The sequence below is a fragment of the Mucilaginibacter sp. FW306-07-L genome (assembly GCF_058782065.1).
The window spans coordinates 57,672-115,342 of sequence record NZ_JBYSXI010000003.1 but is presented as its reverse complement, the minus strand read 5'-3'; the positions used below and the strand labels follow the sequence as shown (position 1 = coordinate 115,342).

The following is a 57,671-nucleotide window of genomic DNA, read 5'->3' as shown; positions in this document are numbered from 1 at the left end:
GCTTTATAAAACTGAAAGGTACGCCTAAAACACCGGCATCCGCCATTACTGTTGCCTGGAGCCCTAAAAAGAAAAAGGTGATGATTGATATGGTGGGCGCTAAGTTACCGGCTAATGATACAAAACACCAGTACCAGCTTTGGGCTATTGTTGCAGGAAAACCGGTAGACTTGGGTGTGTTTGATGCCAAGGCCAAAAGCGATACATCAAGCATGAAGGAAATGAAACCGGTTGAAGCACCTCAGGCCTTCGCCGTAACGCTTGAGCCCGTAGGCGGCAGCGTTAACCCTACCATGGATGCCATGATGGTTATGAGCGCCATTTAAATTTCCGGTATAATTATTCCTTCCTTTTTATACCATTCGGCAAGTTTGCTGATGTTTTTGTGGGCGATATACAAGGGCACCATACAAATTATCCCGAAAGAGCAATCAATAAACTGCCAAAATAAAGGAATGCCCCTAATACCCCCTGCAATAAAAGCCAGCGGAAATATGGCCACACTGGCTACCATACCAAACTGAATAATCCATACATTTTTTACCGGATGCCTGTACGGACCGATAAACAGCACCGCCAGCACCAGGTGCGCGAAAGCCAACCAATCGGTACCATACGCCAGATAAGGATATTGCTGATTAGTATCGCGCAGCGCGCCATATATTTTGCTCAGCCAGTTTTGCACAGATACAGGTAAAGCCTGCATGTTAGAAGTCAGCCAGCCAATTTCTGTTTCCAGAGGGAATGCAGTAGCGCCGCTGATAAAAAGGCCTGCGATAATGATGGCTATACAGATGCGTATGCGTCTTTTTAATTGTTGTTGTGTTTTCATGATGCTATGTAATAAGGTTTAGCGGCTCTCCGCCCTTTGTTTAATTACCTGCAGGATGTTATTCTGTATGTCCTTCATTATCCAATCCGCCCATAGGCCTGCATAAAAATTAAAGGTGGTGGTCAGCTTAAAATGGCTGTATAAATGCAAGCGATAGGTTTTGTTATTCAGCTTTTCCAGCTCGTACGTTCCGTCTATCACATCAAAATAATTACCGCCTATCACCACATGCTCATCCATCGTGGTTGAGGGTATCTCGTGTGGGTTGGCTTTAATGGTAAAGCGCATAACCTTCTGATCAGTATACTTGGTTACCTGCTCGTGAAAAATCAGCCCCTTATCAAATATGGCTTTGCGGTAGCCGCCAACACCGTTATAATTTAGCTCCGCACGTATGGGGCGCGGAAAGCCCAGGGTTTCGGTAAGCCAACCTTTATCTTCGGTTGAGGATATGCCTCTTACACGGGTTACGTTGTTCCATATCTTCGCTTTGCCTGCATCTATATCGATATAAGTATACGCCTTATAAATAGATGGATGATCGCCGATGTAACGCTCAACGGGGGAGATCAGAAAGGGCAGTAAAACGAGTAATGATATTTGCAGGCGTTCGTTCCTGTGCTTACGAAGTCGTGCCCTGCCGGCCAGCCATCCGCCTAAACTTGCTGCTCCAAAAAATACCGGCATAATCATCAGCCAGCATGCCCAGCCTTCAAAGCCGAAAAAGAATGTTATAAAAAAGAAAGCTATAATTACCACCCAAGGCATCATCAACCGGTACGAAAGACTTTTTATGCGCTCAATATCGGATAGATAGATAGTGAGCACCCCTATACCAAATGGCACCAGTAAAATAAAACTGATGGACATGATGGTAAACAAACCGTTCAGGCTATCGGTTCTAAACACCGCGTAGGACAGTAACGCAAATATTACGGGTATGCCAATAATCAGTAATAAGCGTTTAAGTGTTTTAGAGAGTATCATAATATGTGATGAGATTTAGGTGTTAAATACTTTGTTCAATAGCGGTTTTAATATCCGGTACTTTAAAAGTGTAGCCCGCTTCTGTAAGCCGGGCAGGCAGTACCCAGCGGCTTTTTAATATCAGCTCTGTTTCGCTGCGGAGAAAAAAGGTGCCGATCTCCAGCATCCATTTTGTGGCCGGTAAACCGAAAGGTGCACCAACAACCTTACGTATGGTAGCCATCAGTTCCCGGTTTTGGATAGGTTTAGGGGACGCGACATTGAATACCCCCTGTAATCTTGGGTTATCCAGCAAAAAATCAATGCTGCCGGTAACGTCATCCTCATGCACCCAGCTAAAATACTGTTTGCCGTTGCCTTGTATGCCGCCCAGGCCAAACCGGGCCAGGTTTAAATAGTAACCGGCTACACCGCCATGTTTACCCAGCACAATGCTGATGCGCAGTACTATCTGGCGTATGCCAGGTATACGCTGTTCGTCGAAGGCTTGTTCCCATTGTTGGCAAACCTCTACTGAAAAGCCGGTGCCTTTTTCGCCGGTATATTCATCCTGCGGCCTGTCCTCAGCGTGGCGGTATATGGTGGCTGATGCCGCGTTGATCCATACTTTAGGCGGATTATTGGTTTCTCTTAACGCTTCGCCCAAAATACGGGTCGCGTCAAGGCGTGAGGCAAATATCTCTGCCTTGTTTTTTTCGTTGTAGCGGCAATTAACGCTTTTGCCGGTCAGGTTTATCAGCACATCACTGTTCTCTAAATGCATGGCCCAGTCGCCAATTGTGCGGCCATCCCAATAAATGTGTTGAATGTTTCCATCAGCGGGTTTAGGGTTACGGGTGAATATGATCACTTCTCTGGCCAGTTTGCTAAAATGCCGGGCCAATAGCATCCCTATATAGCCGCTGCCGCCTGCAAGTATCACCTTATTATATTTCATGATGATGGTTTAATTAATGATGATCAATAATACAGCTAGCCGGTATAGTACCCATGTAGCGGTAAGCAGCCAACCCAGCTTTAATAATTTGGTACGGCGAATATGCTCCAAAAACATCAGCCCCGCTATCAGCATAAAATAAAGCGTGCTTACTAAGGGTGATATAACAACAAACCGTGCCGCTATAAGCATGGGTAGTAAAAGCAACGACCCCGCGAAGGAGATGGTCATCATGTTACCGAGATAATCCCATCTTTTGTTGGCTGCATACACGCTTACAATCAATCCCTGGAATACAATCTGTCCGCCGCAGATCAGGTATTCGCGGTAAGCGTTACCCGCGGTTATCAGGGGTGTTAACAAACCGGCATATTGGGTAAGTATCGCACCCACTATCAGCCAGGTAAACACCAGGTAAACCAGCCTTAGTTTTAGGTTAAAGGTAGGCTGTAAGGCATAATCATGATTATTGGCCAGAACGATTACCCTACGATTATAAGATATAAAGGCGTAACATTTGGCGGCTATCCACACAAAGGGTTTAAAGCCGAACAGTCCTTTTAACAGCGGGAAAGAATTGCCGATCACCTTGAACAAACTCTGTATGCCGTATTCAACTTCGCCGGTTTGGGTGTTTACCAGCGCTATTTCGTTCACGGCACGTTGCCGGTCAATCAGCGGACAAAGCATTTCGGGGGTTTCCTGGTATGCTGTTCTGCCGGTACCATCAAGCATGCCGGCTTTTACAAATGCTTTGGTGTACAGGTTGCACATGGGGCACTCGGCATCGTAAAGTATAATATGATTTTGCAGCGTTTTCATGATGCGGATGTTTTAATGATTATGTAATTATTCGCCGAATGGTTTGTAGCGCTCCATCATTACCTTGGCACGGTGCGCCTTATTACGAAGCCTGAAAAATATACCCAGATTAATAAAGTGCATGCCGCCCAGTATGAGTATAATGCGCCCGACCTTATAACTCAACACCTCTATCACCACCTGTGTGCTCGCGATGTTGCCCGTTTCCTTTAAGGCCAATACCATGTAGCCAATGTTTACGAGGTAAAACCCGACTACCAGTAGTTTATTTACAGAATCGGCCAGTTCGGTATTGCCGTGAAAAATATCAACCAAAAATATGCGGCCGTTATTAAATAATACCCTTGCTACCCAAATGGTAACAGCAATGCTAACAGCCAGGTAACATGCGTAGGTTAAAATAAAATAGTTCATGATGTTTGAGTATTTAAGTAAATGATAAATTTTGAATTTTCAGTAAATAATGAAATATATAGTTAAATTTTTTTATTTGAATATTTTAAGGATAGAGCCCCAAAACCAGTTCTCTTCCGCCTTGATCATTTTTTCGAGCATTTTATTCACGTTGCCCGATAGTTTTGTAATACCCTTAACCGATGCAGCAAAAGTTTTGTAGTTAGGGTCTTTATCATTACCCTTAACTTCTGATAGTTCGTTCAATACCTTCAGTAATGGATCGAGCTCACGTTTTTTACGCTCCTGTGCTACCAGGCGGGCAATGGTCCAGGCATCCTTTTCGGCAAAAAAGTACTCTTTGCGTTCGCCGGGTTTGTGCTGTTTTTCAACCAGGCCCCAGTTAATCAGGTCGCGCAGGGTCATGTTGGCATTACCGCGTGAGATACTCAGTGCTTCCATGATCTCCTCGGTAGTTAACGCCTCCGGCGATATCAGCAGCAAGGCCTGTACCTGAGCCATGGTGCGGTTTATACCCCACTCAGATCCCAGCTTACCCCAGGTTTCAATAAATTTTTGCCTTGCTTCTACCAATTCCATATACAAATATAAGCATATTTTTAAACTTTCAAAAATTATTGAAAATTAATTTAGTTTATTTTTTATAAAATAGTTGCACCACTACTGTAACGTATTCAAAGTCTACACGTCTTATAGATAATTACAGTGAGTATTAAGTTCTTTATAAGGTCAGTTAATAGTTAAAAGAAAAATGCGGTTGCTGATACTCACAACCGCTTTTTTTATGCCATCAATTTTGCCATGGTTACTGGCAGTTGTTGTGCCAGTTTGCCGGGTAACACCACATTCATGCGGTTAGGCAGTGCCAGTTCATCACCGGCTTTACCATGCAGGTATATGCCGGCAAGGCAAGCCTCTTGTGGCGTATAGCCCTGCGCCAATAGGGAAGCCAGTATGCCGGTAAGTACATCGCCCATGCCGCCGGTAGCCATTGCCGCGTTACTAGTCGAATTAAAATACAACTTCCCTTCAGGCGTTGCTGTTATGGTATAATCATTTTTTAGTACGATATAGATATTACGCTCGGCAGCCTGTTGCCTGGCGGTTTGCAGGCGTGCCCACCAGTTGGTATGTTCGCCAAACAGGCGGTCAAACTCCTTCATGTGCGGTGTAAGCAAGCTGCCCGGCGGTATAGCCTGCCACAGCGTGCTGTTTTTAGCTAACAGGTTAAGTCCGTCGGCATCTATCACCAATGGCTTTTTATAATTGGTGAGCACGTAGGCAAATAGCTCCAGCGCGCTATCATCGGTACCCAGGCCGGGGCCAAAAGCTATCGAATTAAATTTATCCCAGCTAATATCAGGCAGCGTATCGCCATCCCTGATGATAGCCATCAACTCAGGCAGGTAGCTGTTAAGTGCCGTTAGGCCACTTCCCGGTATACAGGCGGTAGTTAGCCCGGCACCGGCATAAGCCACCGCCGACGAGCATAACAATGCCGCGCCCATAGTACGTGACTCGCCTGCAATAACCAGGGCATGCCCGTAGATTCCCTTATTGCTGAAAGGTTTGCGGTGCTTTAATATTTTACGGATATCCTTTTCCTCCACATATTGATAGGCGGAGTTAAGCGTACGGGTAAATTCCTCACTGATGCCGATGTTCACCGCTTCCCAGCAATTGATATAATGCTTTGACTCCGGCAGTAAAAAATTGATCTTGGCTTGTTGAAAGGTGATCACCAGGTCGGCACGTAAAACGGTGGCATACTGGGGTACCTCGCCATCGGCAAAAAAACCGGTAGGTACATCAACAGCCACTACTGTTTTTTGCAGGCTGTTTAAATAATTAACCAGTAATTTATAATCGCCTTCCAGCGGTTTGTTCAATCCGCTGCCTAAAAGCGCGTCAATAATAATGCTGGCATCCTCATCTGGCTGAGTATCGCCCTTATTAATTATAACAGGCGTTATTGCACAATCCTGCAAGCGTTGCAAGTTAGTTTCAAAGTCAGCGGTTGATCTATCACTGTACCGTGCCACCTTAACACCGACGTATTGGTAGTTATGCTGATACAGCATTCGGGCAATGGCCAGCCCATCGCCGCCGTTATTGCCGGTACCACAGTAAACGCTTATGCGTTCGTTCCGTTCAGGAAAATGGTTGATGAACCATCCCACAAAAGCCCTGGAGGCACGCTCCATCAAATCCACAGAGGATATGGGTTCATTGTTTATCGTCCAGGCATCAGCCTCGCGTATTTGGGATGAAATAAGTAAAGGCAGCATATTATACTAATTTATAACATGCTGCCTTTGTTTTTCAGGTATACTGAAAAAATATCATTTAATTTTTGATGCTCATCTCTTTTGCCTGCATCATTTTACGCAGGTTGTTAAGGGCGTAGCGCATACGGCCAAGCGCGGTATTAATGCTTACATCGGTAATATCGGCTATCTCTTTAAAACTCATATCACCAAAATGACGCATAATCAACACCTCTTTTTGCTCTGATGGCAACAGTTGTATCAATATTTTTAAGTCCTTATGTGTTTGCTCACGCACCATGCGGTCCTCAGTGCTTTCATCATAATTACCTAATACTTCAAAAATATCAAAGTCATCGCCATTGCTAACCATCGGTGCGCGTTTTTCGCGGCGGAAATGGTCAATCACCAAATTGTGCGCAATACGGGTTACCCATGGTAAAAACTTGCCTTCCTCGTTATATTTCCCGGCTTTCAGGGTATTAATTACTTTTATAAAAGTATCCTGAAATATATCTTCGGCGAGGTATTCGTCTTTAACAAGTAAATAAATAGAAGTATATATTTTGGTTTGATAACGGCGGATAAGCTCGACAAGCCCCCCTTCGTCGCCCGAAATATATAGATGGATTAGATCCTGATCACTTTGCAATTTTAAATCCATAGAAAACCTTACTACTTAATTAAGTTTATCTTAAATGTTGTTGAGTAAAGTTTAATCTATAAATTCTTTTTTAGGGGTTATACAAAACGTTAAGTCAAATAAAACAAATTAAACAATAAAATGCAAATTTATTTGTTTGACCATATAGACTAACTTACGTTTAATACCACATGTAAGTTTTTTTTCCGGAATAATAATTCAGGAGCTTCGTCTCAGGCTGTTAGTAAATATACTCTTTTGTATTGAACCTACCCCTTAATTAAACAAAATAAATCCCGCAAAAGTAAATTCATTTACCGTGTTTGTACTTACATGCCTGTAATTGCACAGCTTTATTATATTTGCTTTCAGCGCTTAACCGCGCTTAACATTTATATATAATGGCAAAAAAGAAACCGGAAACAACACATACCCCGATAGTGACACCACAGTCGCTCGAGTTTTTTGAAAGATACATCAACAACCCATCGCCAACCGGCTTTGAGTGGAAAGGCCAGGAGCTTTGGCTTGACTATTTAAAACCTTACATTGATGACTATTATGTTGATAACTACGGCACGGCGGTAGGCATCATCAATAAGGATGCGGAATACAAAGTAGTGATAGAGGCCCATGCTGATGAAATTTCATGGTTTGTAAATTACATTACCAATGATGGTTTGATCTACGTGATCCGCAACGGTGGGTCTGATCATCAGATCGCCCCATCAAAACGTGTAAATATTCATACCGATAAGGGTATTGTAAAAGCGGTTTTTGGCTGGCCGGCTATTCACACCCGCCAGGGCGGCGAAAAAGAGGAAGCGCCGACATTAAAAAACATTTCTATTGATTGCGGCTGTACCTCAAAAGAAGAGGTAGAGAACCTGGGCATCCATGTAGGTTGTGTAATTACTTATGAAGATGAGTTTATGGTGCTTAACAACCGCTATTACGTTGGCCGCGCGCTGGATAACCGGGCAGGCGGCTTTATGATAGCCGAGGTTGCCCGCCTGTTGAAAGAGAACAATGTAAAACTGCCTTTCGGATTATACATTGTTAACGCCGTACAGGAGGAGATAGGCCTCCGCGGTGCCGAAATGATAGCGCATCACCTGAAACCTAATGTGGCCATTGTTACCGATGTTACGCATGATACCACGACACCGATGATCAACAAAGCCGTTCAGGGTGACCTGGCCTGCGGCCGTGGCCCGGTAGTTTCATACGCTCCGGCGGTACAAACCAACCTGAACAAGCTGCTGGTTGAAACCGCGCAGAAAAATAATATTCCTTTTCAGCGCCAGGCATCATCACGCTCAACAGGTACTGATACTGATGCCTTCGCCTACTCAAACGGCGGAGTGCCATCAGCCTTGATATCATTGCCGCTGCGTTATATGCACACTACGGTTGAAATGATCCATAAAAAGGATGTGGACAATGTGATCCGCCTAATCTACGAATGCCTGTTAAACATTGAGGCCGGGCAGGATTTCCGTTACATTAAAAACAGGTAAGTAAACGTTAATGGCCCAGTACGTAATCCCGCTCAAATACCGCAAAATGGAGAATTTCCATATTGTGTTTTGGTTATTGAAGGATATTGGCTGGTGCCTGATATGGAAGCCGTTGGGAATAGTAATGATATTCCCAACGCTTATTATTGCCATTGTTATAGCCTGGCGCACCAAAAGCCTCATGTCTGAACTGTGCCACAACCTGGCCATCACCTTCTGGATCACGGCCAATTCCTACTGGATGATCAGCGAGTTTTTGCATATTGATGCCCGCATAGTATACGGTTGGATAACGTACAAACACCTGGCGCTGATCCCTTTTCTTTTAGGGGTTATGTGCCTGGCTTATTACTATGCCATCTGGCGGCCTAAAAATCCAGACTCGCTCGAAACGCTTTAACGTTCTATCGCTCACCGTTCCACTCGGCATAAAACTGGTCAAGGTATTGCGCCATAAAATCATGCCGCTGCTGCGCTATCTGCTTGCCGGTAGGGGTATTCATCTTATCTTTCAGCAGCAAAAGCTTTTCGTAAAAATGATTGATGGTAGGCGCGGTTGTAGCCTTGTATTCCTCTTTGGTGATAGTAAGGTTGGGCGGTATGTTAGGGTTGTAAAGTGCCCTGCCCTTAAAGCCGCCATAATTAAAAGCGCGGGCGATACCTATAGCGCCAATAGCATCCAGGCGATCGGCATCCTGTACTATCTCCATCTCCTTTGAGGTAAACTCCACCTGCCCGAAGCTGGCTTTGAATGACATGTGGCGGATGATCTGCTGTACATGCATAATGGTTTCTGCATCAACATCGAGGCTTTGCAGCCATTTACCCGCAGTAGCCGGGCCTATCTCCTCATCGCCGTTATGGAATTTGGCATCGGCAATATCATGTAACAGGGCAGCCAACTCAACTATAAAGTAGTTAGCCTGTTCGGTTCGCGCTATTAGTTTAGCGTTTGCCCAAACACGGTAAATATGCCACCAGTCATGCCCGCCTTCGGCATGTTCAAGGGTTTGCTGTACGTAAGTTTTGGTTTGATTTATAATTTCCGTTTGTTGTGGTGATAACATCCGGCAAATATAAAAAATCAGAAACTGCTATGCAGCTTCTGATTTTGCAGCCTCAATAAGGCTGGCAATACTTGTTTCTAAAATATCTGCTATCTGAAAAAGACGCTCAAGGGTTATTTTGGTATAACCCAGCTCAATTTTACTGTAAGCATTCTGCGATATTTTAAGTTTGGCGGCAAGGTACTCCTGTGTGTAGTTCCTGGCTTCGCGTTGCTTGCGTATGTTAGAAGCAACTAACTTAACTTTTGAGCTTAAACTCTCTGTCATACTAATCATTTGTATCTGATAAATGACCATATTAACGAGAATTTTTTAAGCCTGGATTTTTATATATTCACTTTTATTACAAATATTTTCTCAGGAAAAAAATACCTACTTATAGGTAGGGTTTAGTTACCCTTTGGTTGTTGTTTTAAGCTATAGTTTATGGTAACTGTTGGCAGCAAAGTAGCCATATCTAACGGAACCTGGTCAAACGACATGATGGGCTTACGGTTAGTATAGTAATCATAAAACTCCTTCTGAATTTTATCAGGCGCGGTAGCCGGGGCCAGGAAGCTGATGGAAAAAGGCAAAATAAAATCGTGCATTTTTTCTCCGTCAGGAATGATCCATTTTTTGTTCGACTTGCGTAAAGCAGCAATTATCGGCTGGGCCAATGATGCATCATCAGCATAGTAAACAATAATTTTTTTGATATTGCCCTCGCCATCGGCCGTAAATTTAAACACCGCGGTACCTGATACTTTCTTTTTTACCAGATCGGGGGTTACTTCAAGGCTATCTTTAAAAAACTTGGTCATAACGGCTTTGCCACCCTGAAAGGGGAAAGCCAGGTGCTGCTGCGCCATTACGCTTAGGGTAAACAGCGCGGCACATAGGGTAAACAATATTTTTTTCATGCTTTTACTTATTCTTCCGGTTGTCGCCTGGTACCTTCATATAATTCATACTCAAGCAGGCGGCAATCCAGTTTTCCATTATAAAATTCAATTCTACGGCTGGCTTTTAAACCGATCTTCTTTGCCAGGTCAGGGTTGCCGGTAAAAATGTAGCCCCTGTAGCCGCGGCATTGCTGTTTCATGTAATCGCCAATGCGTTTGTACGTGGCTTCCAGTTTAGTGTGAACACCCAAACGCTCGCCATACTCCGGGTTAAACATTACTACGCCCGGCTGCTCCGGTACTTCCGTATCTGCAAAGTCACAAACGTTAAACTCTATCAAATGTTCTACGCCAGCAGTGTTGGCGTTGCGGCGGGCAATGTCAACCGCGTCTGCCGATAGGTCGGTAGCTATAATTTTAAAATCGATATTCTTGGTAGCTATATCTTTTAGTTTGCGGCGCTCGGTAAAAAATACCGCTTCATCATAACCCATAATGTGCATAAAGGCATAGTTCATCCTGAAAAAGCCGGGGCTTTTATTGGTAGCCAGTAAGGCTGCCTCAATAGCCAGCGTGCCCGAACCGCACATGGGGTTTATAAAAGTGCTCTTGCCATCCCAGCCTGTAGCCATAATGGTTGACGCGGCCAGCGCCTCCAGCATAGGTGCCTTGCCCGGTATTTTACGGTAACTGTGTTTGGCCAATGTTTCGCCCGAGGTATCTATAAATATCTCGGCGCGGTCGTCCTGCCAGTAAAGGTGAATCACGGTTTTGTTATTATCAGCACCGGAGTTTGGCCTGATGCCTTTTTCCTGCTTTATACGGTCAACAATGGCATCCTTCACCTTTACGTTGGCAAACAGCGGCGTACGTATATGCTCATTATTTACGTTGGAGGTAACAGAAAAGTAGCCCGAAAAATCGATAAGCTTCTCCCATTCTATCTTAACCAGCTCGTTATACAGTTCATCCGGGTTGGCGGCTGTAAACTCTTTGAGCGAATATAAAACCTGGCTGGCGCAGCGCAGGTTAAGGTTGAGGGGTATACAATCATTCACAGTGCCTTTAAGCTCGATGCCGGTTTGAAATACGCGTACAGGTGTAAAGCCTAACGCCTCAACTTCACGCTGTAAATAAGGCGAAAGCCTTTTATTGCAGGTGATAACTATTTTACTTTCGGTGTGGAAAACTTCCATATATTTTGCGAAAATAAACAATTAAATACACCTCTATTTTAATTTGTTAGCATTAACTTTACATTTTTAATTTTGAAGCATGGATATCAAAGGCAAAGTACATGAGGTGTCGCCAACCCAACAGGTGACAGAATCACTTAAAAAGCGCGAACTTATTGTTGAATATATAGAGAACCCGCAATACCCTGAATACCTTAAATTTGAAGCTATACAGGACCGTTGCAACCTGCTTGACACTGTTAAGGTTGGTGACGATGTTGAGGTTTTCTTTAACCTGCGCGGTCGCCCATGGACTGATAAAAGCGGCAAAAAAAGCTATTTTAACTCCCTGCAATTGTGGAGAATTAACGTACTAAGTGGTGCAGGTAACAGCGCTACCCCTGAGTATGCGCCACCGGTTGATCTGAGCTCAACGCCTGATGAGGACGATCTGCCGTTTTAATGGCTGATAACAAATGATATTTGAAAAGGAGCGCTTCGGTGCTCTTTTTTTTGTGCCAACCTAATCATAGGGAGACACCCCTCCTAAATCCTCCCCGAGGGGAGGACTTTTAAAATATTTTACAAAATTGTCATTTCGACGAAGGAGAAATTTGTCGCTTGGTAATGAACGCGGATAGATTTCTCGCTACCGCTCGAAATGACAATAAAATATTAAGCCTGCTGACTGGAAAAATAGAGGATGATCAGCGTGATAATAGCCAAAATCATCAGCACAAACAGCGTGATCTTGACAGCGCTTCGGTGCTCTTTTTTTGTGCCGATACATCACCTGAATGATGAAAAATTTATTGTCATTTCAAACGAGGTACGAGGAGAAATCTGTCGCTTTGTTATAAACGCGGGCAGATTTCTCCTTCGTTGAAATAACATGAAAATTTTAAGCCTGCTGGTTAGAAAAATAGAGGATTATCAGCGTGATAATAGCCAGGATCATCAGCACAAACAGCGTGATTTTGATGGCGCTGTACGGGCGTTTGCCTATTACTTCGCCGGTGCGGGCATTTACCGTGAACTGGTAAATTTTGTTGTTATAGTTATAAGCGCTTACCCAAACCGGCAGCATAATGTATTTTATACCGATGTTGTAATATTGGGTGTTATGGCTATCAATGCGTTGTTCATCACCTCCGATATCGTTGCGGATATCACTCAGAATTTCAGGTTCAATAAGTCGTTTGGCGGTGTCAAGCCCAACTTCCGGGGTGGTTTGATAGTTCTCGGATCGGAAGCCGCTCAAATAACGTTCGTCAAAATTTGTAAGTAATTGCAGATCCCAGGGCGCGAGTTCAATCAGAGTATCCTGCGGTAATGATTTACTGGAAGGCACCAATACATTATTATACTTGCCGTTCACGGTACCCGATGCATAACTCCAGCGGGTTTTACGCACCTGGCGGGTTTGGGTTTGTTGTTGCCCGTTTACCGTAGTTGTGTAGGTTTCAGTAACATAGTAATGATCGCCGCGTTCGCCTTCATAGCGCGTTACGGTATCGGCATCATAAGTCCAATAAGGCATGTAAACACCTTTAAGTGCCGATACATCAGCATTTACTTTCTTGGCCAGATCTGACGGGGCGAACCACAGGGCTTTAAGCCATTTATTGAAAAAACCGACCGCTGTTTTGGTATCAATTTTAAACGGCAGGATATAATGCGGCTTCACCATTGCCTGATTGGCGGTTGATACCACCAGCGGCGATGCGCAAAACGGACATTTATCCGCGGTTATACTTTTTTCGAGTATGGTTTCGGAGCCGCAGCCGCTGCATTTAACGGCATACAAAACAGCCGTTTGGTAAAGCGCCTTGTTCTCGGCAATATACTGCTCATAATCAAGCGATATTATGGGTGCTTCAGCCGTGTTGATCTCCTCTTCCGAGCCGCAATGGTCACAGTGTAATTTATTGCTGCCGGGCAAAAACCGGGCTGATGCACCGCAGTTTTTGCATTTAAGCAAACCATTTACTTCAGTTAATTGTGGCGACTCGGTAGGCATGGGTATTTGCTTATGGGATAATTTATCAAATTATACAATCGGCGGCGGGGTGTTGCCAAACAGGTCTGATAATTCATTAACCGATTCGGCCGGTGCCCAGTCGGCCATGCCTTTTTTCCAAACCCTGGTATCGCCACTTAATTGCTTTTGGCTGATGATGGTTTTTAACTGCTCCAGCGTAGCCGGCCCTTCAGATTCTCCGTCGATAGCGATATAATATTGTATTTCAGCCTTAATTGGCGGCGGCTCGTCATTTACCGGCGGTGCGGCATCTACATGGTTATCTTTAAATATATTGCCTACCTGCCCCATCATAGCGGCACCTACACCCAGCCCCATGCCGGCAGCACCCAGGTTGCCGCCGATGCTGTTCTCGGCTGATTTTTCAATAGCGTTAGCTGCCTGAAATTGCGCATAAGCGCCCAGGTTGCCCACAATGCCCATCTGTGTCCGCTTATCGAGCACGCTTTCCACCTCAGGCGGCAGCGAAATATTCTCCACCAATAACGAGGTCAGGATCAGTCCCATTTCTGTCAGGTCGGGCGCGATGTTATTTTTGATGATCACGCCAACCTCGTCATAATTGGCGGCAAGGTCAAGCACCGGTATTTTAGAAGCGGCTACGGTATCCATACCTCTCGATACGATAATGTTGCGCAGTTGCTCGTTTATATTCTCTACATTAAAATCAGCCCCGGTACCGGCAATCTGCCTGAAAAAGGTAGCGGCATCAGCTACCCTGAAAGCATACGAGCCAAAAGCACGCAGCCTTACCGGGCCAAACTCCGCGTCGCGCAGCATAACCGGGTTTTTGGTGCCCCATTTCTGGTTGGTGAACATGCGGGTGCTCACAAAATAAACATCAACCTTAAACGGACTTTGAAAACCATACTTCCAACCCTCAAGGGTGGTAAGTATCGGCATATTCTGCGTAGTAAGCTCGTACATGCCGGGTTGAAAAACATCGGCTATTTTACCCTGATTAACAAATATGGCCACCTGCGATTCGCGCACGGTAAGTTTGGCGCCCATTTTAATGGCGTTATCATTGCGCGGATATTTCCATATCAGGGTATCATGGGTGTTGTCAACCCATTCAATAACGTCTATAAGTTCACTTAACAATCTGCTAAAAAGTCCCATAGGTGGTTTTTTATTTTAAATGTAGTGATAAGATTTAAAAACGCGCTATTTGTTACAACTTAGGGCTGTTGTGCTTTTAATTGCTGTATGGCACGGTTGGCATTTTCCTGAGCCTTACTTATTTTATAGTCCAGCCATTTATCCTTAAATATCCGGCGCATGGTATTATCAAACCGGCGTACTAAAAATATATTGTTAAAGCCGCGCAGGCGCTCAAAAGGGCGCTCGTTAAGCATACGCAGGCTTACTGAATAACCCTCGGTAACGTACTTAATGTAATGCCAGTAGCCCGATGGCATGTACAAAGTTTCGCCGGGCTGCAACTCACACTCCCAGCCTTGCAGGTATTGCAGCGCCGGGTATTTGTTTAGATCAGGCTCGTTCAAATTAGCAATCCCATGAAAGTTAAACGGTAGTTTGTATAAAAGCGGCGATTGGTCTAACGAAAAAAGCAACACCTTTTTCACGCCCTTAAACTGCGTTAAAAATATGTGCGACATATCAATATCATAGTGGTAACGTACACTCGAACCCTCACCCCCAAAAAACATATAAGGCAGCCACGATACTATTTTACCGCCTGTCGGGTCGTTATACACCAGGTCCTTTTTCAGTTCAGGATTATGTTGCAACAGGTTGAACAGAAACAGGCGCAACTCGGCCGGGCCCGAAGCGATCATATCCAGATACGCTCCAAAAGTAGATTTCATTACCGGCGCGCTGGTGGCACGGTCATTAAACTCATCTTCGCGGCCGTATAGATTTACTCTATAATCTCCGGCTATTGCCTTAAAGTAATCATAGTCCCACTTTTGTAATGCCGGGCTGCCTTTAACAAAGCTTTTCAGGATAACCGGCGTTTTTGCCTGTAAATATAATTTTTCAAAATCGGCCCTTTCAATATCATCCACACGGGCAATTGGTTTTAGCAACATAAGTTCAAATTTACCAATTCGGGCTAATTAGCCAAGCGCATTCATAGCAAATTGATTGTACAGTAACAAAACTACCGGGTATTAAACTTTTTTTACCTGTAGCTGTATTTTATGCACCCGGAGATAAAATACATGGCCAAAAGTTATAAATCAATATACAGCGCGCTTGCCGCCAACCTGCTGATAGCGGTTACCAAATTTATTGCGGGCGGCTTTAGCGGCAGCCCTTCCATGATATCCGAAGGGGTGCACTCGCTGGTTGATACCATAAACCAGGTGCTCATTTTATACGGCATCAGGCAAAGCCATAAACCTGCTGATGCTTTTCATCCTTTCGGGTACGGTAAGGAGATCTACTTCTGGTCGTTCATTGTATCGATACTCATATTCAGCCTGGGTGGCGGTATTTCTGTTTACCAAGGCATTACGCACATTATACATGCCGGGCCACCCGGCGATCCGAAGTGGAACTATGTAGTGCTGGTTCTGTCGATGATATTTGAGGGGAGTTCGCTGTGGATAGCCATTAAGGAATTTAATAAGGTACGGGGTAACGATACCTGGTGGAATGCCATTATTAAAAGTAAAGACCCATCGAGCTTTTTGGTGCTGTTTGAGGATAGCGCGGCAGTGATCGGCCTGGCCATCGTATTGATTTTTATGGTGATAGGCCACGTTACCGGGTTGGAATATATGGATGGTGTGGCATCGGTATTGGTTGGCTTGCTTCTGATCGGTGTATCGGCCATACTGGCCCGTGAAAGCCGTAGCTTGCTGATGGGTGAGGGCATAGCTCCCGAAACTAAGGACAAGTTAAAGCGGTTTGTAGAGGCTGACCCGGCAGTGGCCAAAGTGGTCAACATCCTGTCAACCTATCAATCGCCGGAAGAAGTGGTGCTGATGCTGATGGTTGCCTTTGAGCCCGGTTTGGATACAGAAGATATTACCGATGCCATTGTGAGGTTACGCAATCGCATCAAAGAAAAATATAAACTGGTGCGCTTTGTAATAATACAGCCCAATACGATTGATTAATTATCCGTTTTGTTGGCCAGCCTGATCCATACATAAACCGGTATGCCCGCAGCCATAAACAGGAAGCCATAAAACACGGTTAATTCACCCGCGCCAATGATGCCCCACAGGCAATAAGCGAATGCGAAAACGGCGAGCAATACCGCGCCCGCCCATCCGGTTTTTATATTTTGCTTTGCCCGCATGATGATGTAGGATGCCATAGTTAGCAGATAAGGCACAAACACGGTGAATATGGATAGCAGCATTAAAAACCGGAACTGATCTACCAGCCCCTTGGTATAATTCATCGCCATAAATACCGATACCATGATGCTGTTGATCACCATGCCGACATAGGGAACATCGCGTTTATTCTCCCGGGCGAATATGGCCGGGAATAATTTATCCTTAGCGATAGATCTGGGGATCTGCCCTTGTATCAGGATCCAGCCGTTGAGCGCGCCAAAGGCGGCGATGGCTATACCCGCACTCACCCAATACCTTGCCGCTTTACCAAACATGATCTCCGCTGCATCGGCATACGGCGTGGCTGAATTAGCCAGTTTTTGAATAGGGATTATTCCCATGATACTAACGCTACCTAATAAATATATCAACGTTGCGATGCCTAAGCCTATAACGGTAGCTTTCGACACGGTTTTATCCGCATCCTCTATATCTGCCGCCGGAATGGCCGCGCTCTCGATACCCACAAAGGCGAACATGGCTAAAGTAACCGTAGCGTTTATAGCCGCGGGTATGGATGTACCGCTGTTGTTGAAGGGCAAAAAGTTATCAAACCGGATAAAAAACAAGCCGCCAATAGCGATAACCAAGAGCGGCAGTATTTTAAGCACGGTAGTAGCTAACTGTAATTTGCCCGATACCACAATGCCGCGGGTGTTGATCCACGTAAGCAGCCAGATAGCCGCCAGCCCTGTAAATATGGATGCCGTGGCGCTGCTGCCCAATGCCGGCACAAAGGCGGTTAACGCGCTAACCAGCGATATGGTGATGGCCGCATTGGCGCACGATACGGCTATCCAATAGCACCAAGCCACCAGGAAACCGGCAAAATCGCCAAAGCCGCTGCGGGTATAAGCATACGGCCCGCCCGATACCCGCGGCAGCAACTTGCTGAGGTTGCTGAACACCATTGCCAAAAAATAAGCGCCAATGGCCGCGAATACCCAACCCAGCAAGCTAATACTGCCAAATGATGCCATTGCCGACGGCATCAGGAAAACCCCCGCGCCTATCATGTTGCCGATGACCAGCGAGGTGCTCGTCCATAAACCTAATTTTTTTTTACCGGATGGGGATGAGGGCATAAAATGGTGGTGAAATTTTAAAGCAAAGTAAGGATTTTTTAACTCACCCCAACCCCCCTCGTAGGGGATACCCCTCCTAAATCCTCCCCGAGGGGATGACTTTTAAAAATTAAAATTATTTGTCATCTCGAACGATAGAGAGAGAGATCTGTCCGCGTTTATTAGTTCATTTACAGATTCCTCCTCGTACCTCGTTCGGAATGACAAAAAAATAAATAAAGCACAAACCGCAAATAACCAATCCTACCGGCATCAGGAATGCCCGGAGTAGTACAAGCTTTGCCAAAGCATAACCTTTCACCGGGCAGGACGCGGCCGGCAGGTTATTCGCTGTTGTTTGGTTTTTTATTGGTGCTCATGAGATCGCTAACGCTAAGTTTTCTTGGTTACTTTCTTTTGTCTGCACAAAAGAAAGTAACAATTACTGACGCTTCAATAAAGTACATCCCGATGCTCATGAGCACTGTCAGTAATCATAAAGCGCTTCTCTTTTATTAATCATTGAAATCAATACCTTTACCTCACTATGATCATCGTTATACAGTGCCGCGACCGGGTAGGGTTGGTGGCTTCTATATCGGCTTTAATGGCCAGGCATCAATACAATATCATATCATTAGGCGAGCATGTTGATGTTGCCGAAAACCTGTTTTTCATGCGTCTTGAGGTTGACGGTAACACTGCCGATAACACCGTGCTTGAGCAGAAACTTTACGAAATTTTACCAGCGGAGGCCATAGTGAAAATTAACCCCCGGCCTGATAAAAAAATAGTAGTGCTGGTTACCAAGGAATACCATTGCCTGGCAGATATTTTAGTGCGAAATTATTTTGGTACACTTGGGGCTACCGTTCAATGCGTTATCGGTAATCATACTGTTTTGGCCGATGTTTGCCGCAGGTTTGATATCCCTTTTCACCATGTAAGCTATGAAGGGCAAACTAAGCAACAAGCTGAGGAGCAGATCACCGCGCTGGTTCAGCAAAGCAACCCGGATTATGTGGTGCTGGCTAAATTCATGCGTATTCTGTCGCCCGCGTTTAATAGCCTGTTCCCCATGCGGATCATCAATATACACCACTCCTTTTTACCTGCCTTTGTAGGTGCCAGCCCGTACAAGCAAGCGTTTGAGCGGGGGGTAAAATTAATAGGGGCGACGGCACATTTTGTATCCAATGAGCTGGATGAGGGGCCAATCATCGCGCAGCAGATCATCCCGGTTAACCACGGCTACACAGCAACTGATATGGTAACCGCCGGCAAGGAAGTTGAAACATCGGTGTTAGCCAAAGCGTTGAAGCTGGTGTTTGACGACAGGGTATTTGTGTATAATAATAAAACGGTGGTGATAGAGTGATGCCTCGCCACGGGGGGAGGGGTTTGAATCTAACCTAACTTGTCATTTCGACGAAGGAGAAATCTGCACGCGTTGATAGCAAAGCGACAGATTTCTCCTTCGTCGAAATGACAAAAAGTATAAGCAACCTACAACCCTTTTACAAACTCCCTTATCGCTGCGCCGGGGTCTTGTTCTTTCATAAAGTTTTCGCCTATTAAAAAGCCGCTGAAACCGGCCTGCTTTAAATCCTTGATTACCGCAGTATTGCTGATGGCACTTTCAGATACTTTTAGAAATTCATCGGGTATGTGTTTCGCTAACCGGAACGAAGTTTCAACGGATACGGTAAAGTCGGTCAGGTTGCGGTTGTTTACGCCGATGGCATCCAGTTTGGGATGGATGCTGCGTTCCAGTTCTTCCAGGTTATGCACCTCAAGCAGTACGTTTAGGCCGATGCTTTTGGCCAGGGTAGCAAAGGTGTCAATTTCGGCAGGGGTAAGTATGGCGGCAATAAGCAGTATTACATCAGCACCCATGGCCTTGGCTTCTATCACCTGATACTCGTCAATCATAAAATCCTTACGCAGGATGGGGATGTTGTTAAGCATACGTGCCCGCTTTACATCCACCTTTTGCCCCATAAAAAACTGACTGTCGGTTAGCACGGATAAGGCCGATGCCCCGGCAGCCGCATAGGCGGTAGTAACCTGCTTAACGGTAACCTTATCGTTTATAATGCCCTTTGATGGCGAGCGTCGTTTAAACTCAGCGATAATGCCGGTACGGTCCGGTGCTAACAAAAACTCCCGGAACGAATAGGTTTCACGGTTAAAGTACTCAGCTTCTTCCAGCTTGGTGTAGGACACACGGCTTTTGGCGCGCGCCACTTCTTTACGCTTGTTCGCTACAATTTTATCAAGTATGGTCATGTAATCTTGTTATTGAATTAAATGTCTGCTACCGCAACTGCTTCTGCCACTAATCAGGCTCCCAACCAGTTCTTCAGCATTTCTTTACCGTATTCCGTCAGTATGGATTCCGGGTGAAATTGTACCCCGCGCACATTGTATTGTTTGTGGCGCAAGGCCATAACCGAGTTATCCTTGTCGTCAACAGCCGTAACGGTAAGGGTATCGGGTAGGTCATCGTTATTAACCACCCATGAGTGATAGCGGCCCACGTTAAAGCTTTGCGGCAAGCCGATAAATAAAGGCTCCTGCGCATCAGTAACCGTTATAGGCGTAGCAATGCCGTGCATAGGCTGTTTCAGGTTTGAGAGCGAGCCGCCAAATACTTCCGCAATGGCCTGCTGACCAAGGCATACGCCAAAGATACTTTTGGTAGGCGCGTAACGCTCAATCACCTGCAACAGCAAACCCGCCTCGGAGGGTATGCCCGGCCCCGGCGAAAGGATAATATGATCGAACGCATCAACATCCTCCAGCTTAAACTGGTCGTTACGCCATACCTCGCACTGCAAACCTATCTCGTTCACCAAATGCACCAGGTTATAGGTAAACGAATCATAGTTATCTATTATCAGGATGCCCCCCGGCCCCCTAAAGGGGGAGGTATTTGCGGCGTTATTATTTGTTGTACTCATGTGTCTTTAAATTTTACTCCCCCTTTAGGGGGCCGGGGGGCTTCTATAGCTCTTCCGCCAGTTCAATCGCCTTGCGTAAGGCGGCAATTTTGTTATTCACCTCATTTAGTTCACTCTCCGGTACCGAGCCGGCTACAATGCCTGCGCCCGCCTGGTAGTGCAAGGTGTTATTTTTGCTCAGGAAAGAACGGATCATGATGGCATGATTAAAATCGCCGTTAAAGCCTAAGTAACCTATTGCGCCGCTGTAAAAGCTGCGTTTTATATTTTCGTTTTCATCAATAATTTCCATCGCGCGGTATTTCGGCGCGCCGCTCAAAGTACCTGCCGGGAAGGTATCGGCCACAATTTTAAATGCGGATACACCCTCATGCAGCTTGCCGCTCACGTGCGATACCAGGTGGATCAGGTGCGAATAGTATTGCACCTCTTTAAAGGCTTTTACCTCCACCTCACCGCAATGGCGGCTCAGGTCGTTACGGGCCAAGTCAACCAGCATTACGTGCTCGGCTGATTCCTTAGGGTCGTTTTTCAGGCTTAATGCCAGTTCTGCATCCTTAATATCATCGCCGCTACGTTTAAAGGTGCCCGCTATGGGGTAGATGCTGGCCACACGGTTTTTAATGGTGATCTGTGCCTCCGGCGATGAGCCGAAAATGCGGAAGTCCCCAAAATCAAAATAAAACAGGTAAGGCGATGGGTTGATGGAACGCAACGCACGGTAAACGTTAAATTCATCACCTGTAAACTCCTTAGAGAACGCTCTCGACGGAACGATCTGAAAAACATCACCACGGTAAATATGCTGCTTCATCTTCTCCACAATGGCGATGAATTGCTCGTTGGTCAGGTTTGATTGCTCGTCGGCCTTGCTTTGAAAATTATATTCCGGGAAGTTCTTGTTCTTGATCAGGTATTCTACCTTTTCAATACCGCCGTTGGTAGCGCCGCCCTCCACCTGGTTATGGAAAATGTATAGCTCATTCTTAAAATGATCTATTGCGATAATGTAGCGGTAAACATTGTACTGCATCTCCGGTATCTGGCGAATATCATTCTCAACCTGTTTTAGCTTAATGGTTTCAAAATGCTCAACCGCCTCATGCGTAAAATAGCCGAACAAACCGTTCGAGATGATCTTACCTAAATTCCCTTCCGTTTCAAAAACCGATAAAAAATTGTTGATCTGCTCAATCAGTTCAAATTGGCCCGGCTCAAAAACCTGCTTAGTATCATCGGGGTACCTTAGTTTAAGCTCACCTTTATTAAGCACCAGCCCGGCAATAGGCTCGCAGCACACATAGCTCATGCTGTTTTCGCGGCTATGGTAGTCGGAGCTTTCAAGCAGTAGCGCGTTGGGGTAAACATCGCGCAGGCGCAGGTAAATGCTCACCGGTGTGGTGGTATCGGCAAGTAGTTTTTTATGCTTAGTTACAATTTTAAAATTCTTCATGCGTTAAATCCATAATAAACAAAAAGCCCGCCGAATGAGTGAATTCGCCGGGCCTTATTTAGGTTTACAATTGGTTAGTAGTTGATCAATACACTATCCGGCTGCCAAAATTAAATGGTGCCACCAGTTGTTTAAAAGTGTGATTTTGATCATAATGTGAGGCAAATTTAGAAAGAAATTTGATTTGACCAACTTTTTGTAAAATTTTTAAGACGTCATACCAAATAATCCGCGTTTGCTTTGAATTATTGCTACTACGATAATCAAAATCGCCAATCCAAAAAATATCGCTATGGTTCTGTGTTTGCCTTGCGGCAGGGTGATCTTTTTTGCTTTGCTGTTACCAATGGTGATCAATACTATGGCGAAAAGCATCATTACCACGTGTTCCATTGTCCAGTAGCGGGTTTCAGCGTTCTTCATGGTCTGGCTGGTAAACTGCACAAACGGACTCAGAAAGTATAATATCAACCCGATTAAGAATTGTATGTGTGCCGATATCAGCGCGAATACGTTAAGCTTGCGGCTGCCTTCGGTATAGGCTTTATTGCCAAACCAACCTAAAAAAGCGTTAATAACCGCTGCCACTACCAGTAGTAACACAATATACCTGAAGCCCGAGTGAAGATGTTTAATGATGCTGTAAAGTTCCATAAGGGAATAATATTTTTTGTACGAAGATAAGCAACATTAAAAGAAAAGCGGGATTGAGAATTACATATAAGAAGAACTATAAATATTTATCAAAATGGTTGTATAATCGATTTGAATTTTGTAGATATTTATATTATTTAAAATATAAATATGAGTATTCCATTTAAGTCACCCGCTTTTAAAGATGATGCTTTCAATTGTCCTATGTGTAGCGCTTATGCAGCACAGCAATGGTATATGGCTTATTACGTAGAAGAAGGTCATGGATATGTAGATGTTAATAATACGTTTTTTTGCTATTGTGTTCATTGCAATAATTTTTCTCTTTGGCATAATGAAAAATTAATAATTCCTCAACATGGTAATATACCACCTGCATCATTAGACATGCCAGACGATGTTTCGACTCTATATAATGAAGCTAAGTCAATAGTTAATCAATCACCAAGAGCGGCAGCGGCATTATTAAGACTAGCCATTGAGAAATTGTTTACTTATATAAGTAAAGAAAAGGGATATAGCATTAATAGCGATATAGCCAAGATGGTGAAAGAGGGTCTACCTGTAAAAATTCAAAAAGCTTTAGACATTTTAAGGGTTGTAGGAAATCACGCTATTCACGCAGGGCAAATAGATTTTAATGATGATAGTGGTATTGCTACTCAATTATTTGCGATATTAAATTTTATTACAGAATCTATGATTACACAGCCTAAGGAAATCGATATATTGTATAATAGACTTCCTCAGAAAGACATAGAAACCATCGAGAAGCGAGATTTACCTAAACCATAATTTCGAACTTTAATTTAGTAAACTAATTTGCGCCGTGCGGGTTATAATAGCCTATGGCCAAGCCGTTACTTGAATTTACCGACCGTGGCATTTATTGCGAACAGGGGCGATTTTACATTGACCCCTGGAAGCCCGTGGACGACGCGGTAATAACCCATGCCCATGCCGACCATGCCTACATAGGGCATAAGCGCTACCTGGCGCATCACCTGTCAAAGGAAGTGTTGTATTACCGCCTGGGCGAGATCAGCCTGCAAACGGTGGAGTACGGCGAAACAGTAATGAAAAATGGTGTAGAGATCTGCCTTTTCCCGGCAGGGCACGTTATTGGCTCGGCACAGATCAGGCTGAGCTATAAGGGTGAAGTTTGGGTGGTATCCGGCGATTATAAAACACAGGATGACGGTATATCTACGCCGTTTGAGCCGGTGGCCTGCCAGCACTTTATATCTGAATGTACCTTTGGTATGCCTGTTTACCAGTGGAAGGAGCAGGCACAAATATTCAGCGAAATAAATAACTGGTGGTATAATAACCAGCAGCAGGGATTGCTAACCGTGATCTCCGGCTATTCGCTGGGTAAAGCGCAGCGCATACTGCAAAACCTTGATCTGAACATTGGTCCGGTTTTTACCCATGGTGTTATCGAAAATACTAACGAGGCCCTTCGCCGTAACGGTGTGGTGCTTAACCCCACTACCCGTATCACTGCCGATACACCTAAGGATGAGATCAGGAAAGGCATTATTTTAGCGCCGCCATCGGCCATAGGTACGCCGTGGATCCGCAAGTTCGCGCCGTTTAGCTTTGGGTATTGCTCGGGCTGGATGGCTTTGCGCGGGGCCAAGCGCCGCCGCGCGGCCGACAGGGGTTTTATCCTTTCCGACCATGCCGACTGGGATGGACTGGTAAGCGCCATTGATGCCACGGGCTGCGAAAAGGTATACCTGACGCATGGCTACACGGCATCGTTCACACGGTATTTAAATGAAGTAGGCTTTGATGCAAGAGAGGTGCATACCTTGTATGGGGAAGAGGAGGAGGAAACCCCTCCAAACATCACCGAGGATACCCCTGCAAATCTTGCCGAGGATACCCCCTCTAAATCTCCCCCCGAGGGGGAGACTTTGAAGCATCAAAAGGACAATAAAAAAGTCCTCCCCCTTGGGGAGGATTTAGGAGGGGTAAAATGAAAGCCTTTGCCCAACTCTTCCTTTCGCTTGACGAGACCAACAAGACCAACGAGAAGGTACGCATCCTGAAGGCGTATTTTAATAGCGTGCCTGATTCTGATAAAATGCACATGCTGGCACTGTTTACGGGCAGGCGGCCTAAGCGGCCTATCAATTCAACCATGGTGCGAACCTGGGCGGTAGAACTATCAAACATTCCGGCATGGCTGTTTGAGGAGAGCTACCATGTGGTGGGCGATCTGGCCGAAACCATGTCGTTACTGATGCCGGAAAATACATCAGGCAGTAATAAAACCCTTACCGAATGGGTGGCGGAGATCAACGAGATAGGCAGCCGCAGCGAGCAGGAGCGCAAACTTTGGCTTACCGAAGCCTGGATGATGCTGGACAGGCAGGAGCGGTTTGTTTTCAACAAACTGCTAACCGGTAGTTTTAGGATCGGGGTATCGCAAAACCTGGTGATTAAGGCGCTGGCCGAGGTTACGGGTATTGAAGCGCCAACGCTCACCCACCGTATTATGGGTAGCTGGATGCCCGAAACCTATAGCTATGAGCAATTGGTGCAGGAGCAGAGTACGGCTGATGATATATCGCGCCCATACCCGTTCTTTTTAGCTTACCCGATACAGGAAACATCCGAAAAACGTAAATCAGCCGCTGAACTGGAGGCTTCGCTGGGGCAGCCGGATGAATGGCAGGCCGAGTGGAAGTGGGATGGTATCCGTGCGCAAATGATCAAGCGTGACGGCAAGATATTTATATGGAGCCGGGGCGAGGATCTGTCGACCGAAAAATTCCCGGAGCTGCATCCGTTTTTGAACGGCCTGCCCGATGGTACTGTGCTTGATGGGGAGATACTGAGCTTTACCAATGGCCTGCCCATGCCTTTCAACGTGCTGCAAACACGTATCGGCCGTAAAAATCTGAGTAAAAAAATACTGCAGGAAAGCCCGGTAGCGGTAATAGCCTATGATTGTTTGGAATATGATGGTGAGGATATCCGCACAAAAACACAGGCGGAGCGGCGTGTTATTTTGGAGCGATTACAGGCGGTAACTGAATACCCAGAGATGTTCCGTATCTCTGAACTGATCAGATTTGGTAGTTGGGAAGAATTGGAGAAAATAAGAGAACAATCCCGCGCTATGATAGCCGAGGGCATTATGCTCAAGCGTAAAAATGCCACCTACCAGGTTGGCCGCCGCCGCGGCGACTGGTGGAAATGGAAGATCGATCCATTATCTATCGACGCAGTGATGATCTACGCGCAAAAAGGGCATGGCCGCAGAGCTGATTTATATACCGATTACACCTTTGCCGTGTGGGATGGCGATAAACTGGTGCCATTTGCCAAAGCCTATTCCGGCCTTACCGACCAGGAGATAAACAAGGTTGATTATTTTGTGAAGCGCAACACGCTCGAAAAGTTCGGGCCGGTACGCACGGTAAAGCCTGAGCTGGTGTTTGAGATCGGTTTTGAGGGTATCAACAAATCAACCCGTCATAAATCGGGTATTGCGCTGCGCTTTCCAAGGATATTGCGCTGGCGGCATGATAAAAAGAAAGAGGAGGCCGATACGCTCGAAACGTTAAAGGCACTCCTCGATCCGGTTTCCCCTTCAACAGATGAAGGAGAATAATTATTTAAACCGGGCAACTACATCCGGCGCGTTGCCGGACAGTTTTACCTTATAGCGAAAGCCGCCGTTAAAGGAGTCTTCTTCCTTTAAAAATTCATGTGTTTTTTTGGTGATCCAAAAGGTTTGGGTGAATTTGTTACCGCTAAAATCACCCTCGTTAACCAGTTTCCAGCAATCCACTTTTTCGTTGTTAAAAAGTGTAAGCATTTCGCTACCGGTTACTTTATATACGGTATAAGCTGGCTTCTGAATACCGGCATCATAAAAATTAATAGCAAAGATTTTTCCGTAGCCCAATGGTAGCATTTCAAAAGTCTCGATATCCAAATTCCAGTTCAGGTTAGGCTGATCAAACGCTAACGAAAAGCTTTTGGCCAGGTTATTAGCCACCGTATCGGCACCGATTATTTTGCTCTCGCTCCAGTTATATGCCTTGGTTTTATTACCTATTGTTTCTTGATGGTAGAGCGGACTAAAATCAGCCGCTTTATTTACTGATATAATATGGCGGTATTTATTGGTATCTGCCGCGTACCAGTTTTGCGTGGTAATAAACACCGCCTCGTTGTTTCTTGTCGATTTCTTCACCTCTCTTAACCATAGAGAAATATTCAGACTCTTTTTTCTCGCCGGCATTTGAAAATAAACCATGTATTGCTTTAGTCCGGTTGTGAGCTGGCTGGTAACAAGCTTTTTATCCCCGGCTTTAATGGAATCAATTTTTTGTGCCGATGCCTTGTTAATAGCAACGAGGCTGATAGTCATAATCAGCAATAAGTTAAGGTGTTTCATGTTTGAGGGAGGTTTTTTATTTTGACTGTACGGTTGATGTTTTGTTACAGTAACGCAAAAAATCGTACACCTATGTGGAATATTCCTCATCAATTCCACAATAATCGGGTAGGTAATTCCCCTTAAAAAGATTAGTGATTTTCTGCTAAAACGATTTGTATTTATAAATCAAAGGTTAAATAAATATGGAACCATAGTTGCAAATGTTCGTATAACGATTATTAATTAACAAGAATGAAAAGATTATTTACTTACCTGTTAATGCTTGGTGTTGCAGGCCTGGCATCATGCAAAAAGGACAATTCAAACGAGCCAACTCCTATTGATCCTGTTGAAAAAATAGCGCCTGATGGTTTTAACTTTAAAACCAGTAAGGATGTTAATGTGGACATAACACTTCGCACCAACAATAACCAACCACTCTCAGGCGTAGTGGTAAGCGTTTATGATCCGGCAAATACTGATGTGAACGCGGCGATTTATAAAGGTGTTACCGATGCTGCAGGTAACCTGAAAGCAAAAGTTAATGTGCCATCATACCTTACCAGGTTAGTTATTGACCCGGCCTATGTGGGCTTGCTGCGTTATGCCAATGCAAGCATCAACGGTTCATCAACCGCCGTAGTTATAGGTGGTAAGGATGGTTTTTCGGGTGATGTTGTTCCGGAAGAGGTTGGCACTACCCGTAAAACCAACGGACTAACTACAAACGGCTTGCTTAATACTGATTTCAGTTATCCAACCGGGTATAGCGCTTCAAACGCGTTTTTGAGCCCGACCAACCTGGGTAAACCTGCTTATCTGGAAGCAACTTCGGATGTTATTGAGGCTTCATTGCTGTCATACGTTAATGCTTCGCTGCCTGAAGGTACGCCATTAACCGTAACCCATCCCGAATATTTAACCTCTACAGTAGTGCAAACCATAAACGTTACTGCAAAGGCTGATGTATGGGTAACTTTCGTATCAGAAGGTGCGGGTTACAAAAACGTATTGGGTTATTATACTTATAAAACCAGCAATCCGCCTACACAGGCCGGCGGTGGCACCTTATTAGGTGGTATTGATAAAATCACCTATGTTTTCCCTAACGCCTCAGCATCAGGTTCAGGTGGCGGCCTGGTAAGTGGTAACAAAGTTAAATTGGGTACTTTTGAGGCTGGTTATTCCGTTGCCTTTGTAATATTGCAGGATGCCTGGACAGGCAGTGGTGTAAACACATCCGCAACCAAATTTTATACAACAGATAAGTTTAACCCTGAAAGCACTACAGCTACACGCAGGCACAGTGTAATGTTGTATGATGATGTACACAAACTGTACCTGTTAGGATTTGAGGATCAAAACAGGCAAACAGGATCAGATAATGATTTTAACGACCTGGTAGTTTACGCTTCATCAAACCCGATAACTGCTATATCAAACGAAGGCGTGGCCGCGATTGATGACGGTGGTGATACTGACGGCGATGGCGTACTTGATGAACTCGATGCTTACCCTAATGATGCTAACCGTGCTTTTAACAGCTATTACCCATCGGCAAGCACTTACGCACAGGTTGCCTTTGAAGATAACTGGCCAACCAAAGGCGATTATGACCTGAATGACTTAGTAGTTAATTACCGCTACTCATTTGTAAGCAACGCTAAAAACCAGGTAGTAAGCATGAAGGGCGAGTTTGTGCCGGTAGCGGCAGGTGCATCATTTAAAAATGGTTTTGGTGTGCAGTTGCCGGTGAGCGCATCGGCGGTATCATCAGTAACCGGCCACAAAATAACAGGCACTTACCTGCAAATGTCATCAAACGGAACAGAAGCAGGCCAAAGTAAAGCCGTAATTATTCCTTTTGATAACCAGGATGGTGTTATTAAAAATGCCGACAATTCCTTCTTTATCAATACCATGAATTCTAAGGATAAAGTAACCGGTACCACGGTAACGGTTAACGTAAACTTTACTACAGCGGTTGACCAGGCTAATCTGGCAGTATCAGCATTCAATCCGTTCCTGATCAGCAATCAGCGCCGCGGTTATGAAATTCACCTGCCGGGTTACGCGCCAACCGATAAGGTGGATAGCAAACTTTTTGGTACTAATGATGATGCTTCGGCCCCGGGAAGTGGTAAATATTACCTGTCTACCGAGAACTGGCCATGGGCTATCAGCTATAATACGGCTATTATGTATCCGCTTGAGGAGGCTAACATTACCAAAGCTTACCTGCACTTTGCCGAGTGGGCTGCATCAGGCGGTTCAACATTTGCCGACTGGTATAGCAACACCGCATCAGGTTACCGCAACAATAGCTTTATATATTCCAAATAATTTTCTTTAACTGACCGATAAGTTTCTACCAGGAACTGGAATCCCGGCCGCTAACGCGAACCGGGGTTTTTTGTTTTAAAAAATTGGGGAATTCTACACTTTTCACTACTTGTCTCTTCCCCAACGGGGAATAATTTCCGTTGATTTTTTGCGGTCTGTGCAACAAAACCGTCTTTTTAGCTATAAATCTGGATTTTAAAAAAGTGGAACTCTTATTGCCTTAGCATCTGCATCAACACTAATTAATTTAAAATGAAAAAGATTTATACCTTTTTATTATTAGGCACATTGGCAGGTTTGGCATCTTGTAAAAAAGATAATGCAACTACCGAGGTTGCCCCGGTTAAAAACACAGGCAGCAAAATAGCTCCTGAAGGTTTTAACTTCAGCACTACTAAGGATGTAACCGTAAATGTTACGCTACGCACTAATAATGATGAGCCACTGTCAGGCGTTGTAGTGAGCGTTTATAATCCCTCAAATACAGCGGCTCCTATATTTAAAGCCGTTACCGATCAGAATGGTAATATCTCATCTAAACTAACTGTACCAACATCAGCAACCCAGCTTATAATTGACCCTGCTTATGTAGGTTTAATTCGTAACGCGGTTACAGCTATCAACGGTAATGCAACAACCGCGGTTATAGGCGGTAAAGCAGGTTTTAGCGGAGATGTGATCGGTAACGCTAACATAGCCGGTTCAACTAAAGTAAGCAACGCCATCAGGATGGCGGCTTCTACCAACGTAACGCTTGTTTTCCCAACCGGGTATACTTTAAGCAGTGGTATTTTAAATACATCAACTTATCCGTTCAGCCTGGGCAGGCCTAAATATTTAGAGGCGACAGGCGATGTAATTGATGCATCATTATTGAAATACGTAAACGCCTCGTTGCCTGAAAACGTTCCGCTAACCAGGTCGCATCCTGAATATCTTACCAGCAGCGCAACTACGGTATTAAAAGTAGCAGAAACATCAGATGTATGGGTAACTTTCGTATCAGAAGGTGCAGGCTTTTTAAATACCCTGGCTTACTATACTTATAAAACAGGTACTACGCCAACAGAGGCTTCTATCAGCGATGCGGTAGTTGTATTCCCTAATTCTTCTGCTGTAGGTTCGGCCGGTGGTTTAAACTCGGGCGATAAAGTAAAATTAGGCCGTTTTTCGGCAGGTACCTCAATCGGCTTTGTATTATTGCAAAACGCGTGGACAGGTAAAGGCATCTCAATTACAGGTACCAAATATTTTTCAAACGATGCCCTTAACCCAGAGAGCAGCGCAAGCCTGAGAAGGCACTCTGTGCTACTATATGATGAAGCACACAAACTGTACATGATCGGCTTTGAGGATCTTCCGCGTGATACCGATTCAGATAACGACTTTAACGATGTGGTATTCTACGCCAGCTCAAACCCGGTTACCGGTATCTCAAACGAAGGTGTCGCGCCAATTGATAACGGTGGCGATACTGATGGCGACGGTGTACTTGACCCGCTTGATGCTTACCCTAATGATGCTACTAAGGCTTTTGATAGCTATTACCCATCAGCCAGCACTTACTCACAGGTAGCTTTTGAGGATAACTGGCCTAACAAAGGTGATTATGATATGAATGATCTGGTGGTTAATTACCGTTACAAATTTGTTTTAAACGCTAAAAACGAGGTGGTGAATATGGTAGGTACCTTTAACGCTTTGGCAGCAGGTGCTTCATTTAAAAATGGTTTTGGCGTACAGCTACCGGTTAGCGCTTCAAGCGTAGCATCAGTAAGCGGTCAGAACATCGTGAGCAACTATATTCAGTTTGCATCAAACGGAACAGAAGCGGGCCAAACCAAAGCGGTAATCATACCTTTTGATAACCACGATGCGATGATCAGGAACGCTGATAATTCATTCTTTATCAATACACTTAATACTAAAGATAAAGTTACCGGTACCACAACAACAGTTACCATTAACTTTACAGCTCCGGTTCCGCAGGCTAACCTGCTGCCATCAGCATTCAATCCTTTCCTGATCAGCAACATGCGCAGGGCTTATGAAATTCACTTACCAGGTTACGCGCCAACGGATAAGGCTGATACCAAATTATTCGGTACCAGTGATGATGCTTCAAAAGCAGGCAGCAAGTATTACCTGTCTAACGAAAACTGGCCATGGGCTATCAGCTACAATACAGCTATCCCTTACCCGGTTGAAGAGGCTAACATTACCAAAGCCTACCTTCACTTTGCCGAGTGGGCAGCATCAGGTGGTACTTCATTTACTGATTGGTACAGCAGTTCAGCATCAGGCTATAAAAACTCAGCCTTGATCTACACCAAATAACATTTAAGATTAGTGATTTGTGAAAATGCATCATCCCATCCGGATGGTGCATTTTTCGTTTTAGCACATAATTAAAACCATGCCGCATATACTGTGTGGAAATAAATAGCTACAATGTAGAAAGCGCACCTCGTTTTGGGTAAATAAAATTTCGTTTACAGGTGGATTTCAGTAATGAGGTACCATTGGAAAGGTGTTTGATTACGGAACAGCAACATCTAAATATTAAACACGACTATGAAAAAATTATTTACACTCCTACTTGCAGGGGGAGTCGCGGGGATCGTATCCTGTAAAAAAGACTCGTTTAAAGAAAACCAGGATACAGCCGGAACAAAAGGACCTGCCGTAGCAGCGGGTTTCAATTACCAAACATCAAAAAATATAAACGTTAACATAACACTGCGCACTAACACTGATGAGCCGGTAGTTGGCGCTAAGGTTAAGCTTTATGAAACCATTGGTGATTCAACCCAGGCCATCTACACCGGTATTACCGATAATTCAGGTAAGCTGCAGGCCAAAGTGAACATAGCATCAGCAACTACGCAACTAATTGTTGACCCGCAGTATGTGGGTTTACAGCGTAACGTAACGGCTAAGGTAAATGGTACAGCAACCAATGTAATTATTGGTGGTAAAGCAGGGTATGGCGGCGATGTTGTTGCCGAGCAAGTAAATTATAAAAATCGCAAAGTGTTCGCGCTAGGCACCCGGGCCGCTGTTAATACACAATTTGTATATCCTGCGCCCTACACATCGGCAAGTGATGGTATTTATAACGACGTTAATTACGCGCTGTATTCGGGCGTACCTAAGAACCTGGAATCCGAGCGCGACCAGGTAAGCGCGCAAATGCTCAAATACATCAACAACTCTTTGCCTGAGTATAAAAATGTTGCGCAGCATCACCCGGAGTATTTAAAAAGCAGCGTGGTGCCAACTATCAATGTGGTTAAAAAAACGGATGTAACCATAACCTTTGTGGCCGAAGGTGCATCTTACCAAAATACGCTGGCTTATTATACTTACCCAACGGCTAATCCACCAAAAACGGCTGATGATATCGCTAAGGCTACATTCATTTTTCCTAATGCTTCGGCTGCGGGTACAGGTGGTGCTTTAATGCCGGGCCACAAAGTAAAACTGGGCAATTTTGAGGCAGGTACCTCTATTGGTTTTATTGTATTGCGCAACTCATGGACGGGGAGCGACATACAAACCAACGTTGAAAAATTTTACTCAAACGATGCATTTAACAGCGAGGCTAATAGCAACCTGAAAAAGCACACCGTAGTTTTACGTGATACTGAGCATGATAATTTTATCATCGGCTTTGAAGATATAAACCGTACCGAGACGGATTGCGATAACGATTTTAACGATATCGTGTTCTATGCCCGCTCAAGCGTTGCCGATGCCATTGATGATACTGATGTGCCACCGGTAGATCAGAATAACGATACGGACGGTGATGGCGTACCTGACGATAAGGATGAATATCCAACCGACCCGGATCGTGCTTACAATGACTATTACCCGGCAGATAAAAAATTCGCGCAGTTCGCCTTTGAGGATAACTGGCCGGTAAGAGGTGATTATGATATGAATGACCTGGTGGTTAATTACCGTTATAAATTTGTGCTGAACGCGCAAAATAAGGTGGTTGACCTGGTGTCTACCTTTATTCCGCTGGCGGCAGGTTCATCATTTAAAAACGGCTTGGGTTTACAGTTGCCCGTTAGCGCTGCAAAAGTGAAATCGGTTTCGGGCCAAAGCATTACCAGTAATTATATAACCCTTGCCAGCAACGGTGTTGAAGCCGGGCAAACCAATGCGGTAATTATTCCGTTCGATCACCAGGATGCGGTGTTGAGCTATCCGGACAGATCCTTCTTTGTAAATACCGAGTTGGAGAAAGATAAAGTAAGCGGTAAGGTCATTAACGTAAACATGAATTTTACCAGCCCGCTTGACCGTTCTGAACTTTCAGTAACTGACTTTAACCCGTTCCTGATCGCGAACCTGAAACGTGGCGTTGAAGTGCATTTGCCGGGTTACAAACCAACTGACAAGGCTGATAAATCATTATTTGGTACCAATGATGATAATTCAAAACCGGGCCAAAACCGTTATTATTTGTCTGCCGATAACCTGCCTTGGGCTCTCAGCTACAAATACTCAACCCGGTATGCTATCGAACGTAAGGACATTCGTGAGGTTTACAATCACTTTGTTGAATGGGCTTCATCAGGCGGTACCTTTTACCCAGACTGGTATGCCTACTGGAAACCGGGCTATGCCAACCGCTCGTTCCTTTATTTAAAATAAGCTAACTAAAGCACAAATACTAAGCGGCGTTGCTCTACATGGGGTAACGCCGCTTTTTTTTGCAGGATGCTGTAAAGCGTTATATTAGCCACTGCAACCAAAGCCGCTGCCTATGTTTACCACCCTGCTTCAGCACATCAGTAAATACGTAACCCTCACACCCGATGAGCAGCAGGTGCTTACAGAATATTTTAAATATGAGGAAGTCGGCAAAAAACAATACCTGTTATCGGCTGACGAAAAATGCACCGCGCAATATTTTGTTATAAAAGGATGCCTGCGCATGTATTTTGTAAAGGAAAACGGGGTTGAGCATATTGTACAATTTGGTATTGATAATTGGTGGATCGGCGATTATATGAGCATTGATACCAAACAGCCATCGGTGTTTTATATACAGGCCGTTGAAAAATCGGAGATACTGACCTTAACCATGGCCAATCAGGAACGCTTGCTTGAACGTGTACCCAAACTTGAGCATTATTTTATGCGTGTAATGCAAAAAGGCTTCGGAGCTTTCCAGATGCGGATCAGGTACTTGTTTGACATGTCCGGCGAGGAGCAGTATAACCTGTTTGTCGATCGCTTTCCCGGCTTTGTACAACGTGTGCCGCAATACATGCTGGCCTCCTACCTAGGTGTTACCCCGGAGTTTTTGAGCAAGATACGAGGTAAGAAACGATGATACATAACATAACTTCTTGTTGATTATTGATCAACAAGAAGTTGTGATTCTCGCTAAAAAATGCTGGGTATGGTTTGCATCAGCGAGCTAAAGGTTACCAGCCTGTTCTCAAACAGCAGTTGCTGTGCTGCCTGAAATTGGTCGAGGTGGGTGGCGAAGTAATTTTCTACATCTTCCAGTTTATCGGCATGGTATTGTACGCAATAGGTAACGCCCTCGTTAGGCGAATCCATAATATGTAAAATGTTGTATTGATTAAAGTAGCCGGTTGCTTTTATGGCAGGTAACTGCGTTTGCTGCATCCAGGTAAGCCATTCGGTATGGCTGGCTTCCTCAACAATTACCGTTTCGTTGTAAATGATCATGGTGCAAAAGTACAAAAATATCAGGTGCCCGGGTTATCGCCACGCAGTACCCGGTAACGCTTGCGTGCCTCGTTAAGCCATAAACTGCCGGGATAATCTGTCACTATTTTTTGGTAGTAGGTTTTAGCCAGCTCTTTATTATTAAGATGATTGTCGTACAGGTCACCCAGCATAAACACCGCATCATCCGCCCAAAGGCTGGTGGAGTGTGTTTCGGCAATGGTTTTTAAATTACTGCTTGCCGCCGCATAGTTTTTTTTGCCGATCATGATACGGGCCTTTGCCATCAGTATATCGTCAGCTAATGAATTTTCCGGATATTTTACATTGATGCTGTCCAGCGTGCGCATGGCCTTATCCGGCTGCTCAGCAAAAATATGCAGATCAGCGCGGGCATACATTTTAAGCGCGGCCCCGGTGCTGTCATTAGCCAGGTAATCACTGATGAGTAATTGCAGGTTAAGCGCGTCATTCGCGATCAGCTTTGATGTAGCCGCCTTCAAAATATTGAGCTGGCCTTTGGCATATTCCAGATCGCCGGTATAATAGGCTAGCTTAGCGTTGCGCAGCTTGGCTTCCTGTTCGGTTTCACTGTCAGTTTTATCTTTTTCAACCTGGCTGTACAGTAAAGTAGCTTCCCACGGCTTACCGTTAATCAGGTAAATATCGCCAAGGTCAAGCTTGCAGCCGGCTAAGGTTTGTGGGCTTAATCCGGGTAAGGCAACTGCCTGTTGCAATAATTGCTGCGCTTCATTTAGCTTATGCAGTTTAAACGCTTGCAGGTTGGCCAGCCGTTTCATGGCAAATACCGTTGTCGGTGATGCGCCGAATTGTGTAAGCAGGCCTTTAAAATCCTGCTCGAGGCTTAACAGGTCTGCAGCGGTATAATTGCCAGCCGTTATTTTTTGGCTTTTGGCATCAGTCAGCTCAATTTTGGCGGTAATAAACCAACGCTCGTTTTGCCCTTTGCCTACTACATATTCATACCCGCGTATGGCATCATCAAAAGCATTGTTTTCAACCAGTATGCGGCAAAGGTCAATAATGCCCTCCCCGTCAGCATCACTGCGCCGGTTCAGGGCGATAGCTTGGTTAACCGCCTGCCCGTATTCTTTTTGTTGCAGGAGCAGCCAGGTCAGCAGATCAGTATAAGCGGCCTGTGCGGGGTCTTTTTGTATACGTTTAAACAGGGCGGTCTTTAAAATGTCGTAGTCCGCATCCTCAAATAATGCCGATAAGGTATTTTTTGCCTGGTTGGCATAGCCAGGATTTTGCGGTAAAAAATTCAGGTATTCCTCAATAAGCGCGGCCTTATCCCGGTTATAGCGGTATAGCGTAATCAATTCATGGGCGAAAGCGGTATTGTTGTTAAGCAGTTTTCGCCCTTGTTTAAACGCCTTGATGGCATACTCCATATTGCCGCCCTGGTAAAGCTGCATTCCCAGCATAGATACGGCTCCGGGTTCGGCCGGCAGCTTGCCGATCATATCATTATAAATGCTATTGGCCTTATCCGTATCTCCTTTTTGGGTATAAATTGCCGCAAGCTTTAGGGTGTAATCACTTTCTGCGGGATATTTTTTGATCATCTTTTTGGTGATGCCCTCTGCCTCGTCGAACTTTTTTAAGGCAATAAGGTTGTTCACATAAAAAGGATAATAAGCTTCGTTTTCCTGTTTATAGAGCTTCTGGTAAATTTCAGATGCTTTTTGCAGTTCACCGTTGGCGCTGTATTGTTGCGCCAGTTTCAACTCATTGTTTTGCGCATAGATGGTGCCGCTGCAAAGCAGTATAAAAATAAGATATATGAGGGTGCGCGGCTTCTCCATCCTTTCAAAAATACCGTTTTCAATCATTAAACGCTGTGCTGCGTCAATTTATGTTTGTATGGGTAAAATTGTGGTGACATTTTAAGCAGATAAGTTTAAAATACTTTAATTTAACATTTTATAACTGTGCCTGATGAGTGTAATGTTGCGTTTTTGGCGCTCAATATTTTATATGCTGATACTTGCCGGAGTGGTTTCATGTACTGAAAAAACACCGGAGAAGATACCTATACTTGATTTTTTTAAAACACCCGAAAAAACATTTTTCCGCATATCTCCGGATGGAAAATATATATCCTATTTAAAATCATATAAAAGCAAGCAAAACCTTTTTGTTCAGTCACTTATAGATGGCAAAGGTCGTATGGTTACTGAGTTTTCTGATAGCCCGGTAACCGATTATTTCTGGACGTTTAATAACCAGATAATTTACAGCATTGATATGGTGGCCAGCGACAGCCTGAAAATTTACGCGCTGGATGCCAATACTTTTAAAACCCGCGAACTGCTTTCGGGCTATAAAGTAAAATTCAGGCTGTTAGGGCGTAGCCGGATAGATCAGGATATACTGACCGTTAGCCTGAACAAACGCGACGAAAGTATATTTGACGTTTACCATCTTAACATTCGCACCGGTGCCTTGGAACTATATATTACCAACCCCGGTGATATTACCGATTGGATTACCGATACCGACGGGCGCATTCTGCTGGCCCGCGCGTCCGACGGGGTAAACACCACCATATTATACAGGCCGAACGAGCAAGCGCCGTTTAAGCCGGTGGTCGTGAGTAATTTCAGGGATGCCATCAGGCCCATCGCTTTTACAGGTAAGGGCAATAATTTTTACGCGTTATCTAATCTCTCGCAGGATAAAATGGCACTGGTTAAGATCGATGCTGAAACAGGCAAACAGGTAGAGGTAGTGTATAAAGACGATCGTGCTGATATTATGTACGTAGAGTACTTTAAAGACAAGCACCGCCTGGATTTTGCTGCCTGGGAAGAAACCAAACCGCAAAAGCATTTTTTTAATGATACCATTAAAGCGCTGTATGATAAGATAGGGGTCAACTTTAAAGGCAACGAAACCCGGATCATTGACCGTGACAGTGCCGAGAAAAAATTTATAGTATACACCTATTCAGACCGTGATCCGGGATCATACTATCTGTATGATAACGCTACCGCTAAACTTACCCGCCTGGGCGAAACTAATTCAAGTATAGAGCCGGGGCAAATGTCGGATATGAAGCCCATATCTTACAAAGCCGGTGATGGGTTATTGATTAATGGCTACCTTACCCTGCCCAAAGGCAGTGATGGTAAAGATCTGCCCGTTGTAGTAATGCCGCACGGCGGCCCCTGGGCGCGCAGCACATGGGGTTATAATGCCGAAGTACAGTTTTTAGCTAACCGAGGCTATGCGGTGCTGCAAATGAATTATCGTGGTTCGGCAGGGTATGGCAAGGCATTTCGCAACGCGGGCTTTAAACAGGTAGGCGGCAAAATACAGCAGGATATAACCGACGGGGCCAACTGGCTGATAGAACAAAAAATAGCCAACCCAAAACGTATGGCGATTTATGGCGGTGGCTTTGGTGGGTTTTCGGCCTTATATGGTGTTTCTTTTCATCCGGATATGTACCGCTGCGCCATTGTACAGAACGGGTTGATCAACTTTTTTACCTTCATAAAGGATGCGCCGCCGTTTTTTAAGCCATATTTAAAAATGACGTATGAAATGGTAGGCAATCCGGAAACAGATGCCGAGCATTTGCGGGCTATTTCGCCGGTTTTTCATGCTGATAAAATAAAGGTACCTTTAATGATATTACAGGGCGGTAAGGATATCAGGTCGAACATTACCGAACTGAACCAGTTTGTGCTCGAACTGCGTAAAAAGAAGGTACCGGTAAATTACATCCTTAAAAATGATGAGCGCTCGTTTTTTCGGAATGAGGCAAACCGCATCCTGATGTATACCGAAATGGAAAAATTCCTGGAAGCCAACTTATCCGGTAAAAATTAAAACCATACATGGTTAAGGCGCAACGCAATCTGTACCGCAAAAACTTTTCGCTTATCATCGTTTTTATGGTGCTGATAACTATTTTGCTGGTTATCGCCTTCATTACGGCTTACAGCTTAACCAGTAAATATGTAGAAAATGAGTTTGCCTCAAAAAAGATAGATGTGCTGGAGCAAACCATCTCGCCTTATAATGATTTTTTTCAGAACAAGATACCCGAGGTTACCTCTTACCAGGGCTTTTTAGATTCATCTTCCGCCGCTACTTATGCCGAATCGGTATTTACTAATTACGCCTTTGTACGCCGCGTGGTGTTTTATGATATACGTATCGGCAAACGCCCGGCCCGCCGCAACAGGCTGGGGATATTTGTACAATCGGTTTATGAATTTACGCCTAACTGGCCTAAAGTTAACAGCATTGAGCGTTACAGCCCGTCAAACGAGGCGGATTTCAGGGCTATGGCGGGCCGTTTGAACGACTTTATCAATCGTGCCGATACCGTTAACGTGCCCTCACAAAATGAAGTGTTCCGCACTTTTTATGATGTAAAGCCTGATAAGATCTCTTACCTGAACGTACCGCGTCGGCAGGATATTAAGATGTACAAGGAGATGCAGCGCAGCAACCAGCAATCATTTTTTAAGCAAAACATGATGACCTTTTTGCTTGACCCGCGCTACATCCGTGTTAAAAATCCGCATCCCGAACTCTATCAAAAAATATCTGTTGAGCCCGTAGTCTATGATCCGCTGACTATCGATCAAAATAAGATCGTGACCGAAGTGGCCTTGCCGGGTGCATTCTCAAATTATAAACTGTATTTCGTATCAGCCAGGGAGCATTTAAATAACGAAATTAACCGCCGGTTTATGCCTATAGGCGGTATCGCTTTATTGATCTACTTTTTTTTACTGCTCACGGCCTGGCTTATTTACCGTAACCTGAATGTTAACCTCAAGCTGTTTAAACTGCAATACGACTTTATTAATAATTTTACGCACGAATTTAAAACCCCGGTAAGCGTTATAAAAATAGCCGGATCAAACCTGCGGGGAGAAAACCCGCTGAGCGAAAGGCAGCTCAAACACTATGGCCGTATTTTGGATGAAGAGGCCGATAAGCTGAATGAACTGATGAACAGGTTGCTATCGTTCACGCAGTTAGAAAACCGGTCTATCGCCACAAAAAAGGAAGGCATCGATATTGAGAGCTTTATTAAACGCTATATTGAAACTTTCCGGATCAAGTATCATGATTTTCAATTGAGTCTGGATATTGAGGATGGCGTAAATTACTTTCAGGCCGACCCGGTGATGCTGGGCAGCGTATTTCAAAACCTGATGGAGAACGCGTACAAATATTCGCATCCGCAAAAAAAGGTGTTGTCTATTAAGCTGTGGCGCGAAAAAAAGAATATATTCTTTTCGTTTACCGATCAGGGTATAGGCATCCCCAAAACCGAATTAAATAATATATTTAAGAAATTTTACCGCCTCGAAAACCAATACAACCAAAATGGCAGTGTTGGCCTGGGGCTGGCTTTTTGTAAAGAGCTGGTTAATTTTATGGATGGCGACATCATTGTTAAAAGCAAAGTAAACCAGGGATCGGAATTTATTGTTATACTCCCATATCAAACATAGTAATGAGTAAGGAAATTAAAATAGCATTAGTTGAGGACGATGAGAATCTGCGGTTTCTGGTGGCCGAGCGGCTCGAATCAGAAGGTTACAAGGTGCTCGAAGCCGGTAATGGCGAGGATGCCGAGAACATGATACTTGACGAGCAGCCGGATATTGTACTGCTGGATTGGATGCTGCCCGGCAAACAGGGTGCTGACGTTTGTAGCAGCATACGCGAAAAGGGCTTTGATAAACTGGTGATCATGATGACGGCCAAGGCGCAGGATGTGGACAAGATAGAGGCCTATAACTTCGGCGTGTCCGACTATATTACCAAGCCTTTTAATATGGACGTACTGATAGCGATGATTGATAACAAGATCAAATTTTCGCTGAATAATGATAAGGCGGAATCATACCGCTTTGCCGGAATGGAGCATCACCCAAACACCCACCTGCTGATTAAGGATGGCCGCAAGGTAGAGCTGACCATATTGGAGAACCGTATATTACTCTACTTCCTGAAAAACAAGAACAAGGTAATTAACCGCGAAGAACTGATGATGGAAGTATGGGGCTACAATGCCGATGTAAACACCCGCACGCTTGATATGCACATTGTGCGCCTGCGTAAAAAGATAGAGGATAACCCCGACTCGCCGCAGTTTTTACAAACCGTAAGGGGAATAGGTTACAAATTCTCGCATGAATAAAATAAAGAAGGCCCGGTGATAAATATCTCCGAGCCTTAAAATTAACACATTGTATAGTTGGATGGTTAGTAGCGTTTAGTACTCCCAAAGAGTAAGCTCCCAGTCCATAAGGGATTTTTTGATCCGCTCGGACTCATAAAGCCTGTCAATGCCCTGGGCATAATCTTTGATACGTTCGTCTTTATCGTTTGATACCTTAACGATGTAGCTGCTAAAGAGCCTCTTTAGGAACACATCATCAAAGCTGAGTCCGGTTGCATCATTATTGCGGCTAACAGCCTCCTTCGTGGCTAAAACCTGCCTTGCTTCAGGAAAATATACCCAGAATGCCGGTTGATAATCCATATCCAGGCCTTCAACCTGGAATTTAATGAGCGGAGCGATGCCTATGATACGCGGCTCAAATACCGAGCGTTGCCTGTCAAACACCCAATCCTCTTTTATCCGGAATTTTACCACGCTATCCGGGTTAAATTCGCCGGCCTGTACTTTTGAGCCTATTTTGTTACCGTCGGCATCAAACTGGTCAACTACGGCGCTATCAGCCATGCGGGCTTTGGCCTGTCCACCGGTTAGCGGTGTTGAAAAAGCGTCACCGCTTGGGTCGTTCTTGGTAGGGTTTGGTGATGGATCATAAGCGGTAAGTTCACCGGCATCAATAGCGGCCATCAACACGTCGATCAGCCTTGATTTTGGCGAAGCCAGGTACTGGTTCATTTTTTCACGAACATCAATCTCGCGCCAAACACGCTTAGCGAATACCACATCAGCCTGGCGTAAGGCAGGGTAAGGGGTAACCTTACCGGCCTCAAAACTCGATTTGGTATAATAGCCATCAACCGGGCGCTCATAACCTTGTGCAAGGCTGTCCGCGGCGTGCGCCGCGGTGGCACCTGTAGTGGTGTTAGGCTGCTGAGGCGTGGTTTGCGCGAACGATGCCGTGCAAGCTAAACCCAGTGCTATGGTCAACAATCTCTTCATTTATCTCTGTCTGTTAATTTGCAGATATTACAATATCATCCAAACCGCGTTGTGAGCCATCAGGGCCAACGGCAACAATATCAGTAAATATAACCTTTGTTCCGGGTGTTACGGTATTCAGGGCGGCGCGCATCTGCGGACTAACGCTGCCTCCGGTTGAGGTAACTTTTATTACATCCTGACGTGGCTTGGCCAGTAGCAGGCTGAAACGGGTAACATTAAATTTAGCATCAAACTCAAAGTTCTCTAAGCGGGCAAATAACCTGTCCTGTCCGCGTATATTGGCTGAGCTGGTGCTGCCACCGCTTTTGCCGGCAAACATGGCCTTAGGGTCAGGTATACGTTTTACACGGAATTCGGTTACACCTAAAACCTGTGTTTTGCCCGGTGCAACTTCGCCTGATACGGTAACTTTCGCCGTACCTATTGAGCTTACATTAGCGGTATATTTACCGCCGCTGCCTTTTACCGAGCCGCCTGTCATGCTCACACGCAATTTCTCAAGCGGTACACCCGGTGCTGATACCGAGATAGGGTTTGGCACGCCAATGTACAATACATTCATTTTATCAGGCGATACTACGGCTGATGGCTTGGCCACCTGGTACTCCTGCATTGGTAATTGGTAGGTTTTAACCTGTCCGTCTGTACCAACAACTTTAATAGTACCTGAGTATTTAAAGAAACCTTCGCGGCTTGTGGTAACAGTGTATTTACCACGGCCTTCAGATACTTGTACGTTCGATCCGTTTACGGTAATGGTTGGATTACTTTTTGAGTCATAGGCAGTCAGGAATATCTCAGCAGTATAAGGCTGCCCTGCTACTACATAGCTTGATGGTGCAACGGCTACAGCCGCGAATTTGTCCAGATTTACTACAGCCTGATCAACTTTGCCTAATAGCTTTTTTACTACTTCGTTCTCGGCGTTTTTAGCATCCGCCTGGATTTTAGCTAAGGTGGTTAATGATGCGCCTAACGGAATACCATCGCCAAAGTAAGCCTCGCCCCAATCCTTTTGTTTATTTCCTGCCTTTGCTTTAGGCGCGCTTGCATCCAAAGCGAAATTTATACCCTGGCGCTCTTTTTCATCCAACAAAGCCAGCAGTTTGGTACGGGTTTCCTCAACCTTTTTTTGCAGGGCCTCGGCATTTTTTTCATTGATCATGATGCGGGGCGAAATGTCAAGGTTATCGCGTGCGTCAACGTCGCCTGTTTCCTTGTTAATGCCGCCGCCGGCTTCAATCAGCTTGGCTTTTAATGCCTCAACATATTTGTTTAACTCCTCGGCTACTTTACTGGCTTCTTTAGCTTTGTCGTATACCGGTTTGGCGCGCTCGGGCTGTTCCTTTAATTTAGTTTGTTCAAAAGCGCTGTAAGTATTGCCGATACTGGTTGTTACGTTCTCGCGCGAGTGGTCTAAACTGTCTGTTATATTTTTAAAGGCATCCAGTAAACTGTCGGGCACGTTAAGGGCAATAAGTCCCAAAAGTACCAGGTACAGAATGCCTATCATTCGTTGTCTGGGGGTTTGTTTGCCTCCGGCCATGTGTTCGTCTCTTTATATTGGGTTGATGTTGAACTCTGTTAATACTCAATTAAACACGTGGCTGGCTCATGGCGGTAAGCATGTTACCGTAAACCGCGTTAAGCGATGCCAGGTTCTTAGCTAAGCGGCCGACTTCTTCCTTAAAGTTCTTTGAATCATCAATAGACTCATTGAAGTTTTGCATGGTAAGCGACAGGTTGTGGTAAAACGTGTTCATTGATTTTAGGTGGGCAGATGAATCCTGCAATTCCAATTCATAAACAGCGTTTAATGCACCCAGGTTTTTGGCCAGGTTGTTCACCTGGTCGTGGTAGGCTTTCGAGTCGATATTTGAATTAGCCATTTCAGCCAGGTTGGCCGACGCTTTTTCAAAAGAAGTGCTCAACTTATCATAGCTGGCGGTAGCGGTTTTTAACTTAGCGATATACTCGTTAGTAGCAGTACCTGCATCACCTACGGTTGATATAGCGGCAACCTTATCGCCAAAAGTTCTTAAATTATCACCCAGGCTGCTGATCAGTTCAGGACCTATTTTGGCATCGCTCAGCATTTTATCAAGCGCGGCTGTATTTGAAAAGCCTGTTGAGGCCGGTGCAGCAGCTACACGTGCGGTAGCGGTAGGCAGTTCACCTTTATAATCCTCATTTAATTCAGGGTAGGCGCGTGTCCAGTCAACTTCCACGGTATCGCGCTGAAGGCCAAGTATCAGGAACAATACCGCCTCAGTACCTAAACCCAACGTAATAAATGTGCTGGCGTATTGCCAGTGCTGAATTTTAAATAGCAAACCTATAATTACAACGGTTGCACCAATTGAAATGATGTTATCAATGCCGAACGGTTTTTTCTTGAGAGCCATAAGTTGATGTTAGTGTGGGTTTTTATTTATTGTTAATCAAAGTACAATACAATATAAGCACGATAAGGTTGGCGTAATATTAAATTATCGCTTGTCGCGAATGTCGCGGCCAACAAAGTGGCTTACGCAACGGAAACCGATGTATGATTTCGCGGTATCCTGGTACTCATAACTACGGGTAGAATTTTGCAGGAAGTAACCCACATCTTTCCATGAGCCGCCACGAACTACTTTGCGTTTCAGCACTTCAGGGTCTGAGGCTTTAGCTTCATAGTTAAAGGTCGGTGCCATATCATGCACAAAGGTTGAGGCTGAAGGATCAAAGGCTGAAGCCGTCCACTCGGCTACGTTACCCGCCATGTTATACAAGCCGTAATCATTCGGAAAGTAGGAGCGCACATTAACCGTATAAGCGCCGCCATCATCGGTGTAATTACCACGGCCGGGCTTAAAGTTAGCCATTAAACAGCCTTTGGCATTTTTAACATACGGGCCGCCCCAAGGGTAATCAGTGCCTATACGGCCGCCGCGGGCTGCATACTCAAATTCAGCCTCGGTAGGCAGGCTGAACGGCAGGCGGTGCGGTAAACGGCGCGAATCCTTATAAGCATCGTTATAACGGGTACGCCATACGGTAAAGGCGCGTGCCTGGCGCCAGGTGACACCCACAACCGGGTAGTTACGGAAGGCGGGGTGAGAGAAATAACCCTCAACCATCGGCTCATTGGCAGCGTATGAAAAGTCGCTCAGCCACACCAGCGTATCCGGGTAAACATTCACCGTATCGCGGAAGATGAAGTCGGAACGTTTGGCATTACGGTCGTTTTTATGGTTAGCGGCATCGCGTAATACCATAATAGAGTAGTTGTATTTAAGCAGGCGTACGTCAACCTCATTACGGTCAAACACGCGGTCATCGCCCTGGTAATACATACCGTCAAGCTTGGCCGCATTACCCGCGTTGTTACCCCTGAAATTCCAGATCGGATTCTTTTTTACATACTCCCAGTTTATAAACTTACGGCCACCGGCCGCGTTGTTGGCGTTTGCGTTGGCATTGCCGCCGCGTGGTTGTATATAGTATTTATCGTCGTTAAGGTAATTGGTAATGGCTATTGAATCGCGCACCCAGTTTACATATTGTTTGTATTGGGTGTTTGATATCTCGGTTTGGTCCATAAAAAAAGGTGATACGGTCACCTGTTTTGTTTGGGCTATCTGTGCAAAAGTTACATCCTGGTCTGTTTGTCCCATTAAAAACGAACCTCCGGGAATATAAACCATATTATAAGGTACCTCAGAGCGGAAAGATCGTTGCGGCACGCCTGTAACTTCCCCGCGGTCGCTGCTTTTGCAGGCAGATAAGAGAGATCCGGCTATAAATAAAAAAAAGTAAATTTTTCTCATGTGGTAATGTCCTGTCAGTATCAATACACTTTACAAACGCCCGAATATATAGTTTTAACTTTTTTAAACAAAAGCGCAAAAATATAGCACGGTGCCAAACTGCCCGGAAGGATGTAGGGTATAATTTGTGTATCATACTCTAAATCATTTCATTACAAAATGGCGTGCGTAAGTACGTTGTTAACGTAAAAAAAGGGGAAAGGGTTGCAAAAAAGTGAATAAATAACAGTTACAACCGTTATTTATTCACTTGCTTACAGTATTGATCTATAGCCATCGTCATGGATGGCGCGGCCGGTGTAGGTGCCGGTATATCTAATATCAGGCCTGCATCAAGCACTGCTTTGTGGGTAGTAGCGCCAAAAGCGGCTATGCGGGTGTTGTTCTGTTTAAAATCAGGAAAGTTTTTGTACAGCGATTGTATGCTGGATGGGCTAAAGAAAGCGATGACATCGTAAAATACCTCGGCCAGGTCAGACAGGTCACTGCATACCGTGCGGAACAGTACCGCGGGGGTGAAGTTGTAACCGTTCTCTAACAGGAACTTCTGTGTTTCTTCCGCCGCAACGTCTGAACATGGGTACAGGAATTTTTCGGCAGAATGTTTTTTCAATACTTCAGCCAGATCAGATGCGGTTTGCTTGCCAAAAAAGATCTTGCGTTTACGGTACTGAATATATTTTTGCAGATAAAGCGCGATGGTTTCAGACAGGCAGAAGTATTTCATATCAACCGGTACCTCAAAACGCATCTCCTCGCAAATGCGAAAAAAGTGATCGGCTGAGTTGCGGCTGGTAAAAATTACCGCTGTAAAGTCGGCCAGGTTTATTTTCTCCTTACGAAAGTCTTTAGCCGGTACACCCTCTACATGGATAAACGATCTGAAATCAATTTTCAGATTAAGTTTCTTAGCCAGTTCGGCGTATGGATTTTTATCGTTTTCGGGTTTTGGCAAGGTCACCAAAATGCTTTTAACCCTTTTCTTTCTATCTTCCAAAGTCAATCTCCGTAATAACTAACCAATTATACTATATGTTAAGTGCCTTTATTAATATTAAAATGGGGCAAATTTCAAGGGCACAAAGATAGATAAATAAATAAAATTTCGAAAACTTAAAGCTTGAAATAATAATTACGCTGTTACGCAGGTAAAGCCAAACTAAAATTACGCCTGCAATACCCAATGCCATTAATAATACTAATTGCGTTAACTGCGGATTAATTAAAGTTAAACAAATTACTACCGGCAAAAATAAAATGGCAACGGTAAAGTAAGTAAGGCATAAAATAGTGATGTAACGTTCAACTATCTCCTTAATAACAAATACCCAGCCCAAAAATTTCAGCACCATTATTTTAAAGGCGAACAGCAGCAGTACCGCTAAGGACAGCGACAGGTAAAGTGCCATACCTGCCAACTGGTAATATACCTGGTAATAAACGGATAACTGGTACAGGAACAGGCCAAAAGTAAAACCCAGCAGCACCAGCAGGCCGGTAAACGTCCAAAAGGTGATTGGGGTACCTTCATCGCTGTGCGAGAATAGCTGCATTTTAAAGGCTGACCGTAATATAGCATCTACATCGCGGCCGATGGTTAACCGTAGCAGCCCTGAATATAACAATAGCGCAACTACCACTCCAAGTACCCAGCGCGCACGCACCGCACGGCCTATTCCGGTACCTGCTACAGCCTTTGAGGCCGGTTTAATATCCCAAAAGCCATAGCCTTTGTACAAATATTTATCAAGCATTTGTGTTACAAACTGATTGGGGCGTTCCGGGTCAGGTGCTTTTATGTACAGCATCGCCAATGAGTCTGACACGGCTTGTTCCTGTAGTTTGGCCGCTATGGCTACCGAGTCCAGCATGTGGTATTGCCTTGGTGCCTGGTAATAATTAGTATCCGCCTCGATGGGTAATTCCGTTTCCGAACTGTCAGTTTGAGCTGTAGCCGCACCGCACAGTGTCGTTAAAAATAATAATATAGTGAGTAAGCGTGTCAAACCGGTACAAAGGTAAGCGTTTAGGCCGCTATTTGTAAATGACGGTGCATTAACTTTTAATTGACGACCAATCGGTACTTTTGCGGTTCAGATGGCCGGAATTTATTTACATATACCTTTTTGCAAAAAAGCATGTCATTACTGCGATTTTCATTTCAGTACTTCCTTAAAATATAAGAATGAACTTTTGCATGCCATGCTTAAAGAGGTAGAGCTGCAAAAAACTTACCTGGCCGGCGAAACCATCGAAACCATTTATTTTGGCGGCGGCACACCATCATTGCTGAACGGTGCCGAGATCAACCGTTTGCTTGATGCTATTACGCGGCTGCATACCGTAGCATCTGATGCCGAGATCACACTGGAGGCTAACCCCGATGATCTGGACAGGGCGAAGGTAAATGAACTAAGGCATACTCCTGTTAACCGTTTCAGTATCGGCATACAATCCTTTTTTGATGACGACCTGCTTTGGATGAACCGTGCGCATGAAGCCCGGGATGCTGAAGCATCAGTGATGCGGGCGCAGGATGCCGGGTTTGAAAACATCACGGTCGATCTGATCTATGCTTATCCGTTACTTACCGATACCAAGTGGAAGCACAATATCGAAAAGGTTTTTGGGCTAAGTGTTCCGCACGTGTCCGCCTATTCCATGACGGTGGAGCCGCAAACCGCGCTGGCATCATTCATCAGCAAAAACAAACAACCGCCTATGAACGAGCAGCAGAGCGCCGCCCAGTTCACCTACCTGATAGATGCTATGGAAAAGCAGGGCTTTGAGCAGTATGAGATATCGAACTTTTGCAAGCCCGGCCATTACTCACGCCATAACTCCAATTATTGGAAAGGGATTAAATACCTGGGCATCGGGCCATCAGCGCACTCATTTAACGGCGAAACCAGGCAGTGGAATGTGGCTAATAACGCCAAGTACACACAATCCTTGGAGTTGGGCACCATACCCGCCGAAACCGAGGTGCTTACCGAAAAAGATCGGCTGAACGAATATATCATGACTTCGCTTCGTACCATTTGGGGATTGGATATGAATAGACTAAACCAAATTGCCGCCGGTGCCGCCGATCAACTACTTACCCAAACCGACGAGTTTTTTGATAAGGAATGGCTGAGCCAGAAACAGCAAACGCTGTATCTCACTCCAGCAGGTAAACTCTACGCCGACCATATCGCTTCCGAATTATTCTTTTAACGAGTACTCCTTTTAAGAGTTTTAATAATTAATTGATTATTAATGTTTTATGTGATAGTTGTGTGCTGTGAAATCCATACGGATGCAAGCAAGCGTACATGGATACAGATACATCTATAAAAAACAAAAATGAAAAAATTAATTATCGCGGCGTTTGCATTAGCAGCTATTGCAATTGCGCCTAAAACTTATGCTCAAACTAAAATGGTTGGCGGTGCGGCCATGTACCCAACCAAGGATATTGTTGACAATGCCGTTAACTCTAAAGACCATACTACACTTGTGGCCGCTGTTAAAGCCGCGGGTTTGGTTGAAACATTAAAAGGTAAAGGCCCGTTCACCGTATTCGCTCCAACCAACGAGGCGTTCAATAAACTACCCGCCGGTACGGTTGATAATTTGGTAAAGCCTGAAAATAAGGCAACACTTACTAAAATACTAACATACCACGTAGTTGCTGGTAAAATGAGCGCTAAGGATTTAATGGCGAAGGCGAAATCGGCCACCCCAACCTTAACCACGGTTGAAGGCGAAAAGTTAACTGTTAAAGTTGAAGCCGGTAAAGTTTACCTGGTTGATACCAAAGGTGGAAAATCATGGGTAACTATTGCTGATGTTAACCAAAGCAATGGCGTTATCCACGTAGTTAACACCGTTTTAATGCCCTAACTAACCAAATATAAATGTTGTTAAGGGTCGGCAGTTTTTGCCGGCCCTTTTTTGTTTGCAACGATGCGATATTTAGTCGTATATGAATAAAATAGTTGCAGTGTAGATGTCATCAGATTGGTGATTTTTCATGTTTTAACTATTTGATAATATAAAAACACTAATTTTATGCGGTCTGGACAAATCATTTTAGCCAGTTTTTTGTATGGGATTCAAACTTTCAGGTGTTGATACGGTAGAGCATATTTCTGCCGCCGATTTTAAGAAGAATTATCTTGATGCCCGCCGTCCGCTGGTAATAAAAGGCTTGACCAAAAGCTGGCCTGCCCGTGAGAAATGGACGGCCGAATACATGAAAGAGATCGTCGGCAGCCAAACGGTCCCGCTGTATGATAACTCAAAGGCCGATCCGGCAAAGCCGATCAATACTTCGGCAGCGGTAATGCCCTTTAATGAGTATATCGATCTGATCAAATCGCAGCCTACCGAATTGCGTATCTTCTTTTTTAACATATTTAAACACGCTCCGCAACTGCTGGATGATATTGTGTTGCCTAAGGATTTAATGGGTGGTTTTATCGAGAGCATGCCGGCCATGTTCTTCGGTGGCTCAAACTCGGTTACCTTTTTGCATTATGATATTGACCTGCCGCATATTTTCCATACCCATTTTGGCGGCCGCAAGCATGTAATATTGTTTGAAAACAAGTGGAAAGAGCGTTTATATTGTTTACCGAACGCAACCTACGCGCTGGAGGATTATGATGTAGCTAATCCGGACATCAGCAAATTCCCGGCTTTGGATGGCGTTGAAGGGCAGGAAGTGTTTTTAGAGCACGGCGATACCCTGTTTATGCCAACCGGTTACTGGCATTGGATGAAGTACCTGGACGGATCATTCTCGCTAAGCCTGCGTGCCTGGGATGCTTCCATCTCCCGCAAAGCCGCCAGTGTTTATAACTTGGCCGTAAAAGGCGGGCTGGACAGTGTTTTGAAGATGGCCTTTAAAGAAAAGTACGCTAAATACCGCGAAGGCGTAGCCATTAAACGTGCCGAAAAGGCACTTGCAGACGGTTTGCCGAGATAGTGCCCGCTAATAAAGAATAAGTGACAGGCAAATGCCTAAAAAACATAACCCGGTTATGATCTGTCCTGATTTTTCAGCGCTCATCATAACCGGGGCTTTTTTTATTATAGTCGGCGTACCGTGTATTATGATGAATGATCGCACACGATCAGCCATTCGCCTTTAATCTTACGGAACCATAAGGTAAAATATCCGCCGGGCGCGTCCTTCTCGCGTTTCAGGTTCCAGCCGCCTAAAATAAAGGCGTTGGTTTTATCTATCAGGTTAACTTTTAGTATTTTAAAGGTCAAAAAGCCCATGGCCGCCTTATCTGGATAACCGCGTTTATAATTATCCATAGTGTTTTGCCAGCCATAGGTAGGGCCGCTTTTGCCAACGAACATTAGTGAATCTGATTTCCAGTAAGTTTGCATATAAGCCTCAATGTCGCCGTTATTCCAGGCTTCCCGCTGCTTATCCATCACCTTTAATATGGCCTGTTTATCCTGCGCATGTGTAATAATTACACTCAAAAGAAGTATAAATAGGGTCAAAAAACGTTTCATACACTAAAATAAAACAATTAATTCACATTAACCTGTTAGCTTTGTACCAAATTGGTTTATGGTATGAAGAAACATGTACTTTGTTTTGGTGAAGTTTTGTGGGATACTTTTGCTGATGGCAAAAAGGCCGGCGGCGCACCAATGAACGTGGCCCGCCACCTGGCCCAGCAAAAAGTTGAGGTTTCCTTTGCAAGCCGTATCGGCAGCGATCAGTCGGGAAAAGAATTAACACAATTTTTAAAGGAGAACGAACTATACAGCTCCTTTATTCAATACGATAACGAACTGCCTACCTGCGAGGTTACCGTTGAACTGGATGCCGCTAATCAGGCAACCTACATTATACCCGAACCCGTATCGTGGGATAATATTAAAGCGGATAAGGGCTTACGTAAACACGCCAAAAAGGTATCGGCCATAGTATTTGGCAGCCTGGCATCGCGCGGTAAAGTCACTCGTGATACGCTGCGCACCCTGCTTGATGAATCATCAGCGTTAAAAATATTCGACGTTAACCTGCGCACCCCTCACTTTGAACTTTCAACCATTGAAACGTTGGCTGCCAAGGCCGATGTGGTTAAGATGAACGAAGAAGAGGCTATACTATTAGTAGGCGCGAAAGATATCGAGAACCTGAAAGAAAGCGTGATCGAGTTTCAGAAGAAATATCATGTTAAAACAATATGTGTAACCCGTGGCGGTAAAGGCGCTATGGTATTGCACGACGAAAAGTTTTACGAACATCCGGGCTTTAAGGTAGAGGTTGAAGATACCGTTGGTGCAGGCGACGCCTTTTTAGCGACCTTTATAAAGGGGTTAATAAAGGATAAGCCGATGGCACAGGTATTGGAGAAAGCCTGCGCGGTAGGTGCTTATGTAACCACCAGGCGCGGTGCCAATCCCGAATATACCAAAGATCAGATCAGGGCGATACGCGCGGCGCTTTCCGAAGGGAAAAAATAGCCGCCATTGTCATTCCTGTTCCACAAAAGCGGGGTGCTTAAACTTTTCAGGAAAATTATCCGTTAATTTAAGTTCAAGGAAAAGGACAATTATGCGTGGTTATGGATTTTCACAGTTTACCCCCCGGCAGGTACCCAAAGGCGGCTTTGACGAGCTGCTAAAGCTGTTCCTTGAGCTGCTCAACTATACCTCAGGCGATGCAGAAGAGGCATTGGCCTGGTTGAACGAGCTGGACAAGCAATACAACATCACCAATGACGAATATGGCATGGGTGACTTTATTGACGAACTCAAGGATCGCGGCTACCTGAATGAGGACGGCCGCAGCGGGCAATTCAGCATTACGGCTAAAACAGAACAGACTATACGCCAGTCGGCATTAGAGGAGATATTCGGCAAGCTAAAAAAATCAGGCAAGGGTAATCACCGCTCACCCCAATCGGGTCAGGGCGATGAGAAGAACGCCGAGCGCCGAGAGTTTGAGTTTGGCGACAGCCTGGACCAGATCGACATGACACAGAGCATCCACAATGCCCAGGTGAATCATGGTATCGGCGATTTTATGATGACCGAGCGCGACCTGGAAGTAGAGGAGATGGACTACAAAACCCTCACCTCAACCGTGCTGATGATCGATATATCGCACTCGATGATATTGTATGGCGAGGACAGGATAACGCCCGCCAAAAAAGTAGCGATGGCATTAGCCGAGCTCATCCGCACAAAATATCCTAAAGATACCTTAGATATTGTGGTTTTTGGCAACGATGCCTGGCCTATTAATTTGCAGGACTTACCGTACCTGCAGGTTGGCCCGTACCATACCAATACTTATGCGGGTTTGCAATTGGCTACCGATATTCTTCGCAGGCGCAAAACACACAACAAGCAAATTTTTATGATAACCGATGGTAAGCCCACCTGCTTAAAGGAAGGTACACGGTATTATAAAAACAGTATAGGCCTTGACCGTAAGGTGGTAAACAAAACACTGAACATGGCCGCGCAGTGTAAGCGCTTGAGGATACCGATCACTACGTTCATGATCGCTAAGGATCCGTACCTGCAACAATTCGTTCGTCAGTTTACTGAAACCAATGGTGGTAAAGCGTTCTACAGCTCGCTGAACGGTTTGGGTGAATACATATTTGAAGATTACATCAGGAACAGAAGAAGAACGGTGCGATAACATTTAGTCGGAAAGATGGAGAAGTCCGGAAGTCCGAAAGAATAAAAATATTAAACAAAAACATCCGGACTTTCGGTCTTTCCGACTTCCGGACTAACCAATACCATGAGTAACAAACTACTTGAAATAAAAACCCTCGGGCAGCTAAAGCAAACGGATTACCGCAGTCGCTCGGTTAAGGATGAATTAAGAGCTAACCTGATAACACAATTACAAAAGAGCGAAGATGGCTTTCAGGGCATCATCGGGTTTGAGGATACGGTGATACCTGATCTGCAAACGGCTATTTTGTCGCGCCACAACATATTACTATTAGGTTTACGCGGGCAGGCTAAAACACGTATCGCGCGTTTGCTGGTAAATTTGCTTGATGAGTATACCCCATATATCGAAGGGTCAGAATTATTTGATGACCCGCTGAACCCGATCTCGTGGTATGGGCACAGCATCGTTACCGAAAAGGGCGACGATACCCCGATTGCCTGGCTGCACCGCTCCGAGCGTTATACCGAAAAGCTGGCTACGCCTGATGTTACCGTTGCCGACCTGATTGGCGATGTTGACCCCATCAAGGCCGCTACCATGAAGCTAACCTATTCGGACGAGCGTGTTATTCACTTCGGTTTGATACCACGAGCGCACCGGGGCATCTTCGTGATTAACGAGTTGCCCGACTTGCAGGCACGTATCCAGGTATCGCTGTTCAACATCCTGCAGGAAAAAGACATACAGATCCGCGGTTTTAAACTGCGCCTGCCGCTTGACCTGCAATTTGTGTTCACTGCCAACCCGGAGGATTATACCAACCGTGGTTCGATAGTAACGCCGCTGAAAGACCGTATCGAAAGCCAGATATTAACGCACTACCCGCGCTCTGTGGAGATCTCGCGTAAGATCACCCAACAGGAAGCGCTTTTGACCTCCGAGCAAAAAACAGCTATTGAGGCCGACGGACTGGTGAAGGACCTGGTAGAGCGGATCGCTTTTGAGGCCCGTAATTCTGAGTATATCGATAAAAAATCGGGCGTGTCCGCACGATTAACCATATCAGCGTATGAAAACCTGATCAGCAATGCCGAGCGCCGCATGATCATCAACCGCGAAGCCAGCACCTTTGTGCGCATCACCGACTTTTTAGGGGTTATCCCGGCCATTACCGGTAAAATTGAGCTGGTTTATGAGGGCGAACTGGAAGGTCCTGCTAAAGTAGCTAACCTGTTGATCGGCAAGGCTATCAAAACCCTGCTGGTACAGTTTTTCCCTGATCCGGAGAAAGCTAAAAAATCAAAGTCGCCTAACCCGTATGCCGAAATTGTGAACTGGTTTGGCAATGGCAATACCATCGCGCTGATTGATGACCTATCCGCAGCCGAGTATAAAAAGTTGCTGAACGAAGTGCCGGGTTTAAAGGCATTGGTTAAGCAAATTCATCCAAGGTTGAGCGAAAACCAGCAATTGCTGTTAATGGAATTTGTGCTGCACGGTTTGGCCGAATTTTCGCAACTGAACAAAGGATTTCTGGATAATGGCTTCGCATTTTCGGACATGTTCAACAGTTTGTTTAATTTGCAGCCCGACGACGAGGACGATGATTTAGACCTTGACGACGATAGGTATAACAATTAACATGCAAGCAAAAATCCTGACCGTCACCTTAATTAGTATAGTACTTTTATTAGCCGATGTTTATGTAATAAGCGGCATAAGGGGAGCATTCCCTAAATGGCGTTTTGTACAAAAAAAGAGTTTTACCACCATCTTTTTAACCCTGTCGATACTGCTTATTATTGCGCTGTATGTTGGGGTTTATATAAAAATAAATGTTGGTGTACGTGCCGCGCTTATGCTGGTGTTTTTTTTACAGGCTATAGTTAAGGCCGTATTTGTGCTGTTTGTTTTTATGGATGATATCAGGCGGTTTTTTAAACGCCTGTTCATCCGTGATAAAAAGCAACCGGAGCCGCCGGTACCTGCACCGGTTACTGAAACCGAACCGCGTAATCAGTTACCAGCCATCCCCCGCTCAGAATTTTTGATGAAGGCCGGTTTGCTGGCTGGTATGGTACCGTTGGCGGCTATGGGCTATTCATCCATGACGAGTGTATACGATTACCAGGTACGCCGCCGCAAATTATACCTGCCCAACCTGCCTAAAAAATTTGACGGTTTATTGTTAGGGCAGATATCCGATATTCACTCCGGCAGCTTTTATAAAAAGAAAGCCGTGGCCGGTGGTGTGGATATGCTGCTTGCCGAAAAACCCGACCTGATATTTTTTACCGGCGACCTGGTGAATGACGTAGCTCCCGAAATGCGAGATTACCAGGATATCTTCAGTAAGGTTAAAGCACCTTTAGGCGTGTTTTCAACCCTGGGTAATCATGATTATGGCGATTATGCATGGTGGCCTGATGCCGCGGCGAAAAAGAAGAACCTCGACGACCTGAAAGCCACCCATAAAAATATGGGATGGGATTTGCTGATGAACACCCACCGCAGGTTAAAGGTTGATGGTGAGGAAATAGGTATTTTAGGCATTGAAAATTGGGCGGCTATCAGCCGTTTTCCGCGCTATGGCCGTATGGATCTGGCTACAAAAGATACGGATGACCTGCCGGTAAAACTCCTGCTCTCGCATGATCCATCGCACTGGCGCGCCGAAGTGTTGCCAAAATATCCGCAGATAGATGCTATGTTCTCTGGCCATACGCATGGTATGCAGTTTGGCGTACGTACGGAGGAGGTTCAGTGGAGCCCGATAAAATATGTGTATAACGAATGGGCTGGGCATTATCACGAAAATAACCAGCAATTATATGTAAATGTTGGTTACGGCTTTATTGGTTATACCGGGCGTATTGGTATTTTGCCCGAGATAACGATATTTGAATTAAAAGCCGGGCACGATCCAAACCCTGCGTGGATATAAAACGCCACCGGCTGTGTAAACTTGCATGAAAAAACTGCTGCAGCCGGTACTTAACTTTTTGCTTTTCAGCAATGTGTTTATGGCTTTGTGTGCCGTGGCGCAGGCGCTGGTAACTTTTCACCTGATTAGCGCAAAACCAGTTTACCCGGTACTGGCCTTGTTGTTCACCTCAACCCTTGGTATATATAATTTCTGTATCCTGATAACCCGGCCTAAAGCGCCTATGCAATCGCCGTACGTACGGGTACGCTGGTTCTTTAGTCATTACCGGTTAATGGTATCATTCACCATTATCTGCCTGCTCTCGCTTATTCCGCTGTTCTTTATGGTGACGCTGCCATCAAAACTGTTATTGGTTTTTATGGGCGCCTTATCCGTATTGTATGGGCTGCCATTGTTTACACTGGGTTCGCAAAAGTTTGGCTTACGCAATATTCCCGGTTTAAAAGCCATACTGATCACGGTAGTTTGGGTGGCCAGTTGTGTGCTGCTGCCGGTACTGGAGGCGCAGGGCCGGCATCTGACAGATATTTCTATGCGGGATACGGTGATCCTTGCCGCAAAGCGTT

General features: G+C 45.0%; 54 protein-coding genes (2 of these 54 cut by a window edge). 24 read left to right on the top strand and 30 right to left on the bottom strand.

Annotated elements, in window-relative coordinates; genetic code table 11:
- On the top strand, positions 1 to 326 hold the 3' end of the coding sequence (locus AC3WJC_RS15520; RefSeq protein WP_492400037.1) for an anti-sigma factor. Its footprint begins 502 nt before the window's first position; only the last 326 of its 828 coding nucleotides appear in the window; the start codon falls outside the window, past its left edge; its stop codon occupies positions 324 to 326.
- Here AC3WJC_RS15520 and AC3WJC_RS15515 read toward each other — a convergent pair.
- The 8 genes from AC3WJC_RS15515 to AC3WJC_RS15480 all read right to left on the bottom strand — a co-directional run bounded on the left by AC3WJC_RS15515 (position 323) and on the right by AC3WJC_RS15480 (position 6,923).
- Positions 323 to 832, bottom strand: coding sequence for a hypothetical protein (locus AC3WJC_RS15515; RefSeq protein WP_492400036.1), 510 nt, complete (start codon positions 830 to 832; stop codon positions 323 to 325). The genes AC3WJC_RS15520 and AC3WJC_RS15515 overlap by 4 nt on opposite strands.
- A gap of 18 nt (positions 833 to 850) precedes the next feature.
- Complete coding sequence (locus tag AC3WJC_RS15510; RefSeq protein ID WP_492400035.1) at positions 851 to 1,819, bottom strand: hypothetical protein; 969 nt, start codon at positions 1,817 to 1,819, stop codon at positions 851 to 853.
- Positions 1,820 to 1,841: 22 nt separating this feature from the next.
- Entirely contained in the window at positions 1,842 to 2,756 is a 915-nt protein-coding gene (locus AC3WJC_RS15505) for a TIGR01777 family oxidoreductase (protein WP_492400034.1), read from the bottom strand.
- Between the two features lie 9 nt (positions 2,757 to 2,765).
- Positions 2,766 to 3,578, bottom strand: coding sequence for a thiol-disulfide oxidoreductase DCC family protein (locus AC3WJC_RS15500; protein ID WP_492400033.1), 813 nt, complete (start codon positions 3,576 to 3,578; stop codon positions 2,766 to 2,768).
- A gap of 27 nt (positions 3,579 to 3,605) precedes the next feature.
- Positions 3,606 to 3,992, bottom strand: coding sequence for a hypothetical protein (locus AC3WJC_RS15495; protein ID WP_492400032.1), 387 nt, complete (start codon positions 3,990 to 3,992; stop codon positions 3,606 to 3,608).
- A 72-nt stretch (positions 3,993 to 4,064) separates the two neighbouring features.
- Positions 4,065 to 4,571, bottom strand: coding sequence for a GbsR/MarR family transcriptional regulator (locus AC3WJC_RS15490; RefSeq protein WP_492400031.1), 507 nt, complete (start codon positions 4,569 to 4,571; stop codon positions 4,065 to 4,067).
- Between the two features lie 203 nt (positions 4,572 to 4,774).
- Positions 4,775 to 6,280, bottom strand: coding sequence for an NAD(P)H-hydrate dehydratase (locus AC3WJC_RS15485; RefSeq protein WP_492400030.1), 1,506 nt, complete (start codon positions 6,278 to 6,280; stop codon positions 4,775 to 4,777).
- Between the two features lie 58 nt (positions 6,281 to 6,338).
- Positions 6,339 to 6,923, bottom strand: a complete 585-nt coding sequence (locus tag AC3WJC_RS15480; RefSeq protein ID WP_492400029.1) for an RNA polymerase sigma factor — start codon at positions 6,921 to 6,923, stop codon at positions 6,339 to 6,341.
- Between the two features lie 380 nt (positions 6,924 to 7,303).
- On the opposite strand from AC3WJC_RS15480, the gene AC3WJC_RS15475 reads away from it, so the two are divergent.
- Together AC3WJC_RS15475 and AC3WJC_RS15470 are read left to right on the top strand one after the other, a co-directional pair.
- Positions 7,304 to 8,422, top strand: a complete 1,119-nt coding sequence (locus tag AC3WJC_RS15475) for a M42 family metallopeptidase (RefSeq protein ID WP_492400028.1) — start codon at positions 7,304 to 7,306, stop codon at positions 8,420 to 8,422.
- A gap of 10 nt (positions 8,423 to 8,432) precedes the next feature.
- On the top strand, positions 8,433 to 8,822 hold the full coding sequence (locus tag AC3WJC_RS15470; protein WP_492400027.1) for a hypothetical protein: 390 nt from the start codon (positions 8,433 to 8,435) through the stop codon (positions 8,820 to 8,822).
- A gap of 4 nt (positions 8,823 to 8,826) precedes the next feature.
- Here AC3WJC_RS15470 and AC3WJC_RS15465 read toward each other — a convergent pair whose 3' ends face one another.
- From AC3WJC_RS15465 to AC3WJC_RS15450, 4 genes are all read right to left on the bottom strand, one after another.
- Positions 8,827 to 9,489: an HD domain-containing protein gene (locus AC3WJC_RS15465; protein WP_492400026.1), complete on the bottom strand. Its 663-nt coding sequence runs from the start codon at positions 9,487 to 9,489 to the stop codon at positions 8,827 to 8,829.
- A 27-nt stretch (positions 9,490 to 9,516) separates the two neighbouring features.
- Entirely contained in the window at positions 9,517 to 9,756 is a 240-nt protein-coding gene (locus tag AC3WJC_RS15460; RefSeq protein WP_492400025.1) for a helix-turn-helix domain-containing protein, read from the bottom strand.
- A 122-nt stretch (positions 9,757 to 9,878) separates the two neighbouring features.
- Positions 9,879 to 10,391 carry a hypothetical protein gene (locus tag AC3WJC_RS15455; RefSeq protein ID WP_492400024.1) on the bottom strand — a complete coding sequence of 171 codons (513 nt, stop codon included), beginning with the start codon at positions 10,389 to 10,391 and terminating at the stop codon, positions 9,879 to 9,881.
- Positions 10,392 to 10,399: 8 nt separating this feature from the next.
- Complete coding sequence (locus tag AC3WJC_RS15450; protein WP_492400023.1) at positions 10,400 to 11,569, bottom strand: THUMP domain-containing class I SAM-dependent RNA methyltransferase; 1,170 nt, start codon at positions 11,567 to 11,569, stop codon at positions 10,400 to 10,402.
- A gap of 79 nt (positions 11,570 to 11,648) precedes the next feature.
- Here AC3WJC_RS15450 and AC3WJC_RS15445 point away from each other — a divergent pair, with 79 nt between their 5' ends.
- Complete coding sequence (locus AC3WJC_RS15445; RefSeq protein ID WP_492400022.1) at positions 11,649 to 12,011, top strand: DUF3127 domain-containing protein; 363 nt, start codon at positions 11,649 to 11,651, stop codon at positions 12,009 to 12,011.
- Positions 12,012 to 12,449: 438 nt separating this feature from the next.
- Here AC3WJC_RS15445 and AC3WJC_RS15440 read toward each other — a convergent pair whose 3' ends face one another.
- Genes AC3WJC_RS15440 through AC3WJC_RS15430 form a run of 3 tightly spaced genes read right to left on the bottom strand, consistent with a single transcriptional unit; the run spans position 12,450 to position 15,646 of the window.
- Positions 12,450 to 13,568, bottom strand: a complete 1,119-nt coding sequence (locus tag AC3WJC_RS15440; RefSeq protein ID WP_492400021.1) for a TFIIB-type zinc ribbon-containing protein — start codon at positions 13,566 to 13,568, stop codon at positions 12,450 to 12,452.
- Between the two features lie 30 nt (positions 13,569 to 13,598).
- Entirely contained in the window at positions 13,599 to 14,711 is a 1,113-nt protein-coding gene (locus AC3WJC_RS15435; protein WP_492400020.1) for an SPFH domain-containing protein, read from the bottom strand.
- Positions 14,712 to 14,770: 59 nt separating this feature from the next.
- A complete protein-coding gene (locus AC3WJC_RS15430; protein WP_492400019.1) occupies positions 14,771 to 15,646 on the bottom strand; it encodes a cupin-like domain-containing protein in 876 nt (291 codons plus the stop codon).
- 132 nt (positions 15,647 to 15,778) lie between these two features.
- On the opposite strand from AC3WJC_RS15430, the gene AC3WJC_RS15425 reads away from it, so the two are divergent.
- The gene (locus AC3WJC_RS15425) at positions 15,779 to 16,681 is read left to right on the top strand and encodes a cation diffusion facilitator family transporter (protein WP_492400018.1); all 903 of its coding nucleotides are present in this window, start codon (positions 15,779 to 15,781) and stop codon (positions 16,679 to 16,681) included.
- On the opposite strand, the gene AC3WJC_RS15420 is transcribed toward AC3WJC_RS15425, so the two are convergent.
- A complete protein-coding gene (locus AC3WJC_RS15420; RefSeq protein WP_492400017.1) occupies positions 16,678 to 17,994 on the bottom strand; it encodes an amino acid permease in 1,317 nt (438 codons plus the stop codon). The two genes, AC3WJC_RS15425 and AC3WJC_RS15420, sit on opposite strands and share 4 nt — an antisense overlap.
- Before the next feature lie 526 nt (positions 17,995 to 18,520).
- Between AC3WJC_RS15420 and purU the strand changes: the two genes are divergently transcribed.
- On the top strand, positions 18,521 to 19,351 hold the full coding sequence (gene purU / locus AC3WJC_RS15415) for a formyltetrahydrofolate deformylase (RefSeq protein ID WP_492400016.1): 831 nt from the start codon (positions 18,521 to 18,523) through the stop codon (positions 19,349 to 19,351).
- Between the two features lie 128 nt (positions 19,352 to 19,479).
- Here purU and trpC read toward each other — a convergent pair whose 3' ends face one another.
- The 4 genes from trpC to AC3WJC_RS15395 all read right to left on the bottom strand — a co-directional run bounded on the left by trpC (position 19,480) and on the right by AC3WJC_RS15395 (position 23,043).
- A complete protein-coding gene (trpC, locus tag AC3WJC_RS15410; protein ID WP_492400015.1) occupies positions 19,480 to 20,262 on the bottom strand; it encodes an indole-3-glycerol phosphate synthase TrpC in 783 nt (260 codons plus the stop codon).
- Between the two features lie 53 nt (positions 20,263 to 20,315).
- Positions 20,316 to 20,936: an anthranilate synthase component II gene (locus AC3WJC_RS15405; protein WP_492400014.1), complete on the bottom strand. Its 621-nt coding sequence runs from the start codon at positions 20,934 to 20,936 to the stop codon at positions 20,316 to 20,318.
- 43 nt (positions 20,937 to 20,979) lie between these two features.
- Positions 20,980 to 22,389: an anthranilate synthase component I family protein gene (locus tag AC3WJC_RS15400; protein WP_492400013.1), complete on the bottom strand. Its 1,410-nt coding sequence runs from the start codon at positions 22,387 to 22,389 to the stop codon at positions 20,980 to 20,982.
- A gap of 207 nt (positions 22,390 to 22,596) precedes the next feature.
- On the bottom strand, positions 22,597 to 23,043 hold the full coding sequence (locus AC3WJC_RS15395; protein ID WP_492400012.1) for a cytochrome B: 447 nt from the start codon (positions 23,041 to 23,043) through the stop codon (positions 22,597 to 22,599).
- 150 nt (positions 23,044 to 23,193) lie between these two features.
- Between AC3WJC_RS15395 and AC3WJC_RS15390 the strand changes: the two genes are divergently transcribed.
- From AC3WJC_RS15390 to AC3WJC_RS15380, 3 genes are read left to right on the top strand one after another with little or no spacing between them, the layout of a single operon-like run.
- A complete protein-coding gene (locus tag AC3WJC_RS15390) occupies positions 23,194 to 23,838 on the top strand; it encodes a DUF4145 domain-containing protein (protein WP_492400011.1) in 645 nt (214 codons plus the stop codon).
- Between the two features lie 53 nt (positions 23,839 to 23,891).
- Positions 23,892 to 25,031, top strand: coding sequence for a ligase-associated DNA damage response exonuclease (locus tag AC3WJC_RS15385; RefSeq protein ID WP_492400010.1), 1,140 nt, complete (start codon positions 23,892 to 23,894; stop codon positions 25,029 to 25,031).
- Complete coding sequence (locus AC3WJC_RS15380; RefSeq protein ID WP_492400009.1) at positions 25,028 to 26,671, top strand: ATP-dependent DNA ligase; 1,644 nt, start codon at positions 25,028 to 25,030, stop codon at positions 26,669 to 26,671. Before AC3WJC_RS15385 ends, AC3WJC_RS15380 begins: the two co-directional genes overlap by 4 nt.
- On the opposite strand, the gene AC3WJC_RS15375 is transcribed toward AC3WJC_RS15380, so the two are convergent.
- Positions 26,672 to 27,436, bottom strand: a complete 765-nt coding sequence (locus AC3WJC_RS15375) for a DUF3108 domain-containing protein (protein ID WP_492400008.1) — start codon at positions 27,434 to 27,436, stop codon at positions 26,672 to 26,674.
- 261 nt (positions 27,437 to 27,697) lie between these two features.
- On the opposite strand from AC3WJC_RS15375, the gene AC3WJC_RS15370 reads away from it, so the two are divergent.
- From AC3WJC_RS15370 to AC3WJC_RS15355, 4 genes are all read left to right on the top strand, one after another.
- On the top strand, positions 27,698 to 29,788 hold the full coding sequence (locus AC3WJC_RS15370; RefSeq protein WP_492400007.1) for an LruC domain-containing protein: 2,091 nt from the start codon (positions 27,698 to 27,700) through the stop codon (positions 29,786 to 29,788).
- A gap of 252 nt (positions 29,789 to 30,040) precedes the next feature.
- A complete protein-coding gene (locus AC3WJC_RS15365; protein ID WP_492400006.1) occupies positions 30,041 to 32,125 on the top strand; it encodes an LruC domain-containing protein in 2,085 nt (694 codons plus the stop codon).
- Positions 32,126 to 32,362: 237 nt separating this feature from the next.
- The gene (locus AC3WJC_RS15360) at positions 32,363 to 34,456 is read left to right on the top strand and encodes an LruC domain-containing protein (RefSeq protein WP_492400005.1); all 2,094 of its coding nucleotides are present in this window, start codon (positions 32,363 to 32,365) and stop codon (positions 34,454 to 34,456) included.
- Positions 34,457 to 34,568: 112 nt separating this feature from the next.
- Positions 34,569 to 35,141: a Crp/Fnr family transcriptional regulator gene (locus AC3WJC_RS15355; RefSeq protein WP_492400004.1), complete on the top strand. Its 573-nt coding sequence runs from the start codon at positions 34,569 to 34,571 to the stop codon at positions 35,139 to 35,141.
- Positions 35,142 to 35,194: 53 nt separating this feature from the next.
- Here the strand turns inward: AC3WJC_RS15355 and AC3WJC_RS15350 are convergent, their stop codons facing one another.
- On the bottom strand, positions 35,195 to 35,506 hold the full coding sequence (locus AC3WJC_RS15350; RefSeq protein WP_492400003.1) for a DUF4286 family protein: 312 nt from the start codon (positions 35,504 to 35,506) through the stop codon (positions 35,195 to 35,197).
- Between the two features lie 20 nt (positions 35,507 to 35,526).
- Positions 35,527 to 37,335, bottom strand: coding sequence for a tetratricopeptide repeat protein (locus AC3WJC_RS15345; protein ID WP_492400002.1), 1,809 nt, complete (start codon positions 37,333 to 37,335; stop codon positions 35,527 to 35,529).
- Positions 37,336 to 37,468: 133 nt separating this feature from the next.
- Between AC3WJC_RS15345 and AC3WJC_RS15340 the strand changes: the two genes are divergently transcribed.
- From AC3WJC_RS15340 to AC3WJC_RS15330, 3 genes are read left to right on the top strand one after another with little or no spacing between them, the layout of a single operon-like run.
- The gene (locus AC3WJC_RS15340) at positions 37,469 to 39,367 is read left to right on the top strand and encodes a prolyl oligopeptidase family serine peptidase (protein WP_492400001.1); all 1,899 of its coding nucleotides are present in this window, start codon (positions 37,469 to 37,471) and stop codon (positions 39,365 to 39,367) included.
- Positions 39,368 to 39,375: 8 nt separating this feature from the next.
- On the top strand, positions 39,376 to 41,013 hold the full coding sequence (locus AC3WJC_RS15335; protein ID WP_492400000.1) for a sensor histidine kinase: 1,638 nt from the start codon (positions 39,376 to 39,378) through the stop codon (positions 41,011 to 41,013).
- A gap of 2 nt (positions 41,014 to 41,015) precedes the next feature.
- On the top strand, positions 41,016 to 41,705 hold the full coding sequence (locus tag AC3WJC_RS15330) for a response regulator transcription factor (RefSeq protein ID WP_492399999.1): 690 nt from the start codon (positions 41,016 to 41,018) through the stop codon (positions 41,703 to 41,705).
- A gap of 75 nt (positions 41,706 to 41,780) precedes the next feature.
- On the opposite strand, the gene porN is transcribed toward AC3WJC_RS15330, so the two are convergent.
- The 6 genes from porN to AC3WJC_RS15300 all read right to left on the bottom strand — a co-directional run bounded on the left by porN (position 41,781) and on the right by AC3WJC_RS15300 (position 48,507).
- The gene (porN, locus tag AC3WJC_RS15325) at positions 41,781 to 42,686 is read right to left on the bottom strand and encodes a type IX secretion system ring subunit PorN/GldN (RefSeq protein ID WP_492399998.1); all 906 of its coding nucleotides are present in this window, start codon (positions 42,684 to 42,686) and stop codon (positions 41,781 to 41,783) included.
- A gap of 13 nt (positions 42,687 to 42,699) precedes the next feature.
- Positions 42,700 to 44,235, bottom strand: coding sequence for a type IX secretion system motor protein PorM/GldM (gene porM, locus AC3WJC_RS15320; RefSeq protein ID WP_492399997.1), 1,536 nt, complete (start codon positions 44,233 to 44,235; stop codon positions 42,700 to 42,702).
- A 49-nt stretch (positions 44,236 to 44,284) separates the two neighbouring features.
- Positions 44,285 to 45,094, bottom strand: a complete 810-nt coding sequence (gene porL, locus AC3WJC_RS15315; protein ID WP_492399996.1) for a type IX secretion system motor protein PorL/GldL — start codon at positions 45,092 to 45,094, stop codon at positions 44,285 to 44,287.
- A gap of 84 nt (positions 45,095 to 45,178) precedes the next feature.
- Positions 45,179 to 46,501: a T9SS ring complex lipoprotein PorK/GldK gene (porK, locus tag AC3WJC_RS15310; protein ID WP_492399995.1), complete on the bottom strand. Its 1,323-nt coding sequence runs from the start codon at positions 46,499 to 46,501 to the stop codon at positions 45,179 to 45,181.
- Positions 46,502 to 46,739: 238 nt separating this feature from the next.
- Positions 46,740 to 47,504, bottom strand: a complete 765-nt coding sequence (locus AC3WJC_RS15305; RefSeq protein ID WP_492399994.1) for a uroporphyrinogen-III synthase — start codon at positions 47,502 to 47,504, stop codon at positions 46,740 to 46,742.
- A gap of 25 nt (positions 47,505 to 47,529) precedes the next feature.
- Complete coding sequence (locus tag AC3WJC_RS15300; RefSeq protein WP_492399993.1) at positions 47,530 to 48,507, bottom strand: DUF4271 domain-containing protein; 978 nt, start codon at positions 48,505 to 48,507, stop codon at positions 47,530 to 47,532.
- 91 nt (positions 48,508 to 48,598) lie between these two features.
- On the opposite strand from AC3WJC_RS15300, the gene hemW reads away from it, so the two are divergent.
- The 3 genes from hemW (at position 48,599) to AC3WJC_RS15285 (ending at position 51,476) form a co-directional block, all read left to right on the top strand.
- The gene (hemW, locus tag AC3WJC_RS15295) at positions 48,599 to 49,720 is read left to right on the top strand and encodes a radical SAM family heme chaperone HemW (protein ID WP_492399992.1); all 1,122 of its coding nucleotides are present in this window, start codon (positions 48,599 to 48,601) and stop codon (positions 49,718 to 49,720) included.
- 129 nt (positions 49,721 to 49,849) lie between these two features.
- Positions 49,850 to 50,389, top strand: coding sequence for a fasciclin domain-containing protein (locus AC3WJC_RS15290; RefSeq protein WP_492399991.1), 540 nt, complete (start codon positions 49,850 to 49,852; stop codon positions 50,387 to 50,389).
- Positions 50,390 to 50,594: 205 nt separating this feature from the next.
- Complete coding sequence (locus AC3WJC_RS15285; RefSeq protein WP_492399990.1) at positions 50,595 to 51,476, top strand: cupin-like domain-containing protein; 882 nt, start codon at positions 50,595 to 50,597, stop codon at positions 51,474 to 51,476.
- Positions 51,477 to 51,601: 125 nt separating this feature from the next.
- Here AC3WJC_RS15285 and AC3WJC_RS15280 read toward each other — a convergent pair whose 3' ends face one another.
- Positions 51,602 to 52,021, bottom strand: coding sequence for a YybH family protein (locus AC3WJC_RS15280; protein ID WP_492399989.1), 420 nt, complete (start codon positions 52,019 to 52,021; stop codon positions 51,602 to 51,604).
- 63 nt (positions 52,022 to 52,084) lie between these two features.
- Between AC3WJC_RS15280 and AC3WJC_RS15275 the strand changes: the two genes are divergently transcribed.
- From AC3WJC_RS15275 to AC3WJC_RS15255, 5 genes are all read left to right on the top strand, one after another.
- The gene (locus tag AC3WJC_RS15275; protein WP_492399988.1) at positions 52,085 to 52,984 is read left to right on the top strand and encodes a carbohydrate kinase family protein; all 900 of its coding nucleotides are present in this window, start codon (positions 52,085 to 52,087) and stop codon (positions 52,982 to 52,984) included.
- A gap of 91 nt (positions 52,985 to 53,075) precedes the next feature.
- Positions 53,076 to 54,173, top strand: coding sequence for a vWA domain-containing protein (locus AC3WJC_RS15270; protein WP_492399987.1), 1,098 nt, complete (start codon positions 53,076 to 53,078; stop codon positions 54,171 to 54,173).
- 105 nt (positions 54,174 to 54,278) lie between these two features.
- The gene (locus AC3WJC_RS15265) at positions 54,279 to 55,799 is read left to right on the top strand and encodes a sigma 54-interacting transcriptional regulator (protein ID WP_492399986.1); all 1,521 of its coding nucleotides are present in this window, start codon (positions 54,279 to 54,281) and stop codon (positions 55,797 to 55,799) included.
- Between the two features lies 1 nt (position 55,800).
- Positions 55,801 to 57,102: a metallophosphoesterase gene (locus AC3WJC_RS15260; RefSeq protein ID WP_492399985.1), complete on the top strand. Its 1,302-nt coding sequence runs from the start codon at positions 55,801 to 55,803 to the stop codon at positions 57,100 to 57,102.
- 25 nt (positions 57,103 to 57,127) lie between these two features.
- A protein-coding gene (locus tag AC3WJC_RS15255; protein WP_492399984.1) for a UbiA prenyltransferase family protein crosses the window boundary here: on the top strand, positions 57,128 to 57,671 show its 5' portion. The gene runs 347 nt beyond the window's last position; the window shows 544 of its 891 coding nt (coding positions 1-544); its start codon is at positions 57,128 to 57,130; its stop codon lies off the right edge, out of view.

What these genes read in the sequence shown, in the direction of transcription:
- AC3WJC_RS15495 (WP_492400032.1), bottom strand. Translation starts at nt 3,992, where the DNA reads ATGAACTATTTTATTTTAACCTACGCATGTTACCTGGCTGTTAGCATT.
- AC3WJC_RS15360 (WP_492400005.1), top strand. Translation starts at nt 32,363, where the DNA reads ATGAAAAAATTATTTACACTCCTACTTGCAGGGGGAGTCGCGGGGATC.
- AC3WJC_RS15420 (WP_492400017.1), bottom strand. Translation starts at nt 17,994, where the DNA reads ATGCCCTCATCCCCATCCGGTAAAAAAAAATTAGGTTTATGGACGAGC.
- AC3WJC_RS15425 (WP_492400018.1), top strand. Translation starts at nt 15,779, where the DNA reads ATGGCCAAAAGTTATAAATCAATATACAGCGCGCTTGCCGCCAACCTG.
- AC3WJC_RS15465 (WP_492400026.1), bottom strand. Translation starts at nt 9,489, where the DNA reads ATGTTATCACCACAACAAACGGAAATTATAAATCAAACCAAAACTTAC.
- AC3WJC_RS15385 (WP_492400010.1), top strand. Translation starts at nt 23,892, where the DNA reads ATGGCCAAGCCGTTACTTGAATTTACCGACCGTGGCATTTATTGCGAA.
- AC3WJC_RS15365 (WP_492400006.1), top strand. Translation starts at nt 30,041, where the DNA reads ATGAAAAAGATTTATACCTTTTTATTATTAGGCACATTGGCAGGTTTG.
- AC3WJC_RS15455 (WP_492400024.1), bottom strand. Translation starts at nt 10,391, where the DNA reads ATGAAAAAAATATTGTTTACCCTATGTGCCGCGCTGTTTACCCTAAGC.
- porL (WP_492399996.1), bottom strand. Translation starts at nt 45,094, where the DNA reads ATGGCTCTCAAGAAAAAACCGTTCGGCATTGATAACATCATTTCAATT.
- AC3WJC_RS15375 (WP_492400008.1), bottom strand. Translation starts at nt 27,436, where the DNA reads ATGACTATCAGCCTCGTTGCTATTAACAAGGCATCGGCACAAAAAATT.
- AC3WJC_RS15510 (WP_492400035.1), bottom strand. Translation starts at nt 1,819, where the DNA reads ATGATACTCTCTAAAACACTTAAACGCTTATTACTGATTATTGGCATA.
- AC3WJC_RS15485 (WP_492400030.1), bottom strand. Translation starts at nt 6,280, where the DNA reads ATGCTGCCTTTACTTATTTCATCCCAAATACGCGAGGCTGATGCCTGG.
- hemW (WP_492399992.1), top strand. Translation starts at nt 48,599, where the DNA reads ATGGCCGGAATTTATTTACATATACCTTTTTGCAAAAAAGCATGTCAT.
- AC3WJC_RS15355 (WP_492400004.1), top strand. Translation starts at nt 34,569, where the DNA reads ATGTTTACCACCCTGCTTCAGCACATCAGTAAATACGTAACCCTCACA.
- porK (WP_492399995.1), bottom strand. Translation starts at nt 46,501, where the DNA reads ATGAGAAAAATTTACTTTTTTTTATTTATAGCCGGATCTCTCTTATCT.
- AC3WJC_RS15400 (WP_492400013.1), bottom strand. Translation starts at nt 22,389, where the DNA reads ATGAAGAATTTTAAAATTGTAACTAAGCATAAAAAACTACTTGCCGAT.
- porN (WP_492399998.1), bottom strand. Translation starts at nt 42,686, where the DNA reads ATGAAGAGATTGTTGACCATAGCACTGGGTTTAGCTTGCACGGCATCG.
- AC3WJC_RS15490 (WP_492400031.1), bottom strand. Translation starts at nt 4,571, where the DNA reads ATGGAATTGGTAGAAGCAAGGCAAAAATTTATTGAAACCTGGGGTAAG.
- AC3WJC_RS15480 (WP_492400029.1), bottom strand. Translation starts at nt 6,923, where the DNA reads ATGGATTTAAAATTGCAAAGTGATCAGGATCTAATCCATCTATATATT.
- AC3WJC_RS15290 (WP_492399991.1), top strand. Translation starts at nt 49,850, where the DNA reads ATGAAAAAATTAATTATCGCGGCGTTTGCATTAGCAGCTATTGCAATT.
- AC3WJC_RS15440 (WP_492400021.1), bottom strand. Translation starts at nt 13,568, where the DNA reads ATGCCTACCGAGTCGCCACAATTAACTGAAGTAAATGGTTTGCTTAAA.
- AC3WJC_RS15460 (WP_492400025.1), bottom strand. Translation starts at nt 9,756, where the DNA reads ATGACAGAGAGTTTAAGCTCAAAAGTTAAGTTAGTTGCTTCTAACATA.
- AC3WJC_RS15280 (WP_492399989.1), bottom strand. Translation starts at nt 52,021, where the DNA reads ATGAAACGTTTTTTGACCCTATTTATACTTCTTTTGAGTGTAATTATT.
- AC3WJC_RS15445 (WP_492400022.1), top strand. Translation starts at nt 11,649, where the DNA reads ATGGATATCAAAGGCAAAGTACATGAGGTGTCGCCAACCCAACAGGTG.
- AC3WJC_RS15390 (WP_492400011.1), top strand. Translation starts at nt 23,194, where the DNA reads ATGAGTATTCCATTTAAGTCACCCGCTTTTAAAGATGATGCTTTCAAT.
- AC3WJC_RS15265 (WP_492399986.1), top strand. Translation starts at nt 54,279, where the DNA reads ATGAGTAACAAACTACTTGAAATAAAAACCCTCGGGCAGCTAAAGCAA.
- AC3WJC_RS15330 (WP_492399999.1), top strand. Translation starts at nt 41,016, where the DNA reads ATGAGTAAGGAAATTAAAATAGCATTAGTTGAGGACGATGAGAATCTG.
- AC3WJC_RS15270 (WP_492399987.1), top strand. Translation starts at nt 53,076, where the DNA reads ATGCGTGGTTATGGATTTTCACAGTTTACCCCCCGGCAGGTACCCAAA.
- AC3WJC_RS15435 (WP_492400020.1), bottom strand. Translation starts at nt 14,711, where the DNA reads ATGGGACTTTTTAGCAGATTGTTAAGTGAACTTATAGACGTTATTGAA.
- AC3WJC_RS15450 (WP_492400023.1), bottom strand. Translation starts at nt 11,569, where the DNA reads ATGGAAGTTTTCCACACCGAAAGTAAAATAGTTATCACCTGCAATAAA.
- AC3WJC_RS15500 (WP_492400033.1), bottom strand. Translation starts at nt 3,578, where the DNA reads ATGAAAACGCTGCAAAATCATATTATACTTTACGATGCCGAGTGCCCC.
- AC3WJC_RS15345 (WP_492400002.1), bottom strand. Translation starts at nt 37,335, where the DNA reads ATGGAGAAGCCGCGCACCCTCATATATCTTATTTTTATACTGCTTTGC.
- AC3WJC_RS15505 (WP_492400034.1), bottom strand. Translation starts at nt 2,756, where the DNA reads ATGAAATATAATAAGGTGATACTTGCAGGCGGCAGCGGCTATATAGGG.
- AC3WJC_RS15380 (WP_492400009.1), top strand. Translation starts at nt 25,028, where the DNA reads ATGAAAGCCTTTGCCCAACTCTTCCTTTCGCTTGACGAGACCAACAAG.
- purU (WP_492400016.1), top strand. Translation starts at nt 18,521, where the DNA reads ATGATCATCGTTATACAGTGCCGCGACCGGGTAGGGTTGGTGGCTTCT.
- porM (WP_492399997.1), bottom strand. Translation starts at nt 44,235, where the DNA reads ATGGCCGGAGGCAAACAAACCCCCAGACAACGAATGATAGGCATTCTG.
- AC3WJC_RS15430 (WP_492400019.1), bottom strand. Translation starts at nt 15,646, where the DNA reads ATGTTGCTAAAACCAATTGCCCGTGTGGATGATATTGAAAGGGCCGAT.
- AC3WJC_RS15285 (WP_492399990.1), top strand. Translation starts at nt 50,595, where the DNA reads ATGGGATTCAAACTTTCAGGTGTTGATACGGTAGAGCATATTTCTGCC.
- AC3WJC_RS15475 (WP_492400028.1), top strand. Translation starts at nt 7,304, where the DNA reads ATGGCAAAAAAGAAACCGGAAACAACACATACCCCGATAGTGACACCA.
- AC3WJC_RS15335 (WP_492400000.1), top strand. Translation starts at nt 39,376, where the DNA reads ATGGTTAAGGCGCAACGCAATCTGTACCGCAAAAACTTTTCGCTTATC.
- AC3WJC_RS15370 (WP_492400007.1), top strand. Translation starts at nt 27,698, where the DNA reads ATGAAAAGATTATTTACTTACCTGTTAATGCTTGGTGTTGCAGGCCTG.
- AC3WJC_RS15350 (WP_492400003.1), bottom strand. Translation starts at nt 35,506, where the DNA reads ATGATCATTTACAACGAAACGGTAATTGTTGAGGAAGCCAGCCATACC.
- AC3WJC_RS15515 (WP_492400036.1), bottom strand. Translation starts at nt 832, where the DNA reads ATGAAAACACAACAACAATTAAAAAGACGCATACGCATCTGTATAGCC.
- AC3WJC_RS15260 (WP_492399985.1), top strand. Translation starts at nt 55,801, where the DNA reads ATGCAAGCAAAAATCCTGACCGTCACCTTAATTAGTATAGTACTTTTA.
- AC3WJC_RS15405 (WP_492400014.1), bottom strand. Translation starts at nt 20,936, where the DNA reads ATGAGTACAACAAATAATAACGCCGCAAATACCTCCCCCTTTAGGGGG.
- AC3WJC_RS15395 (WP_492400012.1), bottom strand. Translation starts at nt 23,043, where the DNA reads ATGGAACTTTACAGCATCATTAAACATCTTCACTCGGGCTTCAGGTAT.
- trpC (WP_492400015.1), bottom strand. Translation starts at nt 20,262, where the DNA reads ATGACCATACTTGATAAAATTGTAGCGAACAAGCGTAAAGAAGTGGCG.
- AC3WJC_RS15340 (WP_492400001.1), top strand. Translation starts at nt 37,469, where the DNA reads ATGAGTGTAATGTTGCGTTTTTGGCGCTCAATATTTTATATGCTGATA.
- AC3WJC_RS15275 (WP_492399988.1), top strand. Translation starts at nt 52,085, where the DNA reads ATGAAGAAACATGTACTTTGTTTTGGTGAAGTTTTGTGGGATACTTTT.
- AC3WJC_RS15470 (WP_492400027.1), top strand. Translation starts at nt 8,433, where the DNA reads ATGGCCCAGTACGTAATCCCGCTCAAATACCGCAAAATGGAGAATTTC.